The sequence below is a fragment of the Microbacterium paulum genome (assembly GCF_015707995.1).
Classification (GTDB): domain Bacteria; phylum Actinomycetota; class Actinomycetes; order Actinomycetales; family Microbacteriaceae; genus Microbacterium; species Microbacterium paulum.
The window spans coordinates 1-54205 of record NZ_JAAGRY010000014.1 but is presented as its reverse complement, the minus strand read 5'-3'; the positions used below and the strand labels follow the sequence as shown (position 1 = coordinate 54205).

The window sequence follows — 54205 nt, the reverse complement described above, 5'->3', positions numbered from 1 at the left end:
GGCGGCGCCGGGCGCCGTCGTCGACGACGAGGGGCTCGCGCACGTCGGGTCTCCGAACGGCGAGCAGCGCGCCCTCGCCGCAGGTCGCGCCCTCGCACCGCTGGCCGCGCGCACCGTCCTCACGGTCTCGGGCCCCGACCGGCTCACCTGGCTCGACTCGATCACGTCGCAGGCCCTCGCGGGGCTCGCCCCCGGCGAGAGCACCGAGCTGCTCGTGCTCGACCCGCAGGGGCACATCGAGCACGCGGCATCCGTCGTCGACGACGGCGACCGCACCTGGCTCATCGTCGACCGTGCCCGCGCGGCGAGTCTCGCGGCCTGGCTCACCCGCATGAGGTTCCGGCTGCGGGTCGAGGTGCAGGATGCCTCTGACACGCACCGCGTCGTCGGCGGAACCGCCGCGGCGATCGCGCCGCTTCGCGCCGCCGCCGTCTGGCACGACCCGTGGCCCGGCGTCTCCGGCGGCGGCTGGGGTTACGCCGTGACCGAGCCGCACCCGGGCGCTGAGCGCGACTGGTCGGAGGCGATCGTCGAGACCGCCGAGTACGACGCCCTTGCGGCCGCAGCCGCCTCGGGCGCTCAGCCGGTCGCGGGGCACCTCGCCGCTGACGCCCTGCGCGTCGCGGCGTGGCGGCCGCGCGCCGACCGAGAGGCGGGGTCGGAGGGCGACGCGCGCACCCTGCCGCACGAGGTCGATTGGCTGCGCACCGCGGTCCATCTCGACAAGGGCTGCTACCGGGGGCAGGAGACGGTGGCGAAGGTGCACAACCTGGGGCATCCTCCCCGCAGGCTCGTGCTGCTGCAGCTCGACGGCAGCGACGCGGTGCTGCCCTCCGTCGGCGCCGCCGTGTCGCTGGTGCCGGTCGCAGGCGACGGCGACGACGCCGCGAGCGCACAGGTCGTGGGGGTCGTGACGTCGGTCGCGCGCCACCACGACGAGGGCCCGATCGCGCTGGCGCTCGTGCGCCGCACGACGCCCGTCGATGCGGCACTCGTGGTCGCGACCGGCGACGGCGCCGTCGCGGCCGCGCAAGAGGTCATCGTGCCGCCCGAGGCCGGGCGCACCGCCGCCGTGCCGCGCCTGCCGCGGCTTTCGCGCCGCCGCTGAGCGAGGCGACGATGAGCGGATCCGATCCCCACACCACCACGGTCGCGGTGCGCACCGGCTGGCGGGCGCGCCTCTCGCCGCGGCGCGGTCTCGAGCGGGTGCGTGATTCGGCGGGGGCGATCACCCAGATCGTCATCGCCGCGACGGCGGCGTTCGCGTTCGCCCACTACGCGCTCGGGCATGCGACCCCGCTGCTCGCGGCGACCGTGACGGTGTCGAGTCTCGGCCTGGTGCGCGACGCGCGCCCGCGGCGCGTGCTCGAAACCGTGATCGGCATGATCATCGGCATCCTCATCGCCGAACTCATCGTGCTGGTCGCCGGCATCGGCTGGTGGCAGCTGGGGATCACCCTCGCCGTCAGTCTCGTCGTCGCCCGTTTTCTCGCCGACCAGCCCGCGTTCGCGATCGCGGCGGCGATCCAGGCGGCGATCGTCATGGTGATTCCGGCGAGCGTGCCGTTCCTGCGCCTCGTCGACGGGATCGTGGGTGGCGTCGCAGCGCTCCTGGTGACCGCGCTCGTGCCGCGGAGCCCCCTGCGTCAGGTCGCGCACGAAGGCGCCGCCGTGATCGCGGCCTTCGACGACGCGGTGCTGACGCTCGTGCAGGCGCTCCGCCGGGGCGACCCGCGTCGCGCCGCGCGCGGACTCGAGAAGGCCCGGGCGCTGCAAGCGCCGTTGGATGCCTGGCGGCAGAGCATCGAGTCGGCGGCCGCCATCGCCCGCATCTCACCGTTCGTGCGGCGCCAGCGCAGCGAGTTCGAGCGCCAGGAACGGGTGCGCACCCACCTCGATCTCGCCACCCGCAACCTGCGCGTCATCGCGCGACGCGTCGTGTATCTCTGCGACGACGGGTCGCCGCGCCCGGTCGCCGCCGATCTGCTCGCCGAGCTCGCCACGGCGGGTCGGCTGCTCGCCGACGTGCTCACCGACATCTCGTACGAGCCGGTCGCGCGCGAGGCGGTGCGCTCGGTCGCGACGCGGCTCGACCCGGTCGTCATCGCCGCGGGCCGGTCGAGCGTCGACCAGAACCTCATCGGCGCGTTCCGCCCGCTCGCCGTCGACCTGATGACGGCGGCCGGCATGCCCGCCGACGACGCCCGCGCCGCGCTCCCGCGGGTCTGACGCGTCGGCGGGCTAGGCGGTCAGCGCGGGGCGACGGTGGCCCAGGGCACCGTCACCTCGCCGAGGCGCCACCGGGCGCGGCCCTGCACGGGCCAGCCGGCGTCGGCGAGGGCCTGCAGCGCAGTGCGCCAGCGCTGCTCGGCGCCGAACGGGGCGGATGCCACGGCGCGCACCCACTCGGCATCGAGCGCCTCGAGGAACGCGTGCACCCGCTCGCCGGGCACGTTCCGGTGGATGAGCGCCTTCGGCAGCCGTTCGGCGGCGATCGTGGGGGAGTCGAGCCCCGTGAGGCGCAGCGACAGCGTGAGCGAGCGCGGCGCGGCATCCGCCCCCACCTCGATCCACGTGCACACCCGGCCGAGCTCATCGCACGTGCCCTCGACGAGCATTCCGCCCGGCTGCAGCCGCGCCGCCATGCGCGCCCACGCCGCGGCGACATCGCCCTCGTCGTATTGGCGCAGCACGTTGAACGCCCGGATGACCGCCGGCCGCCGCGACGCCGGTTGGGCGGCGAGGGGAACCTCGAAGCCGCCGCGGGCGAACGAGACGTGCGCATCGGCCGCGAACGGGGTGCGCCCCGCGCGCACCTCGACAAGCTGCGCCTCGGCGCGGGCGACGCGCGCCGGGTCGATCTCGAGGCCCACGACCTCGACGTCGGGGCGCGCCCGGCGCAGCCGCGCCTCGAGCTCGAAGGCCGTCACGCCGCTCGCGCCGTAGCCCAGATCGACCACGAGCGGGTCGTCTGTGCGACGCAGCACGGGGTGCCGCGCGATCCACCGGTCGACGCGGCGCAGACGGTTCGTGTTGGTGGTGCCGCGGGTGATCTGCCCGACCACGGCCGCCCCGCCGGCACCGCCGCGTGCGCAGGGCGGTTTTTCCGGCGACATAACCCGATTTTGTCAGCGCTGTGCTCGGTAGGATGACGGTCATGACCGCTCCCTACACGCTGATCCTCCTCCGCCACGGGCAGAGCGAGTGGAACAAGACGAACCAGTTCACGGGCTGGGTCGATGTGCGCCTCACCGAGCAGGGGCGCGGCGAGGCCGCCCGCGGCGGCGAGCTGCTGAAAGAGTCGGGCATCCTGCCCGACGTGCTGCACACGTCTGTGCTCAGCCGTGCGATCCAGACGGCGAACATCGCCCTCGACACCGCCGACCGGCTGTGGATCCCGGTGAAGCGCTCGTGGCGCCTCAACGAGCGCCACTACGGCGCCCTGCAGGGCAAGGACAAGGCCGAGACCCTCGAGGAGTTCGGCAACGAGCAGTTCATGCTGTGGCGCCGCTCGTTCGATGTGCCGCCGCCGCCGCTGGACGACGACTCCCCGTACAGCCAGATCCACGACCCGCGCTATGCCGACATCGACGGCGAGGTGCCCCGCACCGAGTCGCTGAAGATGGTCATCGACCGCCTGCTGCCGTACTGGGAGGCGGAGATCAAGCCCGACCTCGCGAGCGGCAAGACCGTGCTCGTCGCGGCGCACGGCAACTCGCTGCGCGGCCTCGTGAAGCACCTCGACAAGATCAGCGACGCCGACATCGCCGAGCTCAACATCCCGACCGGCATTCCCCTCGTCTACACGCTCGACGAGAACTTCGAGCCGATCGAGCCCGCCCGCTACCTCGACCCCGAGGCCGCCGCTGCCGGCGCGGCCGCGGTCGCGAACCAGGGCAAGCACTGACCTGAACGACGAAGAGGGGATGCCACGCGGCATCCCCTCTTCGTCGTTTCGATGGTCAGTCGAGCGGCGGCTCGCCGCCGCCGACGATGACGGCGATCGCGTCGGTGTCGGGCGTCCAGTCGCCGGTCGCGAGGTAGGCGACCTTCTTCGCGACCGACACGGCGTGGTCGGCGAAACGCTCGAGGTAGCGGCTCGCGAGGGTCGCGTCGACGGTCGCGGCCGCCTCGCCCTGCCAGTTGTCGCTCAGCACCTTCTCGAAGACGGCCAGGTGGCGGTCGTCGAGCTGGTCGTCGAGGTTGCGAAGCGTCTCGACGAGGGAGAGGTCTTCGGTGCGCAGCAGCTCGGTGAGGGTGCGCGCCACCTCGACGTCGAGCTCGCCCATCTGGGTGAAGGTGTTCTTCAGGCCCTTGGGGATCGCGCGCTCCGGGAAGCGCATGCGGGTCAGCTGCGCGATGTGCTCGGCGATGTCGCCCATGCGCTCGAGCGAGGCGCTCACGCGCAGCGCCGCCACGACGATGCGAAGGTCACGCGCGACCGGCTGCTGGCGGGCGAGGATCTGGATCGCCAACTCATCGAGGGCGATCGCCTTGTCGTCGATCACCTGGTCTTCTTCGATCACCTCTTCGGCCAAGCCCACATCGCTCGTGCTGAACGCGCGCGTCGCCTTGTCGATCGCAACGATCACGAGCTCGCTGATCTCGACCAGGCGGGACTGCACGTCCTCCAGCGACTGGTGGAAAACTTCGCGCATCTTCGGTCTCTCCTCGAACGTCGGGGCGGCACGGATGCCAGGGGTGTGTGTGACCTGCGGTCACCGGCCGCGCCAAGCCTCCCGCGAAGTTAACCATCGAAGGTTAACGAACGGTGCCGGAGCGGTGAACAGTGCTCCGGCGCGCGAGCGCGGGGCTGATCTGCGTCAGGCGCCGCCTTCTGCCCACCCTACGCTGGAGACATGGACTCGACGCAGCTGGCGACCGTCGCCCTGGCGATCGGGGCGCTTCTGGGCGGTGGACTGGCGGCTCTCGTGCTGCTGGCGCTGCGCGCCCGCGACCGCGCCCGCGTCGAGGCGTCGCTCGAACTCCCCGACGGCACCCGGTCGGTGCTGCAGGGCATGGACGAGGTCGCCGTCGTCATCGACGCGTCGCTGCTGATCGCCGCCGCCTCGGCGCCGGCGGAACTGTTCGGCATGCACGAGGGGTCGACGCTCCCCGGCGACGAACTGCGCACCCTCGTGCGCACGGCGCGCCGGGCGGACCGCCCCGAAAGCGCGACCCTGCGCCTGCGGCGCGGGGTTGAGTTGCGCCTGGTCACCGCACGCGCGAGCATCATCACGCCGCGCCTGGCCCTCATCGTCATCCGCGACATCACCGAGCACGAGCGCGTCGAAGAGATGCGGCGCGACTTCGTGTCGAACACGAGCCACGAGCTGAAGACGCCGGTGGGGGCGATCACCCTCCTCGCCGAAGCCATCGACTCGGCCGCCGAAGACCCGGAGCAGGTGCGCCGCTTCGCGGCGCGGCTGAGCGCCGAGGCATCCCGTCTGGGTCAGCTCACCTCGCGCATCATGAACCTGTCGCGCCTGCAGTCCGCCGACGACCTCACCGAACTGCGCGACGTCTCGGTCGACGAGGTCGTCGCTGCCGCCATCGAGTCGCAGTCGATCGCCGCGGGGGCCGCCGGCATCTCTATCGTCCGCGGCGGCGTACGCGGCGCGTACGTGCGCGGCGACGTGCAGGTGCTCACCGAGGCGATCGGCAACCTCATGGCCAACGCCGTCGCCTACTCGCCGCCGGGCGCGCAGGTGGGGGTGGGGGTGAAGGCCGACGAGAGCGTCGTCGAGATCGCCGTCACCGATCGCGGCATCGGCATTCCCGAGAGCGAACAGCAGCGCGTGTTCGAGCGGTTCTACCGTGCCGACCAGGCGCGCTCCCGCCGCACCGGCGGCACGGGACTCGGCCTCTCGATCGTGAAGCACGCCGTGCAGCGCCACGGCGGCGAGGTCGAGCTCTGGTCGCGGCCCGGCAGAGGCTCGACGTTCACGGTGCGGCTCAGCGCGATCGAACCGCCCGAGAACACCCCGATCAAGGGAACCCGGCGCACCAAGCCGAAGAAGCAGAAAAGCAAGAAGAAGGCGGTCCGCGATGGCGTGCGGACGAAAGGAGACCTGTCATGACCCGCGTCCTGATCGTCGAAGACGAGCCCGACCTGGCGGATCCGCTGGCGTACCTGCTGCAGCGTGAGGGTTTCGACGTCGAGATCGCCGAAGACGGTCCCGCCGCCCTCGACGCGTTCGCCACGCGCGGCGCCGACATCGTGCTGCTCGACCTGATGCTCCCCGGCATGCCCGGCACCGAGGTGTGCCGAGTCATCCGCACGACCGCCAAGACCCCGATCATCATGCTGACGGCGAAAGACTCCGAGGTCGACATCGTCGTGGGTCTCGAGCTCGGCGCCGACGACTACGTGACGAAGCCCTATTCGTCGCGCGAGCTGCTCGCGCGCATGCGGGCGGTGCTGCGTCGCACGGCCGCGCAAGAGGTCGACGTCGACGAGCGCGTCGTCGACGGTGGGCGCGTCGTGATCGACATCGACCGGCACACCGTCGCCGTCGACGGCGAGGTCATTCCCATGCCGCTCAAGGAATTCGAACTGCTCGAGGTGCTCATGCGCAACGCCGGGCGGGTGCTCACACGCGGCCAGCTGATCGACCGGGTGTGGGGCAGTGACTACTTCGGCGACACGAAGACGCTCGACGTGCACATCAAGCGGATCCGCTCGCGCATCGAGAAGAACCCGTCGGAGCCGGTCATGCTGCTCACCGTGCGCGGGCTGGGATACCGCTTCGAGGCCTGAGGCCCGCGTCAGTTACCGGCCGCGCCGCCTGCCGGTCGCGGTCAGCTCTTCGGGACGAAGTCGGCGAGGTAGTGCAGGGTGCCGTCGAGCACGGGCACCGACTGGAGCACGCCCTCGCCGTCGCCCGACTGGAAGGTCACGTCGACGTCGGCGCCGGCGGGAGTGTCGAGACCCTCGAACAGCAGGGGCTCGGCGTCGTCGAAGCCGAGGCTCACCGTCGAACGGGCCGGAACGCGCACGCTCTTGTTGGCGCCGTCGACACCGACCAGCAGGGTCTGCGCCTTGTCGGTGTCGTTGACGATCGCGGCGAGGAAGTTCGCGTTCTCGCCCGCCTTGTCGGCGACGAACAGGGCGTTCCGCACCTTCAGGGGGCCCGACGCAGGAACGTTCACCCCGTCGGCGGGGGAGTAGGGGATGGTCGTCGCCTGGGGCGAGATCATGGCGCAACCGGTCACGCCCAGCAGGACGGCGGCGGCGAGGGCGACGGGCGCGAGGCGGCGCGTGTTCACGGGTCCTCCAGGTGACGGTGCGGGGCACCCGCCGCGGGGGCGGTGCCTCACCATTCTAGGGTGCGCGCGTGAGTGCCGCGGGTGCGTCGCAGCGGCCAGCCGGCGAACCTTAGCGTATGTCGGCTGTGGTATCCTTGAGGTTGCCGAAAGGACATAACTGCATGCTTTTTGAGGTTGGCGAGACGGTCGTCTATCCGCACCACGGCGCCGCGACGATCATCGAGGTCAAAGACCGGATCATCAAGGGCGAGACCAAGAAGTACCTGAAGCTGAATGTCACGCAGGGAGACCTCATCATCGAGGTTCCGGCGGACAACGTCGACCTGGTCGGCGTTCGCGACGTGATCGGCAAAGACGGGCTCGAGCGCGTCTTCGACGTGCTGCGCGCCGCGTTCACCGAAGAGCCCACGAACTGGTCGCGCCGATACAAGGCGAACCTCGAGAAGCTCGCCTCGGGTGACGTGATCAAGGTGTCCGAGGTCGTGCGCGACCTGTGGCGTCGCGACCAGGACCGCGGCCTGTCGGCCGGAGAGAAGCGGATGCTCGCCAAGGCGCGCCAGATCCTCGTCTCCGAGATCGCGCTCGCGCTCAAGGCCGACGAAGAGCACGCCGGCGGCGTGCTCGACGAGGTGCTCGCGAGCTGACGCTCCCGGCATCCGTGTCGCGGGTGCGCCAAGATGGCACTCATGAGTGCGGCTGCCGCGACGACGTCGTCGCCCGATCTGTCGGGCCGTGACCTCACCCTCGATCTCGCGCGGATCGCCTGCGTCGTCCTCGTGATCGTCATCCACCTGCTGCAGGTGGGCATCGGGCGTGCGCCCGATGGCTCGCTCGTGACCTCGCGCCCGGCCGAAGCGCAGCCGTGGTTCGACGCGGCCACGTGGGCGGGTCAGGTGATGCCGCTCTTCTTCGTCGTGGGTGGATTCGCCTCGGCGGCGGGGTGGGAGTCGTGGCGAGGTCGCGGCGGGGATGCCACGGGGTTCGTGCGCACCCGCACGCTGCGGCTCGCGCAACCGGCGTGGCCGCTGTTCGTCTTCTTCGCGGTCGTGCTCGGCGCGGCGGTGCTCGTCGGCGCTCCCTCCGACGTCGTCTCGGCGGCAGCGGTCGGCGCCGGGTCGCCGCTGTGGTTCCTGGCCGCGTACCTGCTCTGTCAGGCGCTCGTGCCGCCGCTGTTCACGCTGCACACACGCGCGCCCCGCGCCACGGTGATCGCGCTTTTCGCCGGTGTCGTGCTCGTCGACGTCGTGCGGTTCTCGACAGGGATCGCCGAGGTGGGACTCCTCAACCTGCTGTTGGTCTGGCCGCTCGCGCAGCAACTGGGGTTCTGGTACCGCGACGGTTGGTTCGCGCGCCGCAGCCCGCTGACGCTCGTCGTGATCGCGGTGGCCTGCTACGCGATGCTGTGGCCGCTGACGGCTTGGGGCCCCTACTCGACGTCGATGCTCGACAACCTCAACCCGCCGACGCTCCCGCTCGTGCTGCTGGGGCTGGCGCAGGCGTGCATCCTGTGTCTGTTGCGCCCCGCGCTCGAACGCCTCATGCGGGTGCGGTGGGTGCGTGGCTTCTCGTTCGTGCTGGGTACGCGGCTCATGACGGTGTACCTGTGGCACCTGCCGGTGATCCTCGTCATCTCGGGGATCACCCTGCTCGTCCCGGGTGCCGCGCCCGAGCCCGCATCGCCCGCGTGGTGGTGGACGCGTCCGCTGATGTTCGTCGTGGTGCTCGGCGGCGTGCTCGCGCTGTCGTTGCTCGTGGCGCGGTGGGAGGCGCTCGGCGTGCTCGGGCCCGCCCCGTCGCGCGCGGTCGTCGCCGTCGCGTGGCTGTGCGCGTTCGTGCCGCCGTTCGTCGTCATGCAGTGGTTCTTGAGCCCCGCCAGCGCACTGCTCGGTGCGGTGCTGCTCGGCATCGCCGTGCTGTTGCTGCGGCACCGCCTGTTCGCGCGGCAGCGCGTCGCTCAGTCGGTAGGGTCGCAGGCATGACGACCGATCCGCTCCTGCCCGTGCCCCGCCTCGCGATCATCGTGGTGGCGGCCGGATCGGGCACGCGCTTGCGCGGTGCGGCGCCGAAGGCGTTCGTCGGGCTCGACGATCGCACGATCCTCCGCCACGCCGTCGACGGCGTGTTCGCGGGTCCCCTCGCGCAGGTCGTCGTCGTCGCGCCGGCGGAGCGGGTCGGCGATGCCCTCACCGACGCGCGGGCGGCGGCGGGCGAGCGCCACGACCTCGTGAGCGTCGTGGCCGGCGGTGACACACGCCAGCAGTCGGTCGCCGCGGGCCTTCACGCCGTGTGGGCCGACGTCGACCTCGTGCTCGTGCACGACGCGGCCCGCGCCCTCACTCCGCCCGAGGTCTTCGAGCGGGTGGTCGGGGCGCTCCGCGCCGGCCACGACGCCGTGCTCCCCGTGCTGCCGGTGATCGACACGATCAAACGCGTCGACGCGGGTGCCGTGGTCGAGGCGGTCGACCGCTCGGCCCTCGCCGCCGCGCAGACGCCGCAGGGCTTCCGCCGGGTGGTGCTCGACGAGGCGTATGCCGAGGCATCCGTCGACCACACCGACGACGCTGCGCTTGTGCAGGCTGCGGGCGGCGACGTCTGGACCGTCGCGGGCGACGAGCGCGCCTTCAAGATCACGACCCCCGGTGACCTCGACCGTGCGCGCGCGCTGCTTGGCGCTGAGGCGACGGGCGACGGGGATGCCTCGCGCCCGGCCCCGGCCACCGTGGCGATTCCGCGGGTGGGGATCGGCACCGACGTGCACGCGGTCGGCGGAGAGGGCGCGCTGTGGCTCGCCGGGCTCGAGTGGCCGGGGGAACAGGCCCTGCACGGGCACTCCGACGGGGATGCGGTAGCGCACGCGATCGTCGACGCCGTGCTCGCCGCCGCGGGGCTCGGCGACATCGGCACGCACTTCGGCACCGACCAGCCCGAGTACGCCGGCGCGCACGCGGCCGCGTTCCTCGCCCGCACGAGGCAGCTCGTCGAGGCGGCCGGCTTCACCATCGGCAACGTGTCGGTGCAGGTTCAGGCCCGCCGGCCGCGGCTGTCGGCACGGCGCGGCGAAGCCGAGGCGGTGCTCACCGCAGCGCTCGGCGCCCCCGTCGCTCTCTCGGCGACCACGACCGACGGCCTCGGGTTCACCGGCACAGGCGAAGGGGTCGCCGCCTTCGCGGTCGCCCTCGTCGTGCCGCGCTGATCGCAGCGTCATTCAGCCGGCGGGCGCGCAACTGCAAGGGATTGTGGGCGACACGCGGGGATTCGGTCCCGTGATGCGGCGTGTCGGGCAGGAACCCTTGCAGTTCGGGCCGGCGGCGTCGCGAGCGCGGATGCCGGGGAGCACTCAGCCCTCGACGGCGTAGGGGGCCGGGTCGCTCGGCAGATCGGCGGCGCGCGCGGCGCGCGACGCGCGCGAACCCCAGGCGAGCAGCGCGAGGCCCGCCGCGAGCACGACGAGACCCGCCACGGCGAGCGGCGACAGGTGCTCGCCGAGCACGGTGAGGCCGAGGAGGGCCGCGGTCAGGGGTTCGGCGAGGGTGAGGGTGGCCGCTGTCGCCGCCGAAACGCCCTGGAGGCCCCACGTGAACAGCACGTAGGCGACCGAGATCGTCGCGAGCCCGAGCCACAGCACGAGGCCCAGCCCGCGCGGCTGCGCCACCCACGACACGTCGACGAACGACAGGGCGAGAGCGCTCACGATCGCGGCGCTCGCGCCCATGCCCCCGACGACGGTGAAGGCGTCCCACCCGTCGTCGAGCAGCCGTCGCTGCACGTTGGCGATGACAGCGAAGGATGCCCCGGCGCCGATCGCGCCCGCGACGCCGACCGGGTCGGTGCCCCCTGCGCCGCTCGCACCACCCAACCCGAGCAGCACCACACCCACGGTCGCGAGCGCCGTCGCGACGATCCAGGCACGCGAGGGAACCCGCCTCGTGAGCGCCCACTCCAGCAGGCCCGCCAGCACGGGCGCCGAGCCGAGCGCGATCACGGTGCTCACCGCGACGCCGTTGCGGGCCGTGCCGAGAAAGAACAGCGACTGATAGACCGCGAGGCACACGCCCGTGAGACTCATCAGCAGCAGGGGACGGATGCCGGGGCGCCCGCGCCCGGGAATGGGGGAGCGCCGGCGATGCTGCCGGGCGAGGGTGAAGGCGACCACGGCGAGGCCGGTGCCCCCGACGACCATGCGCATGACCCCGACCGCGAGCGGGGTGGTCTCGTGCGGTCCGAGCGCCTGCGCCGTGCCGGTCGTGCCGAACAGCACGGCGGCGGCGAGAATGGCGATCACAGAGAGCACACTCACCCTTGTACCGCATGGGTGTCGTTCGCGCACGTCGGCGCGGGCGCGCCAGCGCGCGCCCCCAGTCGTCACAGCACCCGTCGTCGCGGGCCCCCGCCGGTAGGCTGGTCGGGTGACGGTCCGGTTCTATGACACTCAGGCGCAAGCCCTGCGCGAGTTCGCGCCGCTCGACCCGTCGAACGTCACCATGTACGTGTGCGGCCCGACGGTGCAGTCGGGGCCCGGCATCCACCACCTTCGTGCGGCGCTCGCGTTCGACCTGATGCGGCGCTGGCTGGTGCGCCGCTACGGGCGGGTCACGTTCGTGCGCAACGTGACCGACATCGACGACAAGGTGCTCGCCAATGCGACGCCGACCGAGCCGTGGTGGGCGCTCGCGTACCGCATGGAGCGCGAGTTCACGGCGGCGTATGCGGCGATCGGCATCCTCCCCCCGACGTACGAGCCGCGCGCGACGGCGTCGATCCCGCAGATGCAGGAGCTCATCGAGACCCTCATCGAGCGGGGCCACGCCTACGCGGCGGGCGGCGACGTGTACTTCGACGTGCGCTCGTGGCCGTCGTACGGGTCACTGACCCACCAGAGCATCGACGCGATGGAGCCGGGCGAGGCCACCGCAGACACGGCCGCGAGCGCCAAGCGCGACCCGCACGATTTCGCACTGTGGAAGGCGGCGAAGGCGGGTGAGCCAGCGGATGCCACGTGGCACTCGCCCTGGGGCCCGGGGCGACCCGGCTGGCACATCGAGTGCTCGGCGATGAGCCGGCGCTACCTCGGGCCGCAGTTCGACATCCACGGCGGCGGCATCGACCTGCGCTTTCCGCACCACGAGAACGAGCTCGCCCAGTCGACGGCGGCGGGCGATCCGTTCGCGCGGTACTGGCTGCACAACGGCCTCGTGACCGTCGGCGACCAGAAGATGTCGAAGTCACTCGGCAACTTCTTGCTCGCCGAAGATGTGTTGCGAGACACCGACCCGCTCGTGGTGCGCTACGCCCTCGCCGCCGCGCACTACCGCTCGTCGCTCGAGATCGCACCCTCGACCTTCGCTGAGGCCGACGCCGCCCTCGGGCGCATCCGCGCCTTCCAGCAGCGCGCGGCGCGCGCGCTCGGCACGGCGCTGCCGCTCGTGGCCGCCGATCTGCCGCAGGCGTTCGCCGACGCTCTCGACGACGATCTCGGGGTGCCGCAGGCGCTCGCCGTCGTGCACGAGACGGTGCGCGCGGGCAACGCGGCGCTCGATCAGGGCGACCGCGACGCCGCGGCGCGCGCCCTCGTCGAGGTCGGCCGCATGACAGGCATCCTCGGGCTCAATCCCACAGACCCGCAGTGGCTGACAGATGCCGACGGGGCGCAGTCCCGGGCTCTCGATGTGCTCGTGCAAGAACTGATCGCCCAGCGCGCCGACGCGCGCGCGGGCAAAGACTGGGCGGCCGCCGACCGCATCCGCGACGCGATCGCAGATGCCGGCATCGTCCTCGAAGACGGTCCCGACGGGACCCATTGGAGCGTGAACCGTGGCTAAGCCGGGCAACCCCTCAGCGGGCAAGGGCAAGAAGAAGGGCCCCACGAAGGGCACGGGCGGCAACGGCCGCCGGGCGCTCGAGGGGCGCGGGCCGACCCCGAAGGCTGAAGACCGGGCCTGGCACCCGGCCGGCAAGCGCAAGGCCGCCGCCGAGCGTTACGCCGCCGCCGGCGGCAAGGGAAAGCCCGGTCAGCGCCCGGCGTCGCAGCGTGCGCCGAAGGCGAAAGCCGGCGACGACACCGAGAACGTGACGGGCCGCAACTCCGTGCTCGAGGCGCTGCGGGCCAAGATCCCCGCGACGGCGTTCTACATCGCCCAGCGCGTCGAGATGGACGACCGGGTGAAAGAGATGCTGTCGATCGCGACGCAGCGCGGCATTCCGGTGATGGAAGTCACCCGTCCCGAGCTCGACCGCATGGCCGGCTTCGACGGGGTGCACCAGGGCGTCGCGCTGAAGGTGCCGCCGTACGAGTACGCGCACCCGCAAGACCTGCTCGAGCAGATCGTCGACCGTGGCCAGACGCCGCTGCTGGTCGCCCTCGACGGCATCACCGACCCGCGCAACCTCGGTGCGATCATCCGCTCGACCGCCGCGTTCGGCGGCCAGGGCCTGATCATTCCGCAGCGGCGTTCGGCCGGCGTCAACTCGGCCGCGTGGAAGACGAGCGCGGGCGCCGCGGCGCGCATTCCCGTGGCGATGGCGCCGAACCTCACCACGACGCTGAAAGAGTTCAAGAAGCAGGGCGTGTTCGTGCTCGGTCTCGACGGCGGGGGAGACGTGTCGCTGCCCGCGCTCGAGCTGGCCGACCGGCCCGTCGTGATCGTCGTGGGCTCGGAGGGCAAGGGGCTGTCGCGCCTTGTCACCGAGACGTGCGACCAAGTCGTGTCGATCCCGATCTCGTCGGCGACCGAGTCGCTGAACGCCGGCATCGCGGCATCGGTCGCGCTCTACCAGGTGGCATCCATTCGCGCTGCGAGCGAGTGACCCGCCGCGGGAATAGGCTCCCGCGATGACGCCTTGTCACTGGGGAACCCAGGTGGAAACCGAGGAAAGGACTCCCATGTCAACCATCGCCGTCATCGGTGGCACCGGCTACGCCGGCCGCCACATCGTCGCCGAGGCCGCCGGCCGCGGTCACACCGTGCTCTCCGTCTCGCGCAAGGTCGCCGGCGACCGTGTGGCGGGCGTGACCTACGTCGAGGGAACGCTCCTCGACGTGCCGAGCCTGCTCACCGAGCTGCAGGGTGTGGATGCCGTGGTCATCGCGGTCTCGCCGCGCGGCGAGATGGAGGGCCTCGTGCGCCCCAACGTCGAGGCCCTCGCCTCGACGCTCCCCGATGACGTGCGTCTCGGTGTCGTCGGCGGTGCCGGCGGCAGCCTGGTCGCCCCCGGTGGACCGCGCCTGGTCGACACCGACTTTCCCGAGGCGTTCAAGGCAGAGGCCCTCGAGATGGTCGGCGTGCTCGACGACCTGCAGGCCGAGCAGTCGTCGCGCGACTGGTTCTTCATCCACCCCGCCGGCGGCTTCGGGGGGTTCAACCCCGGTGAGCGCCGCGGCACCTACCGCGACGGCGGCGATGTGCTCGTCGTCGACGAGAACGGTGAGTCGTTCATCTCGGGCGAAGATTTCGCGGCGGCCGTGGTCGACGAGATCGAGAACCCGAAGCACTCCCGCGAGCGCTTCACCGTCGGTTACTGACGCCCACTACTGACTCTCGAGCGGGTCGGCGCCGTCGCGGCGCCGACCCGCTCTGTCAGACCAGGTCTCGCCAGTCGATGTCCTCGTCGTCATCGTCGAGGGTGTCGACGGGCGCGGTGACGACCGGGATCGACATCGTCTCGGTGGGCGGGCCCATCAGCGTCGCCTCGTCGCGCCGGTGCCGCAGCACCGTGTCGATGTACGACGAGAGCACCTCGGCGATCGGCACCGAGCGGCCCCGGGCCTGCGACATGTACCACCGGTGCTCGAGCACCTGGTGGAACACCTCGGCGGGCTCGAGCTTGCTGCGCAGATCCCACGGGATCGCCTTGATCACGGGCTCGAACACGCGGGTGAGCCACTCGTGCGCGACCATCTCCTCGTCCGAGCCGAGGCGCGAGACCCGGGCGCGGAACTCGTCCATGTCGTTGAGCAGGCGCCGGGCCTGATTCTCCTCGACATCGAGACCGGTCAGCCGCAGCAGCCGTCGCTGGTGGTGCCCGGCATCCACGACCTTCGGCTGGATCGACACGCGCGTGCCGTCGGCGGTCTGCTCGATCGACATCTCGTCGATGTCGAACCCCAGGTCGTTGAGGCGCTGCACGCGTTCGGTGATGTGCCAGGCCTCGCCCGCGGCGAAGGTCTCCTGGTCGGTGAGCGCCGCCCACAGCGAGCGGTACGACGAGACGATGCCGTCGGCGATGGCCACGGCATCGACCCCGCCTTCGAGCCGCCCGCCGGCCTCGAGGTCCATGATCTCGCCGGCGATGTTCGTGCGGGCGACGTCGAGGTCGTGCTCGCGCTGGCCGACGGTGAGGCCGCCCTCGTGCAGCTCGCCGGTCTCGGCGTCGACGAGGTAGGCGGCGAACGCCCCCGCGTCGCGACGGAACAGCGTGTTCGACAGCGACACGTCGCCCCAGAAGAAGCCGACGGTGTGCAGGCGCACGAGGAGGGCGGCGAGGGCGTCGACGAGTCGGCCGGCGGTGTCGGGCCGGAGCGTCTGCGTGAACAGGGCCCGGTAGGGGAGCGAGAACTTCAGGTGCGCCGTGACGAGGGCAGCCGGGAGGGGCTCGCCCTTCGGCGTACGACGGCCGTCGATGACGGCGACCCGGCTGACGCAGGGGACGTCGAGGCGGGCGAGCATGCCGAGCATCTCGTACTCGCGGCGGGCCATCTCGCCGGTCGTCTCTTTGACCGCGACGACACGGCCCGACAGGTTGGCGAAACGCACCAGGTGTCGCGAGAGGCCCTTGGGCAGCGACACGATGTGGTCGCTCTTCCACTCGTCGAGCGGCGTCGACCAGGGCAGGGCCAGCAATCCGGCGTCGATGCTGCTGGCGGTGATGCTGAGAGGTTCGACCACGTTCGTCCGACTTTCGTGCGTGTGTCGGGATGCGACGCGGCGCGGGGGCTCGTGTGAGCCGCCCGCGCCGCGTCGATCGCCGATCAGGCCGAGGCGATGGCCTTCTTGGTGAGGCGCTCGCCCGACTCGATGTCGAAGGCGTGCACGTGGTGCGGCACCGGCGCCAGAACGACCTTCTCGCCGGCGTTCGGGTGGCTGCGGCCGTCGACGCGCGCGACGATGTCGGTGCGCTTGCCGTTGATCTCGGTGTGGCCGTACAGGTAGCCGTCGGCGCCGAGCTCTTCGACGAGGTCGACCGTCACCGTGAGGCCCCGGCCGTCAGCCGGGTTCACGACGATGTCTTCGGGGCGCACACCGGCGGTGACCTGGGTCGCGTTGGTGGGCTTGTCGATGTCGGCGTCGACGACGGCGGTACCGAACTGGATGCCACCGGCGCTCGCCAGGTCGACGGGGAACAGGTTCATCGCGGGCGAGCCGATGAAGCCGGCCACGAAGACGTTGTTCGGCTTCTCGTACAGGTCGCGGGGCGTGCCGACCTGCTGCAGGATGCCGTCCTTGAGCACGGCGATGCGGTCACCCATGGTGAGCGCCTCGGTCTGGTCGTGCGTGACGTAGACCGTGGTGACACCGAGGCGGCGCTGCAGCGACGCGATCTGTGTGCGCGTCTGCACACGCAGCTTGGCGTCGAGGTTCGACAGCGGCTCGTCCATGAGGAAGACCTGGGGCTGGCGCACGATGGCGCGACCCATGGCGACACGCTGACGCTGACCACCCGAGAGGGCCTTCGGCTTGCGGGTCAGGTACTCCTCGAGGTCGAGCAGCTTCGCGGCCTCGAGCACGCGCTGGGCGCGCTCTTCCTTGCCGACGCCGGCGATCTTCAGGGCGAAGCCCATGTTCTCGGCGACCGTCATGTGCGGGTAGAGCGCGTAGTTCTGGAAGACCATCGCGATGTCGCGGTCTTTCGGCGGGATGTCGGTGACATCGCGGTCGCCGATGAGGATGCGGCCCGAGTTGACCTCTTCGAGGCCGGCCAGCATGCGCAGCGAGGTGGACTTTCCGCAACCGGAGGGGCCGACGAGAACCAGGAACTCGCCGTCGGCGACCTCGAGGTTCAGCTTGTCGACGGCCGGGCGCGTGCCGCCGGGGTACAGGCGGGTGGCGTTGTCGAACGTGACGGATGCCATGTTTTCTTCTCCTTCACCGGCAGGTACGTGCCGGACGATCCGTAGTGATGGAATGAGCGGGGGGCTATCCCCGCACACCCGACGCTGGGTGCACTTCTCAGTATCGCACGCATGGCCCGAAAGCATCGCGCGAACGGCCCAGCTCATGGCTGCATCTGGGCATTTCCCAGGGTGTGGTTCTAGCATCGTGAGGGTCGCCATCCCCGGGGCGATCAGCGCTCCGACCAGACGCCGACGCGCATCAGCACAGTCTTTCCGAGAGGTTCCATGTCCAGCGACGACTCCACGAATGCGCCGTCCACGGGCGACTCGGCTTCGAGCGAGATCACGTCGACGGGCGGAACGCCGACCGCCGCGGGGCGCCGTGAGGCCGTGCGCGAGAAGGCGCAGCAGGTGCAGGTGCGTCAGTCGCGCGCGCGGATGGTACGCAGCGCCGCCTGGATCACGGGCGCGGTGGTCGTGGTCGCTGCGGTCGCGATCGTCGTGGGTATGACGGTCGGTCGGGCGGCCAGCAAGCCGCAGCTGTCGCCCGACGGCACCGATCACGACGGGTTCGTCGTGACCTCGATCTCGAGCGCCGGTTCAGGCGCCGTGACCTCGCCCGACGACGCGACGCCGTCGGCCGCGGCCGAAGCGACGCCGACGCCGAGCACCACGGCATCCACGGCTGCACCGGTGCAGATCCACGTCTACGTCGATTACCTCTCGCCGTCGGCACGCGAATGGCAGCTGGCGAACGAGTCGAACCTGTCGTCGTGGGTCGCCGAGGGTGCCGCGACGCTCACTTATCACCCGGTGGCGATGCTCACCGCCAAGTCGAACGGCACGAAGTATTCGCTGCGCGCCGCGAGCGCCGCCGCGTGTGTCGCGACCTACGCTCCCGCATCGTTCTTCCAGTTCAACAGCGACCTGCTCAAGCGTCAGCCGGCGGTCGACTCCGACGGGTTCTCCGACAAGGACCTCGCCGACATCGCGTCGGCCAACGGCACCGGCGACGAGCCGAAGAAGCTGCGCGAATGCATCGAGACCGAGACCTACGCCTCGTGGGCGAAGGCGGCCACCGAGCGCGCCGTCGCCGGAATCGAGGGCACCGACGCACTCTCGCTCACCGGCAACGCGATGGTCCTCGTCAACGGCCAGGCCTACCAGGGCGAGATGACCGACCCCGCAGAGTTCTCGCAGTTCGTGCTGACCAGCGCGAGCGGCAAGAGCGCGAAGAACCAGACGCCGACTCCCACGCCGACACCCTCGGTCACGCCGTAGCGCGCCGCGGGGTGCGCCGCGCGCCCGGTTAGACTGAGGGATGCCTCGCCGGCTTGGCGCAATTGGTAGCGCACCTGTCTTGTAAACAGGGGGTTGCAGGTTCAAGTCCTGTAGCCGGCACCGTAAACAGTCTCAGCGTGATCGCGCGAGACGGGTTCAGGTGTGTGCCGCGCGCAGCGCGGCGACCAACTCGCGAGCAAGGGCGGCGCCCTGGGCGCTCTCGCTCCACGAGATGCCGAGGATGCGCGCGAACGGCGGGTCGAAGGGCACGTAGACGACGCCCGGATCGCTGCGGCCGGGGGTCCGCGGCAGGATCGACAGGCCGAGCCCACCGGCGACGAGGCTGCGCATCGTGTCGATCTCGCTGCTTTCGAACGTGACGTTCACGGCGACGCCGGCATCGGCGAGGATGCCGGAGATGATCGGTCGCATCTCGGTGATGCGTGAGAACCCGATGAAGTCCTCGCCCCGCAATGCGGTGAGTTCGACGCGCTCACGTCTCGCGAGCGGGTGCCACTCCGGAACGGCGACGCACAGCGGTTCTTCGGCCAGAGGCATCCATTGCGCTCCGCTCGTCGCGGGCGGCGCGGTGCACAGCGCGACGTCGATCGCGTCGAGGGCGAGCCAGCCCTGCAGGTCGCGGCTGAATCCCTGCCGCAGCGTCACACGCACGTCGGGCTGCGACGCACGAAAGGTGCCGACGACGTCGGGGACGAGCCAGCGGGCGAGCGAATGCAGAAACCCGATGCGCAGCAGGCGGCCCGCGTCGGCGATCGTCTCGGCATGCCGGCGCGCCGACTCGTAGGCGTCGAGCACGGCGGCGGCGTCGGCGCGGAAGGCGACACCGTTCGCGTTGAGTTCGAGACGCTTGCCGTGTCGCGCGAACAGCGGCATGCCGATGGATGCCTCGAGCCGCGCCAGCGCGCGAGACACGTTCGACTGGTTGACAGCCAGCTCGGCGGCGGTGTCGCGGGTGTTCTCGGTCTGCGCGAGCGAGAGGAACGCACGCAGGGCCTGCTCGTCCATGCGCTCAGGCTAACGGCGAAATGCGGACAACGCATCAAAAAGGCATCCTGCGTCATTTAGAAGATCAGCGGGAGTGCGCGAGAGTGGCGGTCATGGCCGCGATGCTCGATCTCACGCAAACGGGCTCGATCGCGCGCATCGCCGCGCGGACGAGCCGGTATCGACGCATTCTTCTCGTGCTCGCGGCGGGCGGGCTGGCCAACTTCGCGGTCGTCTACTTTCCGCAGCCGCTGCTGCCGCAGCTCGCTTCGGCGTTCGCGGTGCCGCCCGGGGCGACCGGGCTCGCCCTGTCGGTGGCGACCGCCGCGATGCTCGTCGGCCTCGTCGTCGCCGCGCCCGTCTCGGACCGTATCGGGCGCGTGCCCGCGATGGGGGCGTCGCTGGTGCTCGCGGGGCTGTTCTGCGCGGCCGGCGCGCTCGCCCCGACGTGGGAGGTCTTTCTGCTGCTCCGCGCCGGGGCCGGGCTCACCCTCGCCGTGCTGCCCGCCGTCGCCCTCGCCTACCTGCGCGATGTCGTCCATGACGACGCACAGCTCGAGGCCAACTCCATCTACATCTCGGGCACGGCCCTCGGCGGAGCGGTCGGACGCCTGGCGCCCCTTCCGCTCGCCGCCGTGGGTGGCTGGCAGCTCGTCACCGTCGTGCTCGGTGCGCTGAGCGTCGTTGTCGGTGTGCTCGTGTGGATGCTGTTGCCGCGCGATGGGGCAGACCCGAAGCCGCTGCGCGCGGGCGATGTGCTCGGGGGAGCGGTGTCGTCGCTGCGCGACCCGGTGATCCTCGCACTGTGCATCATCGGCGGGCTCAGCATGGCCGTGTTCGTCGGCCTCTACAACGCGATCCCGTTCCGGCTCGACGCACCGCCCTTCTCGCTCGGCGCTGCGGAGGTGCTCGTATACCTCGCGTACCCGCTCGGCATCGCGGCGCCGGCCGTCTTCCGGCGGGTCGCGACCCGGCGGGGGCGCGGAGCGGCGACGCTGCTCGGCCTCGGAGGACTTCTCGCCGCGACGGCGCTGCTCATCGCGCCGAGCGTCATCACGATCTTCGTCGGCCTCGGCCTGCTGACCTTCGCCTTTCTCGGGACGCATTCGATCCTGAGCGGCTGGGTCGTGGAGCGTGCGCACGACGTCGGGCGGTCGACCGCACGCGCCTCCAGCGCGTATCTGCTCGTCTACTACCTCGGCAGCACGCTGTCGGGGGCGGCGTCGACACAACTCTGGCAAGGCGGCGGTTGGACGGCGGTCATCATGCTCGCCGCGACGGCCGGCATCGTCGCGAGCGCGCTGTGCCTCATCGTGCGGCGGCGTTCTCCGCGGCGCTGATGCGCCCGGGGGCCGCCGCCGTTATTCCCGGCGAGGCGGACTCACCGCCACCGCCGCGGGCCGATACTCTCGTTTGCGTGGACGACCCGAACCCTTGCGCAGAGCCGGAGACCATCACCGAGGCGATCTGCATCCTCGGTTACGACTGAGTCCTGACCCGCGGGGACCATCCCGGGCCGCGGGATAGGCTGAATGCCCGTGACCCCCGAGCCGAGCAGTCGACAGCCGCGTGCGCTGTCGCCCGCGGTGGCTCTCGGCGGAGCGGTGCTGGTCGGAGTCCTCACCGCCCTGCAGGCCCGCATCAACGGCCAGCTGGGGTTGCGCCTCGGCGACGGCTTCGTCGCCGCCGCGATCTCGTTCTCATCGGGGTTCGTCGTACTCGTCGCTCTCTCGGCGATCCTCCCCGCCGGGAGACGCGGTTTCGGGCGCCTGCGCGCTGGCATCCGTGACCGCACGATCCCGTGGTGGATGCTCGCGGGCGGCCTCGCGGGTGCGTTCACGGTGGCGACGCAGGGGCTCGCCGTGGCTGTCATCGGTGTCTCGCTGTTCACCGTCGGCGTCGTTGCGGGTCAGACCGTCTCGGGACTCGTGCTCGATCGCGCCGGCTACGGCCCCGCCGGTGTCGTGGCGATCACCGTGCCGCGCCTGATCGGCGGACTGCTCGCCCTCGTCGCCGTGGGGGTGTCGCTGCAGGGTGATGTGCTCCAGCGCGTGCCGTGGTGGATGCTCGTCATGCCGGTGATCGCAGGCGCAGGCATCGCGTGGCAGCAGGCGACGAACGGCCGACTGCGTCAGCGGGTCGGCACGCCGCTGACGGCCACCCTCGTCAACTTCTTCGGCGGCACGGTCGTGCTCGTCATCGCCGCCGGGGTGCACGTCGCACTCGTCGGCGCTCCCGCCGCCGTGCCCACCGAGCTGTGGCTCTATCTCGGCGGGGTCATCGGGGTGACCTACATCTTCATGTCGGCGGCCCTCGTCGTGCACACCGGCGTGCTGTTGCTCGGTCTCGGCACGGTCGCCGGGCAGCTCGTGACCGCGTTCGCGCTCGACGCGCTCTGGCCGGCGGCCGCCTCTCCCGGGTGGACCACCGAACTGCTCATGGTGATCGTCGCGGGCGCGGGGGTCGTCATCGCCGCCGCGCCCGGTGCGGCGCGCCGCCGCTGACCGCTACGCGACGACGTCGCCGCGCTGATCGGCGTCGACCCGATCCCGCGCACGCTGCGCCTTCTGCGCCCGCTTCTCGGCGTGCCGCAGGGCCTTTCGCGCCTTCTTGTCGGCGTGCCGCGCCTTCTTCTCGGCCTTGTTGGCTTTCTGCGCCCAGTCGACCGGCTTCTCGGCCTTCTTCTGCTTCTTCTTCGCGCACTTCTTCTGGTGCTTCTGCGCTTGTCGCTTCTTCTTCGCCGCCTTCTCCGCCGAAGCCCGTTCCGCATCGTCGTCGTGCGACGAGCCGAGTTCGTCGGGCAGGGTCGTGACCCCGGGCATCCTCGTCAGATGCGACCGTGCGTCGACGGCCTTGCGCCTGCCGGGCCTCGAGCTCTCAGGCTTGCCGCCGACGTAGAGCCAACCGAGCAGCTCTTCGTTGTGACCGAGGCCGTGTGCGGCGGCCACGGCCTTGCTGCGCGTGTAGCCGCCGGTGCGCCAGATGACGCCCCAGCCGGCTTCGTCGAGCAGCAGGCTGAGGGTGTGCGCGACGCCCGAGGCGACCGCCTCCTGCTCCCACCGGGGCACCTTGTCGCTCTTCTTGTAGCTCGCGACGATCGCGATGACCAGGGGCGCCCGCAACGGCTTGGTCGACGGCTTGCTGTCGCCCGACGCCTCAGCGATCGCGGCGCCGAGCACGAGCCGGTCGTCGCCGCGCAACTCGATCGCGCGCCACGGGCGCAGCGACGAGTGGTCGGCGACCCGTCCGGCGGCCGAGAGCAGGGTGACCAGCTCGGAGCGCGTGGGAGCGGCATCCGTCACCTTCGACCACGACCGGCGCGAACGCACCGCCTCGAGCGCGGGCTGCGCGGCGGCGGTGCTCATGGATGCCTCGCTCATGCCTCGGGCGTGAACGACAGCGACAGCGAGTTCATGCAGTAGCGGTCGCCGGTCGGCGTGCCGAACCCGTCGGGGAAGACGTGCCCCAGGTGCGAGCCGCAGTTCGCGCAGCGCACCTCGGTGCGCACCATGCCGTGGCTGCGGTCTTCGATCAGCTCGACCGCTTCGGGCCGCACCGACTCGTAGAAGCTCGGCCACCCGCAGTGCGAGTCGAACTTCGTTCCGCTCTGGAACAGCTCCGCCCCGCACGCCGCACAGGTGTAGAGGCCCGCACGGCTCTCGTCGAGCAGTTCGCCGGTCCAGGCGCGCTCGGTGCCCGCCTGTCGCAGCACCGCGTACTGGTCGGGGCTCAGCTCTGCCCGCCACTGCTCGTCGGTCTTCTGTACCTCGTAGGCCATGACATGTCCCTTCGTCTGCTCTATTCAACCCGACGACGGGCGCGCGTGTTCCGCGGCGGCTGGGTGTTCCGTGTGGCGTTGCCGTGCATCGGGCGCGGGCGCGCGTAGCCTCGAGGCGTGCCCCTCTCCGACCGCTCCCGTGCGCTGCTCGACTTCGAGTCGCGGTGGAACGGGCACGGGGCCGCGAAAGAAGAGGCGATCCGCCGCGAGCTCGCCCTGACGCCCGCCCGCTATTACCAGCTGCTCGAACGTGTGATCGACGAGCCGGATGCCGCGGCGCACGACGCCCTGCTCGTGCACCGGCTGCGTCGCCTGCGCGACGAGCGCGCCCGCGAGCGCGCGCGCCGCACGGCCGTTCCCGCCGCCAGGAGCGGTGCGCAGGTTGGGCAGAGCAGTGCGCGGGTGGCGGGCGGAACCGTGCGCACAGGCGCGGCCCGGTAGCATTCTCTGGTGCCCAAGACCTCGCCGACGAAGGATCGGTTCGACGACCTTCCTGCCGACCACGGGCGCATCGGAGCCCACCGTGCCGAGAACCCCCGCATCCGCGGCGGTCTCGTGCTGCTCTGGTCGGTGATCGCCACCGTCGTTCTCGTGGCGCTCGGCGTGTTCGGCACCATGCTCGCGACGGGTCGCATCTCGCTCACCCCGACCCCCGAGCCGACGGCCAGCGTCGTGCCCACGGCCGAGCCGGTGATCGACACCTCGTATTCGGTCGTCGTGCTGAACGCGACCTCGCAGAACGGCCTGGCCGGCGCGATGCGCGACACGGTCATCGCGGCGGGGTGGCCGGCCGATTCGGTCATCGACGGCGACGCGGGCAGCAACGACTTCCCCCAGACGACGATCTACTACGCCTTCCCGCAAGACGAGGGAGCCGCACGCGGCCTCGCGCAGGCGATCGGGGGCGCCGTCGTGCAGCTGAGCGACGCGTACCAGCCGGCCGACGACCCCAACACCGCCGACGTCGATGAGAGCGTCGTCAAGCAGCTCGTGATCGTCATCGGCCTCGACCGCACCGACGCCGGGGCACCCTCGGCGACCCCCTGATCGCTCGACGGCCCGAAGGCCTGCGGCCGCCGTCGCGCGGCGCGGAAACGGCGCGTGTTTCACGCGTGTGAACTCTTCGATGCGCCCGTGTCAACAGTCGGCTGATCGGCGTTCCGGCGCGGCGTGCGCTGGTTAGCATGGCCACGTCCCACCGCAACATCAGGAGTCCGACATGGCACAAGGCATCGTCAAGTGGTTCAACGCCGAGAAGGGTTTCGGCTTCATCACCGTCGACGACGGGCAGGATGTCTTCGTGCACTACTCGAACATCGACATGTCGGGGTTCCGGGTGCTCGAAGAAGGTCAGGCCGTGGAGTTCACCGTCGGTGCCGGCCAGAAGGGTCCGCAGGCCGAATCCGTGCGCCTGCTCGTCTGAGTTCCTTCCGCTCTCCCGCCGCCTCACCCGCGGCTCGGTCCTCCTCGGTCATCCCTCTGACCGGCTTGCACTCGTCATGCCCGAGTGCCAGAATGAGTTAGCACTCCATCATTGCGAGTGCTAAAGACTCATCCTCACGTCCGGGAGGGACGACACACTTATGGCAAAGATCATCGCTTTCGACGAAGAGGCCCGCCGCGGCCTCGAGCGCGGCCTCAACATCCTGGCCGACGCCGTCAAGGTGACGCTCGGCCCGCGTGGCCGCAACGTCGTGCTCGAGAAGAAGTGGGGCGCCCCCACCATCACGAACGACGGCGTCTCGATCGCCAAGGAGATCGAGCTCGACGAGCCGTTCGAGAAGATCGGCGCCGAGCTCGTCAAGGAGGTCGCCAAGAAGACCGACGACGTCGCCGGTGACGGCACCACCACCGCGACCGTGCTCGCCCAGGCGCTCGTGCGCGAGGGCCTGCGCAACGTCGCGGCCGGCTCCGACCCCATCTCGCTGAAGAAGGGCATCGAGAAGGCCGTCAAGGCCATCTCCGACGAGCTGCTCGCCTCGGCCAAGGAGGTCGAGACGAAGGAAGAGATCGCCGCCACGGCATCCATCTCCGCCGCCGACCCCGAGATCGGCGAGCTGATCGCCGAGGCGATCGACAAGGTCGGCAAGGAGGGCGTCGTCACCGTCGAGGAGTCGAACACCTTCGGCACCGAGCTCGAGCTCACCGAGGGCATGCGCTTCGACAAGGGCTACATCAACCCCTACTTCGTCACCGACCCCGAGCGTCAGGAGGCGGTCTTCGAAGACCCGTACATCCTGATCGCCAACCAGAAGATCTCGAACATCAAGGACCTTCTGCCGATCGTCGACAAGGTGATCCAGGAGGGCAAGGAGCTCGTCATCATCGCCGAGGACGTCGAGGGTGAAGCCCTCGCGACCCTGGTGCTGAACAAGATCCGCGGCATCTTCAAGTCGGTCGCCGTCAAGGCCCCCGGCTTCGGTGACCGCCGCAAGGCGCAGCTGCAGGACATCGCGATCCTCACCGGCGGCCAGGTCATCACCGAAGAGGTGGGCCTCAAGCTCGAGAACGCGACCACCGACCTGCTCGGCAAGGCGCGCAAGGTCATCGTCACCAAGGACGAGACCACGATCGTCGAGGGTGCCGGCGACTCGGCGCAGATCGAGGGTCGCGTGACCCAGATCAAGCGCGAGATCGAGAACACCGACAGCGACTACGACCGCGAGAAGCTGCAGGAGCGCCTCGCCAAGCTCGCCGGCGGCGTTGCCGTCATCAAGGCGGGTGCGGCCACCGAGGTCGAGCTGAAGGAGCGCAAGCACCGCATCGAAGACGCCGTCCGCAACGCGAAGGCGGCCGTCGAAGAGGGCATCGTCCCCGGTGGTGGCGTCGCGCTCATCCAGGCCGGCCAGAAGGTCTTCGGCACGCTCGAGCTGCAGGGTGACGAGGCGACGGGTGCGAACATCGTGCGTGTCGCGATCGAGGCTCCGCTCAAGCAGATCGCGCTGAACGCGGGCCTCGAGCCCGGTGTCGTCGCGAACAAGGTCGCCGACCTCCCCGCCGGCCAGGGCCTCAATGCGGCCACCGGCGAGTACGTCGACATGTTCGCCGCCGGCATCATCGACCCGGCCAAGGTCACCCGTTCGGCGCTGCAGAACGCCGCGTCGATCGCGGGTCTGTTCCTCACGACCGAGGCCGTCGTCGCCGACAAGCCCGAGAAGGCGCCGCTCCCCGCGGGCGACCCCACGGGTGGCATGGACTTCTGAGTCTCTGAGTCACGCCTGACAGAAAGGGCCCCTCTTCGGAGGGGCCCTTTCTCATGCCCGCGCGCGGGGCCGCGCCGTCGGGTCAGCGGAACAGGCCCGCCGCGGCGACTTCGGTCTGCGCGTACTGGTTGCCGGCGTGGGCGAGCGCGACGCCGATGTCGCCGAGCGACGCCTCGAGCTCGCGCTGCGTGACGCGCCAGCGGTCGATGACCGACTGGAAGGCGATGGCGGCCGAGCCCGTCCACGCGCCCTGCAGCTGCGTCAGCTGCCCGAGCATCGCGGCCGTTTCGCCCTGCAGGCGGTCGGCGGTGGCGCGAATGGCGCCGGTGGCGGAGAGGACGGCGTCGGAATCGACGGAGAAAGCGGTCATGAGCGGGTTTCCCTTCGGATCGGTTGCCAGCAACGCTAGGTGGCCCGCCCGGCCGCCGGGCGGCCCCGAGGCGGATCGGTGGACAGTGCGGCGAAACGCCCGGTTGGGGAGGAGCCGGTGTCAGCGCTCGCCCGCGTCGAGGCCCGGCGCACCGGCATCCGTCGCGTCGAGGCGCCGCAGGGGCTGCGTCTGGATGAACAGATGCTCGACCGCGGCCCGGCCCTGAACGAGCGGGAAAGCCACGCGGAAGGTCGCTCCGCCACCGGGAGTGTCGGTGACCTCGATCGAACCGTGCAGTGCTTCGACGACGGATGCCACGATCGACAGTCCCAGGCCCGAACCGCCCGTCTCGCGCGTGCGCGAGGTGTCGGCGCGCCAGAACCGCTGGAAGATCTTCTCGCGCAGCTGCGCGGGAATGCCGTCGCCGTGGTCGACGACGGCGATCCAGCCCATGCCGGCCTCGTCGTCGACGCCGGTGGCGAGTTCGATCGGGGTGCCGGCGGGGGTGTAGCGGCGGGCGTTGCCGAGGAGGTTCGCGACGACCTGGCGGATGCGGTTCTCATCGCCCAGCACGATCGGGTCGCGCGGCGCCGCGAGGCGCGTCTCGTCAGCGCGAGCCTCGACGTCGCCGCCCCCGGCGGGCTTCGGGCGGCGGCGCAGCAGCGACCGCGTCGCGCCCGCGATGCTGCCTCGGCGCACCGACGCGGTCGTGGCCGTCGTCGAGGTCGTCTGCTCGGTGGGGGAACGGACGGGTCGCGGCGGCGTGGCATCCTTCACCGTCACCTCGCGCTCGGGGGAGGTGGCGCGCGCGTCGAGGGCCGCGTCGCGGGCGATGGGGCGGAGGTCGACGGCGGTCACGACGATGTCGCGGCGTTCGTCGAGGCGGGCGAGGGCGAGCAGGTCTTCGACGAGCCCACCCATGCGGATCGCCTCTTTCTCGATCCGCTCCATCGACTGCGCCGTCTGCTCGTCGCCCGAGATCGCGCCCATGCGGTAGAGCTCGGCGTAGCCGCGGACCGTCACGAGCGGGGTGCGCAGTTCGTGACTCGCGTCGCCGATGAACCGGCGCATCTGCTGCACGGTCGCGTCGCGCTGCCCGAGCGCCTGGTCGATGCGGTCGAGCATCGCGTTGATCGCGGTCTTCAGCCGCCCCACCTCGGTGCCGGGGGAGATGTCGCCCATGCGCTGGCTGAAGTCGCCCGCGGCGATCGACATCGCGGTGTCTTCGACCTGCCCGAGACTGCGGAAGGCGAGGGTGACGAGCCAGCGCGTCGCGAGGGCTCCGGCGATGATCGTCAGGAGCGCCAGAAACATGTAGATGCCGATGTAGTTGGCGACCGTCTGGTTGACGCCCGAGAGGGGGAGGGCGACCATCTGGGTGTAGTTGTCGGTGACACCCTCGATCGGCGGCAGGTAGTCGGCGCTCGCGTGGAAGCGCCCCGAGCCGTCGACCGTCGACAGCTCCATGATCTGGCTCTGCATCGCCAGGGTCTGCTGGATCGTGAACGTCTCGGGAAAGGCGGGCGCCGAGCCGGTGCCGCCCGCGCTGGCGATGAACCTGCCGTCGGGGCCGTAGACGGCCACGAAGTACTGGGTGGCCGTGGTGCCCGCCTCGGCGAAGTGGGGCACGCCGTCGATCACCTCGACGGTCATGAGGGTCGAGGCCACGTCGGTCGGCGCGAGCTGCAGCAGGTTCTGATCGAGCGCCGCGATCTGGGCGTTCCGCAGGAACACCCCGGTGCCGAGGCCCGCGGCCAGCAGCCCCACGGCGAGCACCGCCACCGTGACGCCGGTGACCTTGGCGCGCAGGCTCGTTCCGCGCCACCAGGAAGTGACCCGGTCGCCGCGACGGGCGTGCGCGGCGTGGAGGGCGTGAACGGATGCCATGGGCTGTGTCAGCCCGTCTTGCCGGCCTTCAGCATGTAGCCGAAGCCGCGCTTGGTCTGGATGAGCGGCTCGGTCGAGTACGGGTCGATCTTGCGGCGGAGGTAGGAGATGTAGCTCTCGACGATGCCGGCGTCGCCGTTGAAGTCGTACTCCCACACGTGGTCGAGGATCTGCGCCTTCGAGAGCACCCGGTTGGGGTTGAGCATCAGATAGCGCAGCAGCTTGAACTCGGTGGGCGACAGGTCGATCGACACGTCGCCGACCATCACGTCGTGCGTGTCTTGATCCATCGTGAGTTCGCCGGCCTTGATGGTCGACTCCTCGTCGGCCTGCATCGTGCGGCGGAGGATGGCCTGCAGACGGGCGACGATCTCGTCGAGCGAGAAGGGCTTGGTGACGTAGTCGTCACCGCCGGCGTTCAGGCCCTCGATCTTGTCTTCGGTCTCGTCTTTGGCGGTGAGGAACAGGATGGGGGCGGTGTAACCGGCCCCGCGCAGGCGCTTGGTGACGCTGAACCCGTTCATGTCGGGCAGCATGACGTCGAGGATGATCAGGTCGGGCTCTTCTTCGAGCACGGCGGAGATCGTCTGCGCGCCGTTGCCGACGGCGCGCACCTGGTAGCCGGCGAAGCGCAGGCTCGTCACCAGCAGGTCGCGGATGTTCGGCTCGTCGTCGACAACGAGGATGCGTGGTGCGGTCATAGCCCCATCCTGGCACCGGAATCCTTCTGTTCGCTGGATATCGGTTCGCCCGATATCCGAGAGGATGGTCGCATGACGTCCCCCGCGCCGTTCCCCGCACCCGCGTCCGCCCCGGTCGCCAGGCCCCTTCCCGTCGACGCCACCGCGGGCGGTCTCGCCTTCCACCGCCTGATCTTCGCGCGTCGCCGGAGCGGATGGTGGACCCCACTCGCGGTGGGCGGGCTCGGCATCGTGTTCTACCTCGTGATGCTCGTCGTCGTGATGGTGCTGATGATCATCGCGGCGCTCAGCGATCCCACTCTGCTCGAGCGCATGATGGCGCTGACCGAGAATCCGGCGTTCGACCTGCGCGACCCGCTTCTGCTCGTGTTCCTGCTCGGCACGATCGTGCTCATGCTGCCCGCCTACGTGCTGGCCTCGCTGATCGTCAACGGCAAGCGGGTGGGCCTCATCTCGTCGGCCGCGGGCCGGCTGCGCTGGCGCTGGATGCTCGCCTGCGGCGGTATCGCGATCGCCGTTTCGGCGGTGCTCACCGCCGTCTCGTTCGTGCTGCCCGGCGCGGCGGACGCGGGCGGGACCGCGGGCCCGAACCCGCTCTGGGCGGTGTCGCTGGCGATCATCATCGTGCTCGTGCCGCTGCAGTCGGCGGCGGAGGAGTACATCTTCCGCGGGTACCTCATGCAGACGATCGGGCGGTGGCTGCGGCATCCGGCGTTCGCCATTCTGCTGCCGGTGCCGCTGTTCGTCATGGGGCACCTCTACGACCTGCTCGGCCAACTCAGCGTCGGACTGTTCGCGGTGGCGGCGGGCTGGCTCACGTGGCGCACCGGCGGGCTCGAGGCCGCGATCGCGCTGCACGTCGTCAACAACGTGACGGGGTTCCTGCTGTCGCTCGGGGCGGGCTCCGACCCCACCGAGTCGTCGACCGGCTGGGTGAGCTTTCTGTGGTCGTTCCTGCTGATCGGGGGCTACACGGCGCTCGTGGAGTGGGTGCTGCACCGCCGCGCGGCGCAAGGCCGACCCCTGCCGCGCACGCTCGTGCTCACGCCGCCGGCCGCGCCCTATCAGGCGGCGGCGATGCCTTCGGCGTCGAGGATGGTGTAGCTGTAGCCCTGCTCGGCGAGGAACCGCTGCCGGTTCTGCGCGAAGTCCTGGTCGACGGTGTCGCGGGCGATCAGCGTGTAGAAGCTCGCGGTGTGACCGCTCGTCTTGGGGCGCAGCAGCCGGCCGAGGCGCTGCGCCTCTTCTTGCCGCGACCCGAACGATCCCGACACCTGAATGGCGACGGATGCCTCGGGCAGGTCGATCGAGAAGTTCGCGACCTTCGAGACGACGAGCACCGGAATGCGCCCCTCGCGGAACGCGCCGTACAGCTCTTCGCGCTCGTCGACCGGCGTCGCACCCGTGATCTGCGGTGCGTCCAGAGCGTCGGCGAGGATGTCGATCTGGTCGAGGTACTGGCCGATCACGAGGATCTGCTCACCCGCGTGCCGCGTGACGAGGTCTTTCACGACCTGGATCTTCGCGTGCGCCGTGGCGGCGAGCCGGTAGCGCTCGTCGTCGGCGGCGGCCGCATACTCCATGCGGTCGCCCGGGGGCAGGTCGACGCGCACCTCGTAGCAGATCGCGGGTGAGATGAACCCCTGCGCCTCGATCTCCTTCCACGGTGCGTCGAAGCGCTTGGGGCCGATGAGGCTGAACACGTCGCCTTCGCGCCCGTCTTCGCGCACGAGTGTCGCGGTCAGGCCGAGGCGTCGCCGCGCCTGCAGGTCGGCCGTGAGCTTGAACACCGGCGCCGGCAGCAGGTGCACCTCGTCGTAGACGATGAGGCCCCAGTCCAGGGCATCCAAGAGCGCCAGGTGCGCGTACTCGCCCTTCCGCTTCGCGGTGAGGATCTGGTACGTCGCGATCGTGACGGGCTTGACCTCTTTTGCCTGCCCGGAGTATTCGCCGATCTCTTCGGGCGTCAGCGACGTGCGCTTGAGCAGCTCGTCGCGCCACTGCCGCGCGCTCACGGTGTTGGTCACGAGGATCAGCGTCGTCGTCTTCGTGTCGGCCATCGCGGCCGCCCCGACGAGGGTCTTGCCCGCGCCGCAGGGGAGCACCACGACTCCCGAGCCGCCCTCGGTGAAGATGTCGACCGCCTTGCGCTGGTAGGGGCGCAGCGTCCAGCCGTCTTCGGCCAGCTCGATCTCGTGCGGCGTTCCGGGCGTGTAGCCGGCGTGGTCTTCGGCGGGCCAGCCGACCTTGAGAAGCTCCTGCTTGATGTGGCCGCGCGCCCAGGCATCCACGGTGAAGACGCCCGGGGAGGGGTGACCGGTGAGCAAGGGCTGGATGCGCTTGTTCTTCGCGACCTCGGCGAGCACCGCCGTGTCGGTCGCGCGAAGGATCAGGGTTCCCTCGTCGTCGCGTTCGATGACGAGGCGCCCGTAGCGGTTCACGGTCTCACGGATGTCGATCGAGACGGATGCCGGCACGGGAAAGCGCGACCAGCGATCGAGGGTCGTGAGCATGTCGTCGGCGGTGTGCCCCGCCGCGCGGGCGTTCCACAGGCCCAGGCGCGTGATGCGGTAGGTGTGGATGTGCTCGGGGGCGCGCTCGAGCTCGGCGAAGATCGCGAGCTCGTGGCGGGCGCTCTCGGCGTCGGGGTGGGCGACCTCGAGCAGCACGGTACGGTCGCTCTGCACGATGAGGGGTCCGTCAGCCATAACGGACAATCCTACCGGCGCGCGATCGCCTCGGCGCGTGCTCAGGCCGGGCCTGCTCAGGCGAGGGTCGCTGCTCAGGCGGGGCCGATGCGGGTGATGCTCGAGACGGGGAGCGTGCGCTCGACGTCGACCATGCGGTCGAGGCCGCGCAGGCGCCCGCCGCCGAGCCCGGTCGCCTCGATCGTGAACTCGCGCTCGGTGCCGTCGGGCAGGCGCACAGCGACGACGATCGTCTCGCGCGCACGCACCGCCTGTTCGAGTTCGCGGCCGAGCCACGCGGCGTCGGCATCGCCCTCTTCGGCGGCGCGCAACCGTGCGAGCAGGTCGGCGTAGACCTCGACGGCGGCGGGGGCGGGTTCAGCGTCGGCGGCGAGGCGGTGCCGGTCGAGCGTTCGGCGCTGCCCGTCGGCGTCGACGGCGACGACGGGGTAGCGGGCGTCGGCGATCATCCAGAACGCGGTGTCGGGGCTCGACCGCGTCACGAGCGCGCCGCCGCGCGGAGCGAGGGGGTCGAGCGGGTCGGGCACGAGGCCGAGGGGGCGGAGCGCCTGATCGACGGCGATCGTCTGAAGCAGCGCATCGTCGTCGCTCGTCACGCGTGCGTGCCCCGTCTCGTCGGGGCCCACGCGCAGGGCGCCGTGGCGGCTCGCCGAGCGTTCGATCTCATAGGCCAGGGGCTGCGGCAGCCCCGTGAGCGACAGCTCTTCGAGAAAGGTCCGCAGCGTCTCCGCCGTCTCACCGGCGGTCAGTGCGTCGGCGAGTGAATCGGCGGTGAACCGGTACGAGGATGCCTGGGCGCGCGACTCGCGCCGAGCCATCGACCGCAGGCGCATGTCTAGATGCGGCGCGAGTGAACCCGGGGCGATCGCGGTGAGGTCGTTCTGCAGATAGACGCGGTCGACCTCGGGGGGGAGCAGCGCCGCGAGGGTGCTGCTGTCGATGTCGCCGCCGGCCGCGGCGGCGCTCGTCCAGGCGGGGGCGGTGCCGTCTGTCTCGATCACGGCCCAGCGCTCGAGGGCGGCACGGTGCGCCTCGGCCCGTGCGGGCCAGGCCGGGTCGTAGGGGTGGGCGCCGGCCCAGGCATCCGTGTCGATCCAGCCTGCCCCGCCGCGACCCACGGCCGGCGGCACCTGGGCGATGAGGGCCGTGGCGACGGCGGTCCACCGGTCGATCGTGCTCGAATGCAGCCAGGCGAGCCCGCGCGGGGTGACGAGCAGCGCCCGCCCCTCGGACGCGAGCAGGCCTGCCCGCTCGGCGATGGCGACGAGGTCGTCGGCGGTCGGGGCATCGGTGACGGCTCCCGCGTCGAGAAGGCGACGGCGGTCGGCGGCGCCGAGCGTGCCCGCGCCGATCCGCCCGAGCGGAGCGGTGAGGGCGGTCTGCAGCACGTCGGCGAGCGAGGCCACCGCCGTGAACGCGCGTTCGGCGGCCGCGTCGTCGGAGTCGGCTGCGGTGGGGGACGCGGCGCCGGGGTCGCGGGGTTCACGAAGCGAGGCCGCGACGGGAGTCGCGGCGCGGAGGGCGGTGGCCGTGGCATCCCACGCAGTGCCGTCGTCGTCGATCAGTGCGCGCGCGGTCAGCGTGTCGCGGGTGGGGCCGTCGACGGGCGTGCCGTCCGCCACCGCGGCGTGCAGGGCCGCCGCCTCGGCTGCCGTCAGCCCCGTGATCGCGCGGGACACCGATGCGGGATCGAGCAGCTGCTCGGCAGCGTCGAACGCGTCGTTCCAGGGAGCGGCGGGGGAGATACCCCGCGCCGCGAACAGCGCCGCGAGCGACTCGTCGCTGCGGGCGGAGAGGCGGCGAGCGAGCGTGCGGGCGTCTGAGGCGGCCACGGTCAGCGGCGCGTGCCGGCCCGCGCCTTTCGAATGAACGTCATGATCAGCACCGTCACGAGCAGCAGGAACGCGACGATCGGTGCGATGTAGACCGTTGTGCCGACGGCGGGCCAGATTCCCGCCCCGAAGTCGTCGTGCGTCATACCCGAGGCCGACCCGATCATGATCGCGACGAAGCAGATGATCGACAGCAGCAGCAACCCGAACGACATGAACGCCAGCACGCGGTCGATCCGACGCACGGGAAGGTCATCGGAGGCAGCGGGGCTGCGGGGCGTGGAAGGCGACATCGGCACCAGCCTAGTGCGTCACGCCCGGCGCGTGCGGCCGTGAACTAGGCTGGAGGGTGGGGGCGACCGCCCCTCATCACCTGCGCGCGCATGTCGTCACCGACGCTGCGGCGCGCACGATCAGCGAGGTTCAGATGCCCACCGGCAAGGTCAGGTTCTACGACGACGAGAAGGGCTTCGGCTTCATCACCACCGATGACGGCCAAGACGTCTTTTTGCACGCCACGGCCCTTCCTGCGGGAACGGTCGTGAAGACCGGCACGCGGCTCGAGTTCGGCGTCGCCGACGGCAAGCGCGGTCTGCAGGCGCTCGCGGTGCGGGTGCTCGACGCGCCCGTCAGCCTCACCAAGCGCAACCGCCCGAAGCCCGACGACATGGCGATCATCGTCGAAGACCTCGTGAAGCTGCTCGACAAGGTGGGCGGCGACCTGCGCCGCGGCCACTACCCGAACGCCGGTCAGGGCACGAAGATCGCCGCGATCCTGCGCAAGGTGGCCGATGACCTCGACGCCTGAGCACGAGACGCCCGAGCACGAGACTCCCGAGAACGAGACGGCCGAGATCGACCTGTCCGCCGCGGCCGAGGTCGCCGTCGACGCGCGTCTGATCGAGGCGCACGACCTCGCGCTCGCCGCGTTGCACGAGATCACGCCGGCCTCGACGGTCGGCGCGCCCGCGGGCTACACGCTCGAAGACGACGGCGCCGTGTCGCTGCGCTTCGCGAACACCATGCCCGGCTACCCGAACTGGTTCTGGACGGTCAGCGTGGCCGCGGTCGAAGGCGCCGAGCCGACCGTGCTCGAAGCCGAGCTGCTGCCCGGCGAAGGCGCGCTGCTGGCCCCCGAATGGGTGCCGTGGGCCGAGCGTCTCGCCGAGTACCAGGCGGCGCAGGCCGCGCTCGCCGCCGAACAGGGCGATGCCGAGGCATCCGACGCGCTCGACGACACCGATGAGGCAGACGACGTGGACGACCTCGACGACCTCGACGCGGCCGACTTCGACGAAGACGGATCGCCGATCCTGCACGCGGGAGACGTCGACGGCGTCGACATCGACGAGCTCGACGAAGACGCCGAAGATGACGACGACGAAGATGACGACGACGAAGATGACGACGACGAAGATGACGACGACGAAGCCGGCGACGACGACGAAGACGCCGAAGACGAGGCCGACGAGGACTGACGTCCCGTCGGCCCCGATTGTGCGAGAGACCTGAGGCTCAGCTCCGCTGCGCGTCGATCGTGTACTCGATGCACTTGACGAGCTGGCGCACATCGTCGGGCTCGATCGAGACGAACGTCGCGATGCGCAGCTGGTTGCGGCCCAGCTTGCGGTAGGGCTCGGTGTCGACGATGTCGTTGGCGCGCAGGCTGGATGCCACGGCGGCCGCATCGACCGTCTCGTCGAAGTCGATCGTGACGACCACGGGGGAGCGGTCGGCGGGGTCGGCCACGAACGGCGTCGCGTAGGGCACCGACTCGGCCCAGTCGTAGAGCACCGACGACGATTCGGCCGTGCGGGCGGCGGCCCAGCCGAGACCGCCGTTGTCGTTGATCCATTCGAGCTGCTTGTCGAGGAGGAACAGCGTGGTGACGGCGGGGGTGTTGAGCGTCTGGTTCAGGCGCGAGTTGTCGAGCGCGTTCTTGAGGCTCAGGAACTCGGGGATGTAGCGGCCCGACGCGGCGATCCGCTCGATCCGCTCGATCGCGCCCGGCGAGACGGCGGCGAACCACAGTCCGCCATCGGAACCGAGGTTCTTCTGCGGCGCGAAGTAGTAGACGTCGGCTTCGGAGATGCGCAGGTTGATGCCGCCCGCGGCGCTCGTCGCGTCGATCACGGTGAGGGCGCCTTCGTCGCCGTGCACCCGCTCGACGGGAGCGGCGACGCCGGTCGAGGTCTCGTTGTGCGGCCACGCGTAGACGTCGACGCCCGCGACGGCCTCGGCGCTCGTGCGGCTGCCGGCCTCGGCCTTGCGCACGTCGGGCGCCTCGAGCCACGGTGCGGCCGCCGCGGCGGCGAACTTGCCGCCGAACTCGCCGAACACGAGGTTCTGGGCGCGCTTGTCGATGAGGCCGAAGGCCGCGGCATCCCAGAACGCCGTCGATCCGCCGTTTCCGGCGATGATCTCGTAGCCCGCCGGCAGGCGGAGCATGTCGGAGAGCCCCATGCGCACCTGACCGACGAGGTTCTTCACCGGCGCCTGGCGGTGTGAGGTACCGAGCAGCGCCGAGCCCGGGCCGGCGAGGGCGACCAGCTGCTCGGTGCGGATCTTGGACGGGCCGCAGCCGAAACGTCCATCGGTGGGCAGGATCTCGCGGGGGAGAGTCACGTGGGCCATGCACAGAGTCTAGGGGGGACGGACTAGGCTGTAACCTCACCCCGTACCGTGCATAAAGGCCTCACGATGACCGACCTGATCGACACCACCGAGATGTACCTGCGCACCGTCCTCGAGCTCGAGGAAGAGGGCATCGTCCCCCTGCGCGCGCGCATCTCGGAGCGGCTCGGCCACTCGGGCCCGACGGTCTCGCAGACGGTCGGGCGCATGGAGCGCGACGGGCTGATCGTCGTGACCGACGACCGCTCGTTGGCGCTGACCGATTCGGGACGGCAGAAGGCCGTCGACGTCATGCGCAAGCACCGCCTCGCCGAGCGGCTGCTCTCCGATGTCATCGGGCTCGACTGGGCGTACGTGCACGAAGAGGCCTGCCGCTGGGAGCACGTGATGAGCGAGCTCGTGGAGCGTCGCCTGCTCGAGTTGCTCGGTCACCCCACCGAGTCGCCCTACGGCAACCCCATCCCCGGCCTCGACCAGCTCGGCGACGTGCCGGCGCGCACATTCGACGACGGTGTCGTGGGCCTCGTGCGCCAGCTGAACGAGACCGGCGGCCCCGTCACCGGCACCGTCCGCCGTCTCGCCGAGCCCGTGCAGGTCGACCCCCAACTGCTCACCCAGCTGCGCGACGCGGGCGTCGTGCCCGGCGCGATCGGCGACTTCTGCTTCAGCGAGGGGTACGTGCTCGTGCAGATGGACGGCTCGGACGACGCGCTGGAACTGCCCGTCGAGGTCGCCTCGCACATCTTCTTGGTCGACGCCGCGCCCCGCTCCTGAGCCGCGATCGCCGCCCCGACGAACGGACTCGTGCCTGGGCATCGGGTGGGAGAGAGCTGGACGCCACAGCTCTTGCGTGACTTATTCGTTACCTTCCGGTAGCCTCGAGAAGTCCAATTGGCGAGAAGCCCGCCACGGATCGCCGCGCGAATTGCCTCACCGGTTCGTCGTTCGCGCGGTGACACCCGTACATCTGTGCCCGACACCGAGTGCCGACGAACCAGCAATCCTCCCTGGGGGAGGGCGTGCGGAGGCGCCGGAGGACCCTTGGCTGAAAAGTTCGTCCCGTCGCAAGAGACACCCGAGTCCGAGCCGACGAAGACCGCTCTGCGGAGCCGTGCACGCCGTCTCGTGATGCCGCTCGCCGCGTCGCAGACCCCCGCTCCCCGACAGAACCGCGCCGCGCGGCGCGCCGCCGGCAAGCCCCACCCGATGCGCAGCGTCTTCACGCTCGCCGCCGTCGCGGGGCTCGTCGCCACCGTCGCCGTGCCCGCCGCCTTCAGTGGGGCCGGCAGCACTCCCGCCGAAGCCGCCGTGACGACCGTGCAGCAGGTCGCCGCCGACAACGCGCAGTCGCTCGTCGTGGCATCCGAGGCGACTCCCGCGGCCCTCGCGCGCGGCGGCTACACCGCCACGACCCCCGAGGAGATCCAGGCGAAGAAGGACGAAGAGGCCGCGAAGGCCGCTGCCGCCGCGCGCATCGCGGCGACCGCCGCCTCGGACTCGTCGTCGTACACCGGCGCGATCGCCGAGACGATCGCGCCCGCCGGATCGGTCGTGCGTCCGCTGACCTCGTTCAACAACTTCGGCACGCCCTACGCCGGCCACAAGGGCACCGACTACATGGCCGACCGCGGCACCCCGATCTACTCGATCGCCGACGGTGTGGTCGTCGCCTCCGACGAGGACGGCCCGGGATGGGGCGTCTACGTCAAGATCGCGCACAACATCGGCGGTCAGAGCGTCACGTCGCTCTACGCGCACATGCTCTACGGCTCGCGCCGCGTGACGGTCGGCCAGACCGTCAGCGCCGGTCAGCTCATCGGCCAGGTCAGCGACACCGGCCGCGCCTTCGGCACGCACCTGCACCTCGAGATCTACGTCAACGGGTCGTGGGTCGACGCCGAGGGCTGGCTCGTCGCGAACGCGCACTGACCCCGCGCCCGCCCCGGGTGGGAGCGCCGACACGCGGCATCCGTTCACCCGGTTTTCGCCGAGCACTCCCTCGACTGGGTTACCCTGATCCCGACGCTCGCAGAAGCCGAGGGGGAACAGGTGGACACAGCAGGAGACCGCATCCGCACCATGGATGCCCTCTGCCGGAACGCATCCGGCCGCTATGTGCTCCGCCATCGTGTGCACGACTGCCGCAGCCAGAGCTGCGGGAGCAAGGCGCTGTCTTTTCGACAGCGCCTTTTTTCGTGCCTGCGGCCCGCTCGGCGACGGCGTGCGCGCACCGAGAGACCGTGAAGCCGTCACGGCCGTTCGAGAGGACACTGCATGCGCACCCTGGTATTGAATGCCGGCTACGAGCCGCTGGCCGTCGTCTCGTTCAAGCGAGCCCTCGTGCTCGTCATGAACGAGAAGGCGACCGTGATCGAGCGGATCGACGAGGATCCCGTCTGGGGGATCGGAGGTCAGGTCGATCGCCCCGCCGTCATCGTGCTCACCCGCTATGTGCGGGTTCCCGGCGCCCGCCGGGTGCCCGTCACCCGCCGCGGCGTGCTGCGCCGTGACGCGCACCGCTGTGCGTACTGCGGCGGGCCGGCCAGCACGATCGATCACGTGCTGCCGCGCTCGCGCGGGGGAGCGGACTCGTGGGAGAACCTCGTCGCGTGTTGCCTGCGCTGCAACAATGTGAAGGGCGATCGCACGCCGCAGGAGATGAGCTGGACCCTCCGCTGGGTGCCGCAGCCGCCCCGCGGGGCGCAGTGGACGGTGCGGGGCACGGAGCGCTCCGACCCGGTCTGGGAGCCGTACCTCTCGCTCGCCGCCTGACGCTCGCCGGGTTCTGACGCGCGGGGGCTTCTGACGCGCGCAGGCGGGTCTGGCTCCCGGTGGCGCCGATGTCGGATGCCGTTGTTATCTTCGATCTCATTGGATTGAGAGATTAGAACGAAAGTTCTACTCTGATGAGATGAGGTCGATCGTGGGGAACGTCGCCGTCGCTGACGTCGCGAGCACCGTCGACGGGCTGCGAGCGCAGCTGGAGCGCATGCAGGGGCGCCGCCTCGAGGTGCCCGTGCTGCCGGTGCCCCCGGCCCTCGCCACGCTGCTGCCGGGCGGCGGCCTGCGCCCCGGGGCCTCGTATTCTCTCGGCAGATCGATGTCGCTGCTGTTCGCCCTGTTCGCCCGCCCCTCGCAAGACGGCGCCTGGTGCGCCGCGGTGGGCATGCCGCACCTCGGCGCCGAGGCGGCACGTGCGGCGGGGGTCGACCTGTCGCGGCTCGTGCTGATCCCCGAGCCGGGCGAGCGCTGGCTGGCGGTGACGGCGGCGATCGCCGACGTGCTGCCGGTAGTGGCGGTGCGCCCGCCCGCACGCGCGAAAGACGGCGACATCGCGCGCTTGGCCGCCCGCATGCGCGAGCGCGAGGCGGTGCTGCTGGTGCAAGGGCCGTGGCCGCAGACCGAGGCGATGATCGACGTCGGCGACCCGTCGTGGTCGGGCATCGGCGAGGGGTATGGACTGCTCGAAGGCAGAGAGCTGACCGTCACGGTGACCAGCCGCCGTTTTCCGCGCCCGCGCACCGGTCGCGTGCTGTTGCCGGATGCCTCGGGCGCCCTCTCGCGCGTCGCCTCGGCCGGTCGCGACGCGCCGCTGTGGGGGATGGACCGGGCGATAGACCGGGCGGCGGGCTGATGGCGGACGGTGACACATGACCGGCGACGCACGCGCGCTCGAGCCGCGCACCCTCGTGGTGTGGGTGCCCGATTGGCCGGTCGTGGCGCTCTCGCGCGACGGCGACGACCCGCTCGAGGCCTCGCTGCCGATCGCGATCTTCGCGAAGGGGGCGGTGGTGGCCTGTTCGTCTGCCGCGCGGGTCGAGGGGGTGCGCCGGGGGCAGCGCCGACGCGACGCCCAGGCGCGCTGCCCGCACCTCGAGGTCGTCGACGACGACCCGGTGCGCGACCATCGCGCGTTCGCCCCGCTCATCGCCGCCGTCGAAGAGGCCGCACCCGGGGTGCAGGTGATCCAGCCGGGGCTGCTCGCGCTGCGGGCCAAAGGCCCGGCGCGCTTCTACGGCGGTGAGGCGTCGGCGGCGACGGTGCTCGCGGGAACGGTGGCCGCCCACGGGATCGACGACGTGCGCGTCGCGGTCGCCGACGGCGCCTTCACCGCCGAGCAGGCCGCCCGCCGCGGCACCCGTGCGAGCGATCCGGTGCGGATCGTGCCGCTCGGGGCGGCGGGCGCCTTCCTCTCGCCGCTGCCGGTCGCGGTGCTCGACGACGACACGGTGAGCCTGTTCGCCCGGCTCGGGGTGCAGACCCTCGGGGCGGTCGCCGAGCTCGGACCCGACCGGCTGGGCGAGCGGTTCGGTGCCCGCGGCGAGCGGCTCTACGCCCTGGCATCCGGTCACGACCCCCGCCCGGTGCAGGCGCGCACACCTCCGCCCGAACTGCACCGCGAGGTCGTCTTCGAGCCGCCGGTGTCGCTCGCCGACCAGATCGCCTTCGGGCTGCGCGTGCCCGCCGAGCAGTTCACCGGGCGCCTGGGCGACCAGGGGCTCGTCTGCACCGAGCTGCGCGTCGTGCTGACCGGCGAACACGGCGAACGCAGCGAGCGGGTGTGGCTACACCCCGATGCGTTCGACGCCGCCGCGATCGTAGACCGGGTGCGGTGGCAGCTCGCCGAACAGGGGGCATCGGGGCGCCGCGGCGGGGGCGGTTCGGGGCTGCGGAGCGGTTCGGGGCTTCGCAGCGCGGTCACGAGTGTGCGCATCGAGCCCGAGGGGGTCGATGCCGCGGCGCACCACACCGCGCGGTTGTTCGGCTCGGGGCCCGAAGAGCGGGTGCATCACGCGCTGTCGCGGGTGCAGGCGATGCTCGGGCACCAGGGGGTGCTCACCCCCGAGATCGGCGGCGGGCGGTGGCTCGCCGAACGGCAGCAGCTGGTTCCGTGGGGGGATCGGCGCAGCGAGGCTCTCGGGGGCGCGGGCGACGGGGCAGCGGCGCGGGTCGCTGATCGGCCGTGGCCCGGCAGCCTGCCCGGGCCTCTTCCCACGACCGTGTTCGTCGAGGCTCCGCAGGTCGCGGTGCTCGACGCCGACGGCGACATGGTGGCCGTCGACGGGCGGGGCACTCTCACCGGCGAACCCGTCTGGGTCACGATCGCCAGCGGCGGCCGGGCGCCGCAGCGTCGAGCCGTCAGCCGATGGGCGGGGCCCTGGCCGGTGATCGAGCGGGGGTGGGATGCCGCCCGCGCGCGCCGCGCGCACCGCTTTCAGATCGTCGACGACGAGCAGGCCGCGTGGCTCCTCGTCTGCGAGGAGGGCGTCTGGACGGTCGAGGGGAGGTATGACTGATGGGCTTCAACAACCCCTCCGTGACGTGGTCGGAGATGGAGCGCCTCCTGAGCGGGCGCGCGAAGGAGCCCGACGGGGGCGACGGCCCCGCGTTCTCGCGCAAGCGCGGAAAGTACGAGCCGCCGCCGATCGAACGGCCCACCGACCCGGTGCCCTACGCCGAACTGCACGCGCACTCGTCGTACTCGTTCCTCGACGGGGCGTCGTCTCCCGCCGAGCTCGCCGAAGAGGCCGAACGGCTGGGCCTCTACGGCCTCGCCGTCACCGACCACGACGGGTTCTACGGCATCGTGCGGTTCGCCGAGGCAGCCGAGCAGCTGCACGTGAAGACCGTGTTCGGAGCCGAGCTGTCCCTCGGCGACGACCCGTTCTCGGCGGCGCCCGCGAGGGGCGGCGCGGCCGACCCCGAGGGCACCCACCTGCTCGTGCTCGCCCGCGGCGAAGAGGGCTATCACCGTCTTGCCGCAGCGATCACGCACGCGCAGCTCGCGGGCGGCGAGAAGGGGCGCCCGCGGTACGACCTCGACGATCTCGCCGATCGTGCGGGCGGCCCCGCCGACGGCAAGCGCGAGGGGCACTGGGCGGTGCTCACCGGGTGCCGCAAGGGCGCGGTGCGCCAGACCCTGGCATCCGGGGGAGCGGCGGCCGCCGGCGACGCCCTCGACCTGCTCGTCGCCCGCTTCGGTCGCGGCGCGGTCAACGTCGAGCTCATCGACCACGGATACCCCACCGATACCCGCGACAACGACGTGCTCGCCGGCCTCGCCGCCGAGCGCGGGCTGCCGATCCTCGCCACGAACAACGTGCACTACGCCGTGCCCGAGCGGGTGCACCTGGCGGCGGCGATCGCCGCGGTGCGGGCGAACCGCGGCCTCGACGAGCTCGACGGCTGGCTGCCCTCGCACGCGAGCGCGCACCTGCGCTCGGGTGCCGAGATGGCGCGCCGCTTCCGCCGCTACCCGGGGGCGATCTCGCGCACGGTGACCCTCGCCGACGAGCTCGCCTTTCCGCTGCGCCGCGCGAAGCCCGCCCTGCCGAAGACCGCCGTGCCCGAAGGGCACACCCCGATGTCGTGGCTGCGCAAGCTCGTGGGGGACGCCGTGCCGCGCAAGTATCCGGATGCCACGGACGCCGACCGGGCCCGCATCGAGAAAGAGCTCGGCGTCATCGAGCAGAAGGACTTTCCCGGGTACTTCCTCATCGTGTACGGGATCGTCAAGGAGGCGCGAGGCCGCGGCATCCTCTGTCAGGGTCGCGGGTCGGCGGCCAACAGCGCCGTCTGCTACCTGCTCGACATCACGGCGGTCGACTCGATCTTCTACAACCTGCCGTTCGAGCGTTTCCTCTCCGCAATGCGCGAGGAAGAGCCCGACATCGACGTCGACTTCGACTCGGACCGGCGCGAAGAGATCATCCAGTGGGTGTTCGACGAGTACGGGCGCGAGCGGGCCGCGCAGGTCGCGAACGTCATCCAGTACCGGCCGAAGAACGCGGTGCGCGACATGGCGAAGGCCCTCGGTCATTCGCCGGGGCAGCAGGATGCCTGGTCGAAGCAGGTCGAGCGGTGGGACGGTCCCGTCCCGGGCGCCCACGACATCCCCGAGCGGGTGCTCGAGTATGCCGGCGCGCTCATGAAGGCGCCGCGACACCTCGGCATCCATTCCGGCGGCATGGTGCTTACCGAGCGGCCCGTTGGCGAGGTCGTGCCGATCGAGCACGCGCGTATGGACAAGCGCACCGTGATCCAGTGGGACAAGGACGATGCGGCGTGGATGGGGCTCGTGAAGTTCGACCTGCTGGGGCTCGGCATGCTCGCGGCTCTGCAGTACTGCTTCGACCTCATCCGCGACGCGACGGGGGAGGAGTGGTCGCTCGACGCGATCCCGAAGGAAGAGGCGGCGGTGTACGACATGCTCTGCCGGGCGGATTCCATCGGGGTGTTCCAGGTCGAGTCGCGCGCGCAGATGGGGCTGCTGCCGCGCCTGCAGCCGCGGCGGTTCTACGACCTCGTGATCGAGATCGCGCTCATCCGGCCCGGGCCGATCCAGGGCGGCGCGGTGCACCCGTACGTGCGCCGCAAGGTGCAGGGCGAGACCGTCACGTACGCGCATCCGAAGCTGAAGCCGGTGCTCGAGCGCACCCTCGGCATCCCGATCTTCCAAGAGCAGCTCATGCAGATGGGCATGGCCGTCGGGGACCTCACGGGCGAGGATGCCGATGTACTCCGCCGCGCGATGGGGTCCAAGCGCGGCATCGAGCGCATCGAGTCGGTGAAGGAGAAGCTCTATGCGGGTATGCAGCGGAACGGGCTCGTGGGAGAGGTCGCGGACGACATCTACGCGAAGATCCAGGCGTTCGCGAACTTCGGGTTCGCCGAGAGCCACTCGCTGTCGTTCGCGCTGCTCGTCTACGCGTCGTCTTGGCTGAAGCTGCATTACCCCGCGGCGTTCCTCGCGGCGCTGCTGCGGGCGCAGCCGATGGGGTTCTACTCACCGGCATCCCTCACCGCCGACGCCCGTCGGCACGGCGTACAGGTGCGGCGCCCCGACATCCACCTCTCGGGAGCGGATGCCACCCTCGAGCCCGTCGAGGGTCCCGAGCTCCTGTCGGTCCCCGAGCCTGTCGAGGGGCCGTCGCGAAACGGCGGTGCATCGAAACGCCCCGCCCCGACGGGCCTTCCCACCTGCACCGACCGCCGCCAGCCGCCTGTGCCGCAGTTCGACGCCGCCGCTCCCGACGAGTCGGCCGCGCACCGCCGCGATGGCGCGTTCGCGGTGCGGTTCGGGCTCGCCGCGGTCACGGGCGTCGGGCAGCCGCTCGCGAAGCGGATCGTCGCCGCGCGCGAGAAGGACGGCCCGTTCCGGGACCTGCGCGACCTCGTGCGGCGCACGAACGCGACCGAGGCACAGGTCGAGGCGCTCGCCACGGCGGGAGCGTTCGAGAGCATGGGCATCTCGCGCCGCGAGGGCCTGTGGCTCGCGGGCGACGCCGCGAAAGACCGGGCGGAGTTCCTCGAGGGCACGCTCATGTCGGTGCAGCCACCGTTGTTCCCCGATCAGTCGAGCTATGACGTGCTCGCGGCGGATCTCTGGGCGACGGGCATCTCGACCGACGACCACCCGCTCGTGCATTATCGGGCGCAGTTGGATGCCCGGGGCGTGCTCACCGCGCGCGAGCTGCGCACCCATGAGGTGGGGCGGCGGGTCGAGGTGGCGGGGCTCGTCACGCACCGGCAGCGGCCGGCGACGGCGTCGGGCATCACGTTCGTGAACCTCGAAGACGAGCACGGCCTCATGAACGTGATCTGTTCGAAGGGCGTGTGGGACAGGTATCGGCGGGTGCTGCGCGACTCACCGGCGCTCATCGCGCGTGGCATGCTGGAGCGCTCGCCCGAGGGGGTGACGAACCTCGTCGCCGACGGGTTCGAAGATCTGCGGGTGGGGGTGCAGCACCGGTCCCGCGACTTCCGGTGACCGGTGCCGCACCCCGCAGAAAAGCGTCGGGGATCAGCGCCGCTGCGCGAGGGCGAAGCCGACGCCGCCGTTCTCGTCGATCTGCGCGTCGAGCACGCGATCGCCGAGCTGCACGCTCGAGACGGCGTCGACGAAGACGCGGGCGCCCGAGTCCTCGACGACGGTGTCGCCCTCGGCGGGTGCTTCGGCGAGGGTGACGGCGTATCCCTCATTGGGGGCGGTGGCCTGGGCGATGCGCAGCCCGGCCGTGTCGGTCGGCACCTGCTCGGTGAGGTGCTTGACGGCGGTGGTGGCGTTCTCGGTGAGTGTGAGCATGGTGCTCCCCTTCCGTGGATTGCTTCCGTGGGTTCGGAACCGGCCACGATGCCGAGGATCAGGCGCGAACGCAACCCGCGACACGCAGACCGGTGCCACTCACACGGAACACGGAGGTTGGATGCGCCGGATGAGCGACGCGACGAACTGCTCGGTGAGCGGCTGCCCGGTGAAGAACACCCGGTGGTAGACGGGGGCGAACAGCACGTCGACGAGCGTCTCGGGGTCCTCATCGACGACGGTGCCGTCGGCGACACCGGCCTCGATCAAGGCGATCGCCGCCGCACGCCGCGGCGCGAACCAGCGGGTGATGATCTCGTCGCGCGCGACGCCCCCCGCGGCCGCCGCGGCGACGAGCGCGCGCAGGGTACCGCTCGTGGGCGGATCGATGAGTATCGCGGCCGTCGCCTCGACCTGCATGCGCAGCTGCTCGACGATCGGCGTCGACGGATCGGTCTCGAGCGAGAACGAGACGGCGTCCAGAAGCGCGTCGAGAAGGAGCTCGTGCGGGCTGCGCCACCAGCGGTACAGCGTCGTGCGGCTCGCGCGGGCGGCGTGGGCGATGCGGTCGAACCCGATGTCGACGCCCTCGTCGGCCGCCAGTGTCGTCGCACTCGAGAGGATTCGGCGGCGCAGGTCGGTGTCGCGAGGACGACCTCGCCCCCGCGCCGTCGAGGGGGTATCAGAATTCATGGACACGGCGTACAATATATCTCCGATGGGTCAGATGATGCAGAGCACGATGACGAAGATGACGAGAATGAGCGCCAGCCGGGTGAATGTGCCCGCGCTGGTGATCACCCTCGTCATCGCGGTCGTGGGGCCGCTGTTCGTCGCGTCGTACAGCCTCGCGATGGGCGACCCGTCGCCGCGCGACGTTCCGGTCGGCATCGTGGGCGATGCCGCGCAGGCGCAGAGCATCGACGCCGCCCTCCATGCCGGGGGAGCCGACACCTTCCGCACGGTTCCGTTCGACTCGTCGGCAGCGGCCGCCGACGCGTTGGCGGCTCAGCAGATCTACGCCGTGATCGAGCCGGATCCGGGATCGCTCATCGTCTCGACCGCCAGCGGCGCCTCGGTTGCGCGCGTCGTCGAGGCGGCGCAGCCCGCACTCTCGCAGGCGCTCGGAGTCTCGCTCACCGTCAGCGACGCGCACCCGCTGGCGACCCGCGACCCCTCCGGGCTGGTGCTGTTCTACCTCGCGCTGGGCGCGACGATCCTGGGGTTCGTCGGGGCGATCCAGACCCGGGTCAACGCGGGCGGCATGACCCTGCGCGCCGAGGTCGGGTGGGACCTCGCACGCTCGGCGATCGTCGCTCTGCTCATGACCCTGGTGATCGGACCGGTGCTCGGGCTCGAGCAACTCCCCGTGGTGCCCGTGTGGCTCGTGCTCACCGCGACGATGTTCGTCGCCGCGATGGTGTACAGCTTCTGGCGGGTGGTGATCGGTGGCAAGTGGGCGCTCCTGCCGACGTGGATCATGTTCGTCATCGTCGCCAGCCCGTCCTCGGGTGGCGCGGTCGCCCCGCAGCTGCTGCCGCCCTTCTACGAGGTCATGGGGCGCTGGCTGCCCACGGGCGCGACGGTGCGCGCGCTGCGCGACCTGACCTACTTCTCCGACCACCTGGTGACCGAACCCTTTCTCGTGCTGGGTGGCTGGGTCGTGATCAGCGCGACGGCGTTCATCGTCGCGCGGCGCCGCCGGTTCGGCAGCGGTCCGGTCCCGGCACCCGCACCATCGACCACCCCGACAGGAGAGGAACGCAGAGATGAAGTCGTTGCGGCTGTATGAGCAGGGCGGCCTGCGCCGTTACCTGCTGGTGATGGACAAGGGCGACGAGGCGTGTTCCGAGATCGTCGCGTTTGCGCGCGACCGAGGCATCCGTTCGGCCTCGCTCACCGCGATCGGCGCGGCCTCGCGGGCGATGCTCGGGTATTTCAACCCCGAGACTGACGAATACGAGTACACGACGCACGACGAGCTCGCCTCGTTCGTCGGCGACATCGCCTGGGGTGGGGAGGGAGCGGACGCGCAGCCGGTGCTGCACGCGCACGGCGTGCTCGGGCGCCGCGACGGCAGTGCGCTCGCAGGACACTTCGCGAAGCTGTACGTTTTCCCCACGATGGAGATCACGCTCGTCGAGTCTCCCGTGGTGGTGCGCAAGCAGGTCGACCCAGATACGGGACTCGAGCTTATCTCGCTCGACGAGACCGGCGAGGGCGCGAACGCGCAGGCGCCGCGGCCGCGTGACCTGCCGTGGGGCGTCAACCACGTCGGGCTCACGGTTCCCGATCTCGATGAGGCCACCGCGTTCCTGCGTGCGGCGTTCGGCGCGCGGGTCGCATACGACGGGCTCACGCGGGGCGACGAGCCGCGCCGCGGCCCCGAGGTCGAGCGGCAGCTGGGGTTGCCTGAGGGAGCCGCGATCCGTGCGCAGCGCATGCTGCAGATCGGCACCGGCCCGGGCCTCGAGATGTTCGAGGTCGACACCGACGTGCGGCAGGGGGCGGCGGGTCTCGCCGATCTCGGCTGGGGCCACGTGGCACTGCTCGTCGACGACATCGACGCGGTGATGGCGCGGGCGGTGGACGCCGGGGCGCACGCCCTGTCGGGCCCGCACGCGAACTCGCGTCACGAAGACACCCCCGGCAACGCGAGCGTGTATCTGCGCGCGCCGTGGGGATCGATCATCGAGCTGCAGACGCTGCCGCACGGTCATTGGTACGGTTCGGGCAGCGAGGTCGAACTGTGGAGCCCGCCGCCCCTGCCGTGGCGAGGTGCCGACCCGGCGGGGCACGATCCTGCCACATACCGAGAATTCTGAGAACCCAGTGCCCACTCGGGCGGACGAGAGGAAGATACACACATGTCGAACGTCGCGGATTTTTTCGTCGAAACACTCAAGCGAGCCGGCGTCACGCGGGTCTGGGGCCTTCCCGGTGACTCGCTCAACGCTTTCACCGACGCCCTGCGTCGTGATCACGGCAAAGACGGGTCTCTGCAGTGGCTGCACATGCGGCACGAAGAGGCCGCGGCGTTCGCGGCGGGGGCGGATGCCGAGTTGAACGGCGAGCTCGCGGTCGTCGCCGGCTCGTGCGGGCCGGGCAACCTGCATTTCATCAACGGACTGTTCGACGCGAACCGCAACCGCGTGCCCGTGCTCGCGATCGCCTCGCACATCCCATCGGCCGAGATCGGCAGCTCGTACTTCCAAGAGACCCACCCGCAAGAGCTGTTCCGTGAGTGCAGCGTCTACTCCGAGCTCGTCGGCGACCCGTCGCAGCTGCCGTGGGTGCTCGAGATCGCGATGCGCACCGCCGTCGAGAAGCGGGGAGTCGCGGTGGTCGTCGTGCCCGGTGACGTGTTCTTCGCCGACGCGCCGAGCCGTCGTGCGACGGCGCCGATCGTGCCGACGCGCTCGAGTGTGCTGCCGGATGCCTCGGGGCTCGAAGCCGCGGCATCCCTTCTGAACGGTGCCAAGAAGGTGACGATCCTCGCCGGGGCGGGGGTCGCCGGTGCGCACGACGAGGTGATCGCGCTCGCGACGAAGCTGCAGGCGCCGATCGTGCACGCGCTGCGCGGCAAGGAGCACATCGAGTGGCAGAACCCGTACGACGTGGGCATGACGGGGCTGCTGGGCTTCGCGTCGGGGTATCGGGCGATGGAGAAGTGCGACGCGCTGCTGATGCTCGGCACCGACTTTCCGTACCGGCAGTTCTTTCCCGAGAAGGCGAAGATCGTGCAGGTCGACCTGCGTGGTGAGCAGTTGGGGCGGCGGACGCCGATCGATCTCGGGCTCGTGGGCGGGGTGCGCGAGACGGCCGAGGCGCTGCTGCCGCTGATCGACGAAGGCCGCAGCGATTCGTTCGCGAAGGAGTCGGTCGAGCACTACCGCAAGACCCGTAAGGGCCTCGACGAGCTGGCCGTCGACGACGGCAGGCAGCCGATCCACCCGCAGTACGTCGCGCGGCTGCTCGATGAACTGGCGAGTGACGATGCCGTGTTCACGGCCGATGTCGGCAGCCCCGTCATCTGGGCGTCGCGGTACCTCACGATGAACGGGCGGCGGCGCCTGCTCGGGTCGTTCCTGCACGGGTCGATGGCGAACGCGATGCCGCAGGCGCTCGGCGCACAGGCATCCGACCGATCGCGCCAGGTGGTCGCGCTGTCGGGTGACGGCGGGCTCGCGATGCTGATGGGCGATCTGCTGTCGATCAAGCAGAACGATCTGCCGGTGAAGATCGTCGTGTTCAACAACTCGTCGCTGAACTTCGTCGAACTCGAGATGAAGGCGGCGGGGATCGTGAACTTCGGTACGGGGCTCGAGAACCCGTCGTTCGCCGCCGTGGCCGAGTCGGTGGGCATCACGGGCATCCGCGTCGAGAAGGCGTCGGAGCTGCGGGATGCCCTCACGCGGGCGCTCGCGACGGACGGGCCGGTGCTGGTCGACGTGGTCACCGCTCGTGAGGAGCTGTCGATGCCGCCGGCCATCACCGCCGCGCAGATGAAGGGCTTCTCGGTGTGGGCGCTGAAGACGATTCTGTCGGGCCGCGGAGACGAGCTGCTCGACCTCGCCGACACGAACGTGTGGCGTCGGCTGTTCAAGGGGTCGTCGTCGGAGGAGTGAGGCGCGCTCAGCGGCAGGTCTCGTACCGGTAGCCGGATGCCTCCGGTGTCACCAGCTTCCGGTCGCGGAGGATGAGCGACGCGGGCCGGTCGAGGCTCGCGCAGACCTCCGAGAGGGGGGCGCCGAGGGTGTCGGGGTATTCGATCGCGAGGACGTGCGAGCCGTAGACGTCGGTGTAGGCGGCGCATTCGTCGTAGGCCGCGCATTCTTCGGTCACGGCGAAGTCGAAGCCTGCCTGCGCGCGGAGCAGCGGGGCATCTTCGGCCGCGTTCTTCTGCGCGGCGGCGAGGCCGGCGCCGTGCGCCGCCGTCACCAGCAACCGGGCGAGGCGCAGGTTGTCGTCGCGGGTGAGCGCGCCGTCCGTGCGCGTGTAGGTGTCGAGGTTGTCGAACTCGACGGCTCGGTAGCCCGCGTCGGCGCAGCCCTGGATCCATGGGGTGACGACCGCGGCGACCCGGTCGCTCTGCCGGGAGTCGACGATGGTCTCGTCGGGCCAGCCCGGGTCGACGATGGGCTGGCCGGAGGCGTCGGTGAGAAGGAGGTCGGACGGCCAGGTCGACGCTTCGCCGGGCTGGGTCTGGAACGCGTTCAGGTAGCAGATGCCGTACGTGCCCGCCGCGGGCGGCGCCGCGCGGTCGCGGACGACGATCGTGGCTCCGGCCGGGGGAGGGTAGGCGCCCCCCAGCTGGTAGTCGAAGCCGGCGCCCGCGGGCGGGAGGGTCACGTCACCGGACGCGGCCGTCGCCGGGGATGCTGCGGGGGCGCTCTCCGGGTTGTTGTCGGAGGGTGGCGCGTCGTCGCCCGTGGCAGCGGTGCCGCATCCGGTGAGGAGCAGGATGCCTGCCAGTGCGGCCGCGACCCATCCGGAGCGGCGGGTCGGGGTGGCGGCAGGTGTCATCCGGCGACTCTAATGCGGGCGCGGATCTGTAGGGAGTGCACAGCAAGCTCCACCGCGTGTCTGGGGGATTGCTCGGGTGCGCGTGCAACCATCGAGGAATGACCGTTCGTTCCTGGCACTTCCTGGCGATCGCCGCCGGGCTCGTGGTGGCGTTCGTCGGGTTCTATCTCTTCTTCGTGCACGGCTACATGGGGCAGCTGCTCGACGAGCAGGCGCGGGTCGGGGCGCAGTTCGGCGCCGCGTCGCGATTCGCCGATGTCCTCGACGCGGTGCCGCTGGTCAGTGCCGGGGTCGTCGTGCTGGCTGTCGTCATCGGTCTGCTGCGCCGGCAGGTGCTGGCGACCGTCGTCGCGCTCGCCGTCGTCGTCGCATCGAATCTGACGACGCAGCTGCTCAAGCACGAACTGCTGAGCCGGCCCGACAACGGTGCGACCGGGGACTGGCACAACTCGTTCCCCTCGGGGCACACGACGGTTGCGGCATCCGCCGTGTTCGCGCTCTTCCTCGTGTGCGCGCCGCGGGTGCGTCCTTTCATCGCCGCGCTCGGTGCGGTGGTGCTCATCGCGATCGGGGCGCTGCTGGTCGGCAACCAGTGGCACCGGCCCAGCGATGTCGTCGGGGGCATCCTCGTGGTGGCGATCTTCGTCTTTCTCGGGGGAGCGGTGCTCGTGCCGCTCCGCCCTGCCGCCGCCACCCCTCGACATGGGATGGCCGGAACGGTCGGTCTGCTCGTGGTGGCATCCATCGTCTCGGCCTGCGCCTTCGGTGTCGCCTACCTCGCGGTGGCCGGGGGAGACGCGCCGCCCGCCGTGTCGACCCTCGCGGGACTGGTGGCGATCGCCGCGACCGTCGGTGCGACATCGCTGCTCGCCGCGCGCCTCTTCCGCCGCGTCGGCTGACGTCTGGCCTGTGCGCCGTGTTCTCGGGTGGATGCCGGGGTTGATCGCGCCGGGCAGACCGCGCCGGCCGCACCGCTAAACTCAAAGGGCCAGCCTCTGTAGCTCAGTGGAAGAGCCACTCCGTCCTAAGGAGCGGGTCGGGGGTTCGAATCCCTCCAGGGGCACCAGAGAACGCTTACTCGAAACAAGAGCCCAATCCATCGGGTCGAGTAGGTCTTCTACGGTTCCACTGCTATTCGCGTCCGCGCTGTCCAGCGTCGGGCGCGTTTCGTCTTCTGTGATCATGAGCGTCGCCCAGTGGCGCTGGGCTTCCACCAGCAGGCGCGCGGGTTCCGAAAGCTCGGCTTCAACGCGATCAGCCTCAATCACCCAGATGTGGGCGAAGATCGCTTGGTTGAGCATCCGTTGCATCTCGTTGCTGGCCTTCACATACAGCTCGTACGGGTTTGCGGGCTCTGCGCATTCTAGGTGGGGGTGAGGGGGTCAAGTCCGCCGGCGATCAGGAGCATGCGGAGCCGGTAGTTGTCGTAGTTGGTGAAGCCGCGGGCGATCCGGCGGGCGAGTTCGATGAGCCCGTTCACGGCCTCGGTGCCGCCGTTGGATGAGCGTCCTGTCGCCCAGTAGGCCAGGAACGCGGCTCGCCACTGGGTGAGGGTGCGGCCGAGGCGGGCGATTTCGGGGATCGGGCAGGACGGGAACGATTCGAGAACCTTCTCGGCGATCTTGTGCCCTTCGACCAGGTTGGGGTGCCGGTAGGCGTCGCGGAGCTGCTGGGCGGCGTGCCAGGCGACTTCAACTTCAACGTGCTCCTCCCTCGTCGCGAACGCCGCGTCGAGCCGGGACCGCTGCCTGTCGGTGAGGCGCTCCCGTCCGGCGCGGAGGATGTTGCGGATCCCGTAGAGCGGATCTCCCTTGCGGCCGCGATGGCCGAGGGTGTCTTGCTGGACGCGGCGACGGACGTCGTCAACCGCGGCGGTGCCGAGCTTGACGACGTGGAACGCGTCCAGCACCGCGGTCGCGTCGTCGAGTTCGTCGTCGAGGGCCTTCTTGTAGCCGGCGAACGGGTCAAGAGCTGCGATCTTCACCCCGGCACGGAACTGCTCGTCCCGCTCCTTGATCCAGTCTGCGTACGCCTTCGAGGATCGACCTGGCACCAGGTCCAGCAGTCGCGCCCGCACGCGTCCCGTGGCGTCTCGGGTCAGGTCGACCATCCCGGTCAGCTCCTTCGGACCGCGCGCGCCGTCGGCGACGGGCTTCGTGGACACGTGATGCCACAGGTGCTCGTCCACGCCGAGCACCTCGACGCCATCGAACCGGCCAGGGTCCTGCTCGCGGCGCTGCAACTCGGCCTCCACGTGCGTCCAGACCGTGCGCCACGCGACGCGCAGCTGCCGAGCGACACCGCGCACTGACGCGTTCTCGCGGCGCATCTGCGCCACCGCCCACGCCACCGCGCGAGCCGTCAGCGCTTTGTTCGCCGCCGCGACGGCCGGGTTCTGCTCCGTGAATGAGCGCACCCCGCACCCGTCCTGGCGACACCGCCAGCGGCGCTTGCGCCACCGGACCCGAACCGGAGTCCCGCCCATCGGGGCGTCCGTCAGAACGAGCACCTTCCGTCCCGCCGACTCCGCGACCACTCCGCACTCAGGGCAGCCGACCGGACCCGGCGGCGACTCGGCATCGATCACGAGCACGCCATCGCCGCGACGCTCGACCCCGGCCACCCGGAGCCCGTCGAGTCCGACGAGCAGGTCGCAGCGATCACAGTAGACAGCAGAACATGGGCGCGCGGCGGCGCAGCGCGTAGCATCAGGCACGGGTCGAGGTCTCCGGACGAACAGGTTGCTTGGTCGCTACCGATCCTCCGGCCTGGATCGTGTCACCGTCGGGTGATTTCGCGGGTTGAGGATCGTTGAGGCTTGATTTTCCGGGGGTGTTGGTGCCTCGTGCGGGGCACTAACGGCGTCGATCTAGACTCG

Annotated in this window: 51 protein-coding genes and 2 tRNA genes; 33 read left to right on the top strand and 20 right to left on the bottom strand. The window is 70.8% G+C overall.

Features of this window, described 5'->3' with window-relative positions:
* Both ygfZ and G3N18_RS05310 read left to right on the top strand, forming a co-directional pair.
* Positions 1–1108: CAF17-like 4Fe-4S cluster assembly/insertion protein YgfZ (gene ygfZ / locus G3N18_RS05315; RefSeq protein WP_196383262.1), on the top strand; the 1108-nt coding region annotated here is incomplete at its 5' end.
* Positions 1109–1119: 11 nt separating this feature from the next.
* Complete coding sequence (locus G3N18_RS05310; protein WP_196383261.1) at positions 1120–2229, top strand: FUSC family protein; 1110 nt, start codon at positions 1120–1122, stop codon at positions 2227–2229.
* 20 nt (positions 2230–2249) lie between these two features.
* Here G3N18_RS05310 and G3N18_RS05305 read toward each other — a convergent pair whose 3' ends face one another.
* Entirely contained in the window at positions 2250–3116 is an 867-nt protein-coding gene (locus G3N18_RS05305) for a class I SAM-dependent methyltransferase (protein ID WP_196383260.1), read from the bottom strand.
* 41 nt (positions 3117–3157) lie between these two features.
* Here G3N18_RS05305 and G3N18_RS05300 point away from each other — a divergent pair, with 41 nt between their 5' ends.
* Complete coding sequence (locus G3N18_RS05300) at positions 3158–3907, top strand: phosphoglyceromutase (RefSeq protein ID WP_196383259.1); 750 nt, start codon at positions 3158–3160, stop codon at positions 3905–3907.
* Positions 3908–3962: 55 nt separating this feature from the next.
* Here the strand turns inward: G3N18_RS05300 and phoU are convergent, their stop codons facing one another.
* Complete coding sequence (gene phoU / locus G3N18_RS05295; protein ID WP_196383258.1) at positions 3963–4658, bottom strand: phosphate signaling complex protein PhoU; 696 nt, start codon at positions 4656–4658, stop codon at positions 3963–3965.
* Between the two features lie 201 nt (positions 4659–4859).
* On the opposite strand from phoU, the gene G3N18_RS05290 reads away from it, so the two are divergent.
* Both G3N18_RS05290 and G3N18_RS05285 read left to right on the top strand, forming a co-directional pair.
* A complete protein-coding gene (locus G3N18_RS05290; RefSeq protein WP_196383257.1) occupies positions 4860–6080 on the top strand; it encodes a sensor histidine kinase in 1221 nt (406 codons plus the stop codon).
* Positions 6077–6760 (top strand): response regulator transcription factor, encoded by a 684-nt coding sequence (locus G3N18_RS05285; protein ID WP_196383256.1) that lies wholly within the window; start codon positions 6077–6079, stop codon positions 6758–6760. The genes G3N18_RS05290 and G3N18_RS05285 overlap by 4 nt, the downstream gene beginning before the upstream one ends.
* Before the next feature lie 41 nt (positions 6761–6801).
* On the opposite strand, the gene G3N18_RS05280 is transcribed toward G3N18_RS05285, so the two are convergent.
* On the bottom strand, positions 6802–7269 hold the full coding sequence (locus tag G3N18_RS05280) for a DNA modification methylase (protein WP_196383255.1): 468 nt from the start codon (positions 7267–7269) through the stop codon (positions 6802–6804).
* 161 nt (positions 7270–7430) lie between these two features.
* Here G3N18_RS05280 and G3N18_RS05275 point away from each other — a divergent pair, with 161 nt between their 5' ends.
* Genes G3N18_RS05275 through ispD form a run of 3 tightly spaced genes read left to right on the top strand, consistent with a single transcriptional unit; the run spans position 7431 to position 10462 of the window.
* On the top strand, positions 7431–7913 hold the full coding sequence (locus G3N18_RS05275; RefSeq protein WP_196383254.1) for a CarD family transcriptional regulator: 483 nt from the start codon (positions 7431–7433) through the stop codon (positions 7911–7913).
* A 42-nt stretch (positions 7914–7955) separates the two neighbouring features.
* Complete coding sequence (locus tag G3N18_RS05270; RefSeq protein WP_196383253.1) at positions 7956–9248, top strand: acyltransferase family protein; 1293 nt, start codon at positions 7956–7958, stop codon at positions 9246–9248.
* Complete coding sequence (ispD, locus tag G3N18_RS05265) at positions 9245–10462, top strand: 2-C-methyl-D-erythritol 4-phosphate cytidylyltransferase (protein ID WP_196383252.1); 1218 nt, start codon at positions 9245–9247, stop codon at positions 10460–10462. The genes G3N18_RS05270 and ispD overlap by 4 nt, the downstream gene beginning before the upstream one ends.
* A 144-nt stretch (positions 10463–10606) precedes the next feature.
* On the opposite strand, the gene G3N18_RS16445 is transcribed toward ispD, so the two are convergent.
* A complete protein-coding gene (locus tag G3N18_RS16445; RefSeq protein WP_196383251.1) occupies positions 10607–11560 on the bottom strand; it encodes an EamA family transporter in 954 nt (317 codons plus the stop codon).
* Between the two features lie 115 nt (positions 11561–11675).
* Here G3N18_RS16445 and cysS point away from each other — a divergent pair, with 115 nt between their 5' ends.
* The 3 genes from cysS to G3N18_RS05245 all read left to right on the top strand — a co-directional run bounded on the left by cysS (position 11676) and on the right by G3N18_RS05245 (position 14788).
* Positions 11676–13088 (top strand): cysteine--tRNA ligase, encoded by a 1413-nt coding sequence (gene cysS / locus G3N18_RS05255; protein ID WP_196383250.1) that lies wholly within the window; start codon positions 11676–11678, stop codon positions 13086–13088.
* Positions 13081–14073, top strand: a complete 993-nt coding sequence (rlmB, locus tag G3N18_RS05250) for a 23S rRNA (guanosine(2251)-2'-O)-methyltransferase RlmB (protein WP_196383249.1) — start codon at positions 13081–13083, stop codon at positions 14071–14073. The genes cysS and rlmB overlap by 8 nt, the downstream gene beginning before the upstream one ends.
* Before the next feature lie 76 nt (positions 14074–14149).
* The gene (locus G3N18_RS05245; protein ID WP_196383248.1) at positions 14150–14788 is read left to right on the top strand and encodes an NAD(P)-dependent oxidoreductase; all 639 of its coding nucleotides are present in this window, start codon (positions 14150–14152) and stop codon (positions 14786–14788) included.
* A 55-nt stretch (positions 14789–14843) separates the two neighbouring features.
* Here the strand turns inward: G3N18_RS05245 and G3N18_RS05240 are convergent, their stop codons facing one another.
* Both G3N18_RS05240 and G3N18_RS05235 read right to left on the bottom strand, forming a co-directional pair.
* Positions 14844–16151, bottom strand: a complete 1308-nt coding sequence (locus G3N18_RS05240; RefSeq protein ID WP_196383247.1) for a DUF4032 domain-containing protein — start codon at positions 16149–16151, stop codon at positions 14844–14846.
* Positions 16152–16234: 83 nt separating this feature from the next.
* Complete coding sequence (locus G3N18_RS05235) at positions 16235–17335, bottom strand: ABC transporter ATP-binding protein (protein WP_196383246.1); 1101 nt, start codon at positions 17333–17335, stop codon at positions 16235–16237.
* 267 nt (positions 17336–17602) lie between these two features.
* Here G3N18_RS05235 and G3N18_RS05230 point away from each other — a divergent pair, with 267 nt between their 5' ends.
* The gene (locus G3N18_RS05230) at positions 17603–18598 is read left to right on the top strand and encodes a DsbA family protein (protein ID WP_196383245.1); all 996 of its coding nucleotides are present in this window, start codon (positions 17603–17605) and stop codon (positions 18596–18598) included.
* Positions 18599–18645: 47 nt separating this feature from the next.
* Positions 18646–18718, top strand: a tRNA-Thr gene (locus G3N18_RS05225).
* A 36-nt stretch (positions 18719–18754) separates the two neighbouring features.
* Here the strand turns inward: G3N18_RS05225 and G3N18_RS05220 are convergent.
* Complete coding sequence (locus G3N18_RS05220) at positions 18755–19624, bottom strand: LysR substrate-binding domain-containing protein (RefSeq protein WP_196383244.1); 870 nt, start codon at positions 19622–19624, stop codon at positions 18755–18757.
* A 92-nt stretch (positions 19625–19716) separates the two neighbouring features.
* Between G3N18_RS05220 and G3N18_RS05215 the strand changes: the two genes are divergently transcribed.
* On the top strand, positions 19717–20943 hold the full coding sequence (locus G3N18_RS05215; RefSeq protein ID WP_196383243.1) for an MFS transporter: 1227 nt from the start codon (positions 19717–19719) through the stop codon (positions 20941–20943).
* Positions 20944–21141: 198 nt separating this feature from the next.
* Positions 21142–22107 carry a DMT family transporter gene (locus G3N18_RS05210; RefSeq protein WP_314853641.1) on the top strand — a complete coding sequence of 322 codons (966 nt, stop codon included), beginning with the start codon at positions 21142–21144 and terminating at the stop codon, positions 22105–22107.
* 3 nt (positions 22108–22110) lie between these two features.
* On the opposite strand, the gene G3N18_RS16565 is transcribed toward G3N18_RS05210, so the two are convergent.
* A complete protein-coding gene (locus G3N18_RS16565; RefSeq protein WP_420827081.1) occupies positions 22111–22983 on the bottom strand; it encodes a nitroreductase family protein in 873 nt (290 codons plus the stop codon).
* Positions 22980–23381 (bottom strand): peptide-methionine (R)-S-oxide reductase MsrB, encoded by a 402-nt coding sequence (msrB, locus tag G3N18_RS05200; RefSeq protein WP_196383241.1) that lies wholly within the window; start codon positions 23379–23381, stop codon positions 22980–22982. Before msrB ends, G3N18_RS16565 begins: the two co-directional genes overlap by 4 nt.
* A 117-nt stretch (positions 23382–23498) precedes the next feature.
* Here msrB and G3N18_RS05195 point away from each other — a divergent pair, with 117 nt between their 5' ends.
* The 4 genes from G3N18_RS05195 (at position 23499) to groL (ending at position 26584) form a co-directional block, all read left to right on the top strand.
* Positions 23499–23822 carry a DUF3263 domain-containing protein gene (locus tag G3N18_RS05195; RefSeq protein ID WP_196383240.1) on the top strand — a complete coding sequence of 108 codons (324 nt, stop codon included), beginning with the start codon at positions 23499–23501 and terminating at the stop codon, positions 23820–23822.
* Positions 23823–23831: 9 nt separating this feature from the next.
* Positions 23832–24428, top strand: a complete 597-nt coding sequence (locus G3N18_RS16050) for a LytR C-terminal domain-containing protein (RefSeq protein ID WP_196383239.1) — start codon at positions 23832–23834, stop codon at positions 24426–24428.
* A 172-nt stretch (positions 24429–24600) separates the two neighbouring features.
* On the top strand, positions 24601–24804 hold the full coding sequence (locus G3N18_RS05185; RefSeq protein WP_196383238.1) for a cold-shock protein: 204 nt from the start codon (positions 24601–24603) through the stop codon (positions 24802–24804).
* Positions 24805–24964: 160 nt separating this feature from the next.
* Positions 24965–26584: a chaperonin GroEL gene (groL, locus tag G3N18_RS05180; protein ID WP_196383237.1), complete on the top strand. Its 1620-nt coding sequence runs from the start codon at positions 24965–24967 to the stop codon at positions 26582–26584.
* Between the two features lie 82 nt (positions 26585–26666).
* Here groL and G3N18_RS05175 read toward each other — a convergent pair whose 3' ends face one another.
* From G3N18_RS05175 to G3N18_RS05165, 3 genes are all read right to left on the bottom strand, one after another.
* Positions 26667–26954 carry a WXG100 family type VII secretion target gene (locus tag G3N18_RS05175; protein WP_196383236.1) on the bottom strand — a complete coding sequence of 96 codons (288 nt, stop codon included), beginning with the start codon at positions 26952–26954 and terminating at the stop codon, positions 26667–26669.
* 120 nt (positions 26955–27074) lie between these two features.
* Positions 27075–28841 carry a sensor histidine kinase gene (locus tag G3N18_RS05170; protein ID WP_196383235.1) on the bottom strand — a complete coding sequence of 589 codons (1767 nt, stop codon included), beginning with the start codon at positions 28839–28841 and terminating at the stop codon, positions 27075–27077.
* Between the two features lie 8 nt (positions 28842–28849).
* Positions 28850–29542, bottom strand: a complete 693-nt coding sequence (locus G3N18_RS05165; RefSeq protein ID WP_196383234.1) for a response regulator transcription factor — start codon at positions 29540–29542, stop codon at positions 28850–28852.
* Positions 29543–29614: 72 nt separating this feature from the next.
* Between G3N18_RS05165 and G3N18_RS05160 the strand changes: the two genes are divergently transcribed.
* Positions 29615–30646 (top strand): CPBP family intramembrane glutamic endopeptidase, encoded by a 1032-nt coding sequence (locus G3N18_RS05160; protein WP_196383233.1) that lies wholly within the window; start codon positions 29615–29617, stop codon positions 30644–30646.
* On the opposite strand, the gene G3N18_RS05155 is transcribed toward G3N18_RS05160, so the two are convergent.
* The 3 genes from G3N18_RS05155 to G3N18_RS05145 all read right to left on the bottom strand — a co-directional run bounded on the left by G3N18_RS05155 (position 30607) and on the right by G3N18_RS05145 (position 34375).
* Positions 30607–32250: a DNA repair helicase XPB gene (locus G3N18_RS05155; protein WP_196383232.1), complete on the bottom strand. Its 1644-nt coding sequence runs from the start codon at positions 32248–32250 to the stop codon at positions 30607–30609. The genes G3N18_RS05160 and G3N18_RS05155 overlap by 40 nt on opposite strands.
* 74 nt (positions 32251–32324) lie before the next feature.
* Positions 32325–34082: a helicase-associated domain-containing protein gene (locus tag G3N18_RS16440; protein ID WP_196383231.1), complete on the bottom strand. Its 1758-nt coding sequence runs from the start codon at positions 34080–34082 to the stop codon at positions 32325–32327.
* A gap of 2 nt (positions 34083–34084) precedes the next feature.
* Positions 34085–34375: a multidrug ABC transporter ATPase gene (locus G3N18_RS05145; protein WP_196383230.1), complete on the bottom strand. Its 291-nt coding sequence runs from the start codon at positions 34373–34375 to the stop codon at positions 34085–34087.
* A 134-nt stretch (positions 34376–34509) separates the two neighbouring features.
* On the opposite strand from G3N18_RS05145, the gene G3N18_RS05140 reads away from it, so the two are divergent.
* Together G3N18_RS05140 and G3N18_RS05135 are read left to right on the top strand one after the other, a co-directional pair.
* Entirely contained in the window at positions 34510–34890 is a 381-nt protein-coding gene (locus tag G3N18_RS05140) for a cold-shock protein (protein WP_196383264.1), read from the top strand.
* Positions 34874–35560 (top strand): DUF3027 domain-containing protein, encoded by a 687-nt coding sequence (locus G3N18_RS05135; protein ID WP_196383229.1) that lies wholly within the window; start codon positions 34874–34876, stop codon positions 35558–35560. The genes G3N18_RS05140 and G3N18_RS05135 overlap by 17 nt, the downstream gene beginning before the upstream one ends.
* 37 nt (positions 35561–35597) lie before the next feature.
* Here G3N18_RS05135 and serC read toward each other — a convergent pair whose 3' ends face one another.
* The gene (gene serC / locus G3N18_RS05130) at positions 35598–36716 is read right to left on the bottom strand and encodes a phosphoserine transaminase (RefSeq protein ID WP_196383228.1); all 1119 of its coding nucleotides are present in this window, start codon (positions 36714–36716) and stop codon (positions 35598–35600) included.
* A gap of 66 nt (positions 36717–36782) precedes the next feature.
* Between serC and G3N18_RS05125 the strand changes: the two genes are divergently transcribed.
* The 6 genes from G3N18_RS05125 (at position 36783) to G3N18_RS05100 (ending at position 45486) form a co-directional block, all read left to right on the top strand.
* Positions 36783–37490, top strand: coding sequence for an iron-dependent transcriptional repressor DtxR (locus G3N18_RS05125; protein WP_196383227.1), 708 nt, complete (start codon positions 36783–36785; stop codon positions 37488–37490).
* Between the two features lie 267 nt (positions 37491–37757).
* A complete protein-coding gene (locus tag G3N18_RS05120) occupies positions 37758–38645 on the top strand; it encodes a M23 family metallopeptidase (RefSeq protein WP_196383226.1) in 888 nt (295 codons plus the stop codon).
* 345 nt (positions 38646–38990) lie between these two features.
* Positions 38991–39488: an HNH endonuclease gene (locus G3N18_RS05115; protein WP_141381070.1), complete on the top strand. Its 498-nt coding sequence runs from the start codon at positions 38991–38993 to the stop codon at positions 39486–39488.
* Between the two features lie 139 nt (positions 39489–39627).
* Complete coding sequence (locus G3N18_RS05110) at positions 39628–40350, top strand: hypothetical protein (protein WP_230403906.1); 723 nt, start codon at positions 39628–39630, stop codon at positions 40348–40350.
* A 16-nt stretch (positions 40351–40366) separates the two neighbouring features.
* Positions 40367–42013: a DNA polymerase Y family protein gene (locus tag G3N18_RS05105; protein WP_196383225.1), complete on the top strand. Its 1647-nt coding sequence runs from the start codon at positions 40367–40369 to the stop codon at positions 42011–42013.
* Complete coding sequence (locus tag G3N18_RS05100; RefSeq protein WP_196383224.1) at positions 42013–45486, top strand: error-prone DNA polymerase; 3474 nt, start codon at positions 42013–42015, stop codon at positions 45484–45486. Before G3N18_RS05105 ends, G3N18_RS05100 begins: the two co-directional genes overlap by 1 nt.
* Before the next feature lie 33 nt (positions 45487–45519).
* Here G3N18_RS05100 and G3N18_RS05095 read toward each other — a convergent pair whose 3' ends face one another.
* Complete coding sequence (locus tag G3N18_RS05095) at positions 45520–45801, bottom strand: HesB/IscA family protein (protein WP_196383223.1); 282 nt, start codon at positions 45799–45801, stop codon at positions 45520–45522.
* A gap of 99 nt (positions 45802–45900) precedes the next feature.
* The gene (locus G3N18_RS05090; protein WP_196383222.1) at positions 45901–46494 is read right to left on the bottom strand and encodes a TetR-like C-terminal domain-containing protein; all 594 of its coding nucleotides are present in this window, start codon (positions 46492–46494) and stop codon (positions 45901–45903) included.
* Positions 46495–46561: 67 nt separating this feature from the next.
* Here G3N18_RS05090 and G3N18_RS05085 point away from each other — a divergent pair, with 67 nt between their 5' ends.
* The 3 genes from G3N18_RS05085 to poxB are packed head-to-tail and all read left to right on the top strand — an operon-like array spanning position 46562 to position 50429.
* Positions 46562–47593 carry an ABC-2 transporter permease gene (locus G3N18_RS05085; protein ID WP_196383221.1) on the top strand — a complete coding sequence of 344 codons (1032 nt, stop codon included), beginning with the start codon at positions 46562–46564 and terminating at the stop codon, positions 47591–47593.
* The gene (locus tag G3N18_RS05080) at positions 47571–48626 is read left to right on the top strand and encodes a PCC domain-containing protein (RefSeq protein WP_206692987.1); all 1056 of its coding nucleotides are present in this window, start codon (positions 47571–47573) and stop codon (positions 48624–48626) included. The genes G3N18_RS05085 and G3N18_RS05080 overlap by 23 nt, the downstream gene beginning before the upstream one ends.
* Before the next feature lie 42 nt (positions 48627–48668).
* The gene (poxB, locus tag G3N18_RS05075; protein WP_196383220.1) at positions 48669–50429 is read left to right on the top strand and encodes a ubiquinone-dependent pyruvate dehydrogenase; all 1761 of its coding nucleotides are present in this window, start codon (positions 48669–48671) and stop codon (positions 50427–50429) included.
* A gap of 7 nt (positions 50430–50436) precedes the next feature.
* Here poxB and G3N18_RS05070 read toward each other — a convergent pair whose 3' ends face one another.
* Positions 50437–51327: an endo alpha-1,4 polygalactosaminidase gene (locus tag G3N18_RS05070; protein ID WP_196383219.1), complete on the bottom strand. Its 891-nt coding sequence runs from the start codon at positions 51325–51327 to the stop codon at positions 50437–50439.
* Between the two features lie 98 nt (positions 51328–51425).
* Between G3N18_RS05070 and G3N18_RS05065 the strand changes: the two genes are divergently transcribed.
* Together G3N18_RS05065 and G3N18_RS05060 are read left to right on the top strand one after the other, a co-directional pair.
* Positions 51426–52226 carry a phosphatase PAP2 family protein gene (locus G3N18_RS05065; protein ID WP_196383218.1) on the top strand — a complete coding sequence of 267 codons (801 nt, stop codon included), beginning with the start codon at positions 51426–51428 and terminating at the stop codon, positions 52224–52226.
* 92 nt (positions 52227–52318) lie between these two features.
* A tRNA-Arg gene (locus G3N18_RS05060) sits at positions 52319–52393 on the top strand.
* A gap of 297 nt (positions 52394–52690) precedes the next feature.
* On the opposite strand, the gene G3N18_RS05055 is transcribed toward G3N18_RS05060, so the two are convergent.
* Complete coding sequence (locus G3N18_RS05055; RefSeq protein WP_196383217.1) at positions 52691–54043, bottom strand: ISL3 family transposase; 1353 nt, start codon at positions 54041–54043, stop codon at positions 52691–52693.
* Positions 54044–54205: the final 162 nt, after the last annotated feature.

Coding starts and splice junctions, on each gene's coding strand:
- G3N18_RS05155 (WP_196383232.1), bottom strand. CDS start 32,250: ATGGCTGACGGACCCCTCATCGTGCAGAGCGACCGTACCGTGCTGCTC.
- G3N18_RS05230 (WP_196383245.1), top strand. CDS start 17,603: ATGTCCAGCGACGACTCCACGAATGCGCCGTCCACGGGCGACTCGGCT.
- G3N18_RS05095 (WP_196383223.1), bottom strand. CDS start 45,801: ATGCTCACACTCACCGAGAACGCCACCACCGCCGTCAAGCACCTCACC.
- G3N18_RS05100 (WP_196383224.1), top strand. CDS start 42,013: ATGGGCTTCAACAACCCCTCCGTGACGTGGTCGGAGATGGAGCGCCTC.
- G3N18_RS05270 (WP_196383253.1), top strand. CDS start 7,956: ATGAGTGCGGCTGCCGCGACGACGTCGTCGCCCGATCTGTCGGGCCGT.
- G3N18_RS05310 (WP_196383261.1), top strand. CDS start 1,120: ATGAGCGGATCCGATCCCCACACCACCACGGTCGCGGTGCGCACCGGC.
- G3N18_RS05140 (WP_196383264.1), top strand. CDS start 34,510: ATGCCCACCGGCAAGGTCAGGTTCTACGACGACGAGAAGGGCTTCGGC.
- G3N18_RS05215 (WP_196383243.1), top strand. CDS start 19,717: ATGGCCGCGATGCTCGATCTCACGCAAACGGGCTCGATCGCGCGCATC.
- G3N18_RS05220 (WP_196383244.1), bottom strand. CDS start 19,624: ATGGACGAGCAGGCCCTGCGTGCGTTCCTCTCGCTCGCGCAGACCGAG.
- G3N18_RS05300 (WP_196383259.1), top strand. CDS start 3,158: ATGACCGCTCCCTACACGCTGATCCTCCTCCGCCACGGGCAGAGCGAG.
- G3N18_RS05135 (WP_196383229.1), top strand. CDS start 34,874: ATGACCTCGACGCCTGAGCACGAGACGCCCGAGCACGAGACTCCCGAG.
- G3N18_RS05125 (WP_196383227.1), top strand. CDS start 36,783: ATGACCGACCTGATCGACACCACCGAGATGTACCTGCGCACCGTCCTC.
- G3N18_RS16565 (WP_420827081.1), bottom strand. CDS start 22,983: ATGAGCGAGGCATCCATGAGCACCGCCGCCGCGCAGCCCGCGCTCGAG.
- G3N18_RS05245 (WP_196383248.1), top strand. CDS start 14,150: ATGTCAACCATCGCCGTCATCGGTGGCACCGGCTACGCCGGCCGCCAC.
- G3N18_RS05110 (WP_230403906.1), top strand. CDS start 39,628: ATGAGGTCGATCGTGGGGAACGTCGCCGTCGCTGACGTCGCGAGCACC.
- G3N18_RS05175 (WP_196383236.1), bottom strand. CDS start 26,954: ATGACCGCTTTCTCCGTCGATTCCGACGCCGTCCTCTCCGCCACCGGC.
- G3N18_RS05185 (WP_196383238.1), top strand. CDS start 24,601: ATGGCACAAGGCATCGTCAAGTGGTTCAACGCCGAGAAGGGTTTCGGC.
- G3N18_RS05275 (WP_196383254.1), top strand. CDS start 7,431: ATGCTTTTTGAGGTTGGCGAGACGGTCGTCTATCCGCACCACGGCGCC.
- G3N18_RS05285 (WP_196383256.1), top strand. CDS start 6,077: ATGACCCGCGTCCTGATCGTCGAAGACGAGCCCGACCTGGCGGATCCG.
- serC (WP_196383228.1), bottom strand. CDS start 36,716: ATGGCCCACGTGACTCTCCCCCGCGAGATCCTGCCCACCGATGGACGT.
- G3N18_RS05105 (WP_196383225.1), top strand. CDS start 40,367: ATGACCGGCGACGCACGCGCGCTCGAGCCGCGCACCCTCGTGGTGTGG.
- G3N18_RS05085 (WP_196383221.1), top strand. CDS start 46,562: ATGAGCGCCAGCCGGGTGAATGTGCCCGCGCTGGTGATCACCCTCGTC.
- G3N18_RS05290 (WP_196383257.1), top strand. CDS start 4,860: ATGGACTCGACGCAGCTGGCGACCGTCGCCCTGGCGATCGGGGCGCTT.
- G3N18_RS05235 (WP_196383246.1), bottom strand. CDS start 17,335: ATGGCATCCGTCACGTTCGACAACGCCACCCGCCTGTACCCCGGCGGC.
- phoU (WP_196383258.1), bottom strand. CDS start 4,658: ATGCGCGAAGTTTTCCACCAGTCGCTGGAGGACGTGCAGTCCCGCCTG.
- G3N18_RS05080 (WP_206692987.1), top strand. CDS start 47,571: ATGAAGTCGTTGCGGCTGTATGAGCAGGGCGGCCTGCGCCGTTACCTG.
- G3N18_RS05090 (WP_196383222.1), bottom strand. CDS start 46,494: ATGAATTCTGATACCCCCTCGACGGCGCGGGGGCGAGGTCGTCCTCGC.
- G3N18_RS05160 (WP_196383233.1), top strand. CDS start 29,615: ATGACGTCCCCCGCGCCGTTCCCCGCACCCGCGTCCGCCCCGGTCGCC.
- G3N18_RS05145 (WP_196383230.1), bottom strand. CDS start 34,375: ATGTCGCCTTCCACGCCCCGCAGCCCCGCTGCCTCCGATGACCTTCCC.
- groL (WP_196383237.1), top strand. CDS start 24,965: ATGGCAAAGATCATCGCTTTCGACGAAGAGGCCCGCCGCGGCCTCGAG.
- ispD (WP_196383252.1), top strand. CDS start 9,245: ATGACGACCGATCCGCTCCTGCCCGTGCCCCGCCTCGCGATCATCGTG.
- poxB (WP_196383220.1), top strand. CDS start 48,669: ATGTCGAACGTCGCGGATTTTTTCGTCGAAACACTCAAGCGAGCCGGC.
- G3N18_RS05070 (WP_196383219.1), bottom strand. CDS start 51,327: ATGACACCTGCCGCCACCCCGACCCGCCGCTCCGGATGGGTCGCGGCC.
- G3N18_RS05305 (WP_196383260.1), bottom strand. CDS start 3,116: ATGTCGCCGGAAAAACCGCCCTGCGCACGCGGCGGTGCCGGCGGGGCG.
- G3N18_RS05115 (WP_141381070.1), top strand. CDS start 38,991: ATGCGCACCCTGGTATTGAATGCCGGCTACGAGCCGCTGGCCGTCGTC.
- G3N18_RS05065 (WP_196383218.1), top strand. CDS start 51,426: ATGACCGTTCGTTCCTGGCACTTCCTGGCGATCGCCGCCGGGCTCGTG.
- G3N18_RS05170 (WP_196383235.1), bottom strand. CDS start 28,841: ATGGCATCCGTTCACGCCCTCCACGCCGCGCACGCCCGTCGCGGCGAC.
- G3N18_RS05165 (WP_196383234.1), bottom strand. CDS start 29,542: ATGACCGCACCACGCATCCTCGTTGTCGACGACGAGCCGAACATCCGC.
- msrB (WP_196383241.1), bottom strand. CDS start 23,381: ATGGCCTACGAGGTACAGAAGACCGACGAGCAGTGGCGGGCAGAGCTG.